The organism is Telluria sp. Soil_C_11 (assembly GCF_057657395.1).
In genome coordinates this window covers 224504-281016 of record NZ_JBDGIN010000008.1, presented here as the reverse complement: position 1 = coordinate 281016, position 56513 = coordinate 224504, and the positions used below count along the sequence as shown (strand labels likewise).

Below are 56513 nucleotides of genomic sequence, written 5' to 3'. Positions count from 1 at the left end.
ACGATTTTAACCGAAAACCGGTCGGGATTGGCGTAGAAGATGCACTGGAGCGATTGTTAACGTTGCCGGAGTTCCACGTAGGGTGGGCACCCCGTGCCCACGCGGGCGCATGCGGTACGCGAACGTCACGCGTGGGCACGCGGTGCCCACCCTACGAATTATTTACCGCTGCCCGGCCCTTTGAAATACTTGAAGAACTCGGAGTTCGAATCCAGCACCAGCACGTCGCTGCGGCTCTTGAAGGTCGCGCGATACGCTTCCAGCGAGCGGTAGAAGCGGTAGAACTCGGGGTTCTTGCCGAAGGACTGGGCGTAGATCTGGGTGGCCTTCGCATCGCCCTCGCCCATGATGGTCTGGGCGTCGCGGGCGGCTTCGGCCAGGATCACGCTGCGCTGGCGGTCGGCGTCGGCGCGGATGCCCTCGGCTTCGGCGGCGCCGGTCGAACGGGTTTCGTTGGCCACGCGCACGCGCTCGGCCTTCATGCGTTCGAGCACGGCGGCATTCACCTGGGCGCTGAAGTCCACGCGCTTCAGGCGCACGTCGACGATCTCGACGCCGAGCTGGCGGCTGCCGGCCGCAATGCGCTCGCGCAGGGCCGCGGCCAGCTGCTCGCGCTGGCCGGACAGCACCTCAGAGGTCTTGCGCGCGCCGATCTCGGCGTTCAGGGCGACCTGCACCACCTGGGCCAGGCGCTCGGCGCCGCGATCCGCGTTGCCGCCGCCGACCGCCACCAGGTACTGGCGCGGATCAATGACGCGCCATTTGACGAAGGCGTCGACCAGCAGGTCCTTCTTCTCCGCCGTCAGGAAGCGTTCGCCGTCGGCGGTGTCGAGGGTCTGCAGGCGCTTGTCGAGGTAGACCACGTTCTGGAACGGCGGCGGCAGCTTGAAGTGCAGGCCCGGTTCCTTGATCACTTCGCGCAGCTCGCCAAGGGCATAGACCACGGCGTAGCGGTGCTGGTCGACCACGAACATGCTCGAGGCCACGAGGAACAGGACGATGGCCGCCCCGATCGCGATCGATATCAGGCGGCTCATCAGCGGGCCTCCCTGTCACGCGCGGATTCGCGGCTGCGCGGATCGATCTTGCGCACCGCTTCCGGCTGCGGGTGGGCGTCCTGCGCCGGCGCGGCCTGGTTCTGCTGCGGGCTCTGCTGTTGATTCTGCGGCTGGCCAGCCGCCGCCGCCGGGGCTTGCGGCGCAGGGTTGCCTGCCTGCGGCACCGCCTGCGCCTGGCCCGGCTGGACGCCGCCCTGCGGCGCCGGCATGATCGGACCGGAACGGCTGCCGAGCGCCGCCTCGTTGGCGACCGACTGGGTCAGCATGCGGTCGAGCGGCAAATAGATCTGGTTCGAGGTCTTGGCGTCGACCATGACCTTGCTGGTGCTGGAGAAGATCTGCTGCATGGTGTCCAGGTACATGCGGTCGCGGGTGACGGCCGGCGCTTTCGCGTACTCGGCCACGACCTGGTTGAAGCGGGCGGCCGCGCCTTCGGCAGTGTTCACGGCCGTCGCGCGGTAGGCCTCGGCGTCCTGGATCATGCGGCTTGCCCTGCCTTTGGCCTGCGGGATGATGTCGTCGGCATAGGCCTGCGCTTCGCTGCGGGCGCGGGCGCGGTCTTCCTGGGCCTTGACGGTTTCCTCGAAGGCGCCGGCGACCTGCTCGGGCGCCGCCAGCGACTGCACGGTCACGCCGGTGACGGCGGCGCCCAGCTTGTAGCCGTCGACCATCTTCTGGATCATGCGCTGGGCCTCGCCGGCCAGCCGGTCGCGGTTCTCGGCCAGCAGCGCATCCATCTGCGCGCGGCCGACCAGTTCGCGCACGGCGGTCTCGGCGGCGTCGCGCACCGTCTCGACCTGGTCGCGGTTGTTGAACACCCAGGCGACCGGATCGGTGACCTTGTACTGCACCGAGAACTGGACGTCGACGATGTTCTCGTCCGCGGTCAGCATCAGCGCCTCGTTCGGCTGCTTGTTGCGCACGTTGGCGCGGTAGCCGATTTCCGCGGTCTGGACCTGGGCCACGTTGACCGTCTCGTGGGCCTGGAACGGCGCCGGCCAGCGCCAGTTGAAACCGGCGCCGGTCTTGTGCGAGAGCTGGCCGAAGGTGGTGACCAGGCCGACCTGCCCTTCCGGCACGATGAAGGCGCCGCTGGCGAGCCAGATCAGGGCCAGGATCGCGCCGGCCACGGAAGCGGTGAGGCCGACGCCGCGGGCATCCGGACGGTAGCCGCCGCCATCGCCGCCGCGCTTGCCGAACAGGCGGTTCAGGCGCTGGTTGAAGTCGCGCCAGAGCTGGTCGAGGTCGGGCGGGCCATCGTTGCCGGGACCCTTGCCCTGCTGGGCCTTGGGCTTGTCGCCGGGCTGATGGCTGTTGCCCCAATGGGGATCGTTCAGTGACAGGGTGATGCCGAGACGTCTGAAGAGTGAAACGAGCATAGGCTAGTGTGGTCCCACATGGGTGGAAGTCGGAATATTCTCAGCCGCCCCGGCCTGCACGTCGTGCGCAAAGCCGGGATCCTCACCGTCCTGCTCGTAGGCATGCGTCATACCGGGCTCGGTTCTGGCCGCCTCGACGATCGCGTCGCGCAGCAGATCCAGGCCTGCGCCACTGTGGGCGCTGATAAAAACGCGGCTGATTTTATCATATTCATCACGTTCCACCCCGGGCTCGAGCCCGGCCGCATCGATCTTGTTCCAGACAAGGATCTGCGGGATGTGGTCTGCGCCGATTTCGCGCAGCACCTCGTTGACCTGCTCGATCTGCTCCATGCGCACCGGCGACGAACCGTCGACCACGTGCAGCAGCAGGTCGGCATGGATGGTTTCTTCCAGCGTGGCGCGGAAGGCGGCCACCAGCTGGTGCGGCAGTTCGCGCACGAAACCGACCGTATCGGAGACCACCACGTTGCCGGTTTCCTCGCCCAGGTACAGGCGGCGGCTGGTGGTGTCCAGGGTCGCGAACAGCTGGTTCGCGACGTAGACCCCGGCCTTGGTCAGGGTATTGAACAGGGTCGACTTGCCGGCGTTGGTATAGCCGACCAGCGACACCGAGAAAGTCTGGTTGCGGCCGCGCGAGCGGCGCTGGGTTTCATGCTGCTTGCGCAGCTTGGCCAGGCGGGTGCGCAGCATCTTGACGCGCTCGCCGATCAGGCGGCGGTCGGTTTCCAGCTGGGTTTCACCGGGACCGCGCAGGCCGATACCGCCCTTCTGGCGCTCGAGGTGGGTCCAGCCGCGGATCAGGCGCGTGGCCAGGTGCTGCAGCTGGGCCAGCTCGACCTGCAGCTTGCCCTCATGACTCTGGGCGCGCTGGGCGAAGATGTCGAGGATCAGGCTGGTGCGATCGACCACGCGCACGTTCAGTTTCCGCTCCAGGTTACGCTGCTGGGCGGGCGACAGGGCGTGGTTGAAAATGACGATCTCGACCCGCTCGGCCAGGCAGGCCTGGGCGATTTCGTCGGCCTTGCCGCTGCCGACGAAATGCGCGGGATCGGGACTATTGCGTTTTGCGGTGATCGTGGTGATCGGATCCGCTCCGGCGGAGCGCGCCAGCAGTGCCAGTTCTTCGAGGCTGGCCTTGAAATCGCCAACGCCGAAATCGATACCGACCAATGCTGCGCGCATGGTGTTGCCGGAAACGTCAGCCATCGACCTCACTCGGCGTCTTGTTCGAGGTTGAGGTTGACGGCACGTGCCGGGACAACGGTGGAAATGGCGTGCTTGTAAACCATCTGGGTGACGGTATTGCGGAGCAGAACCACATACTGGTCGAAGGATTCGATATGCCCCTGGAGCTTGATCCCGTTGACCAGGTAGATCGAGACGGGGACGTGTTCCTTGCGCAAGGCGTTGAGGAATGGGTCTTGTAACAGTTGCCCTTTGTTGCTCATAACAGCTCCGTAATGTTGTTGTCGTATAAAAATTGAGGCGCTACGCCGGTTTTCAAGTGCTCGGGCCAACATTCTCAGGTTGTGAATGATGTCCCAAGCCTACTGTAACCTGTTTTGGCGTTTTTTGTCGTACTGCTATGGTTAAACCTGGCTTAAAAAAAGCAGGCGTCACTCTTTCGCGAACGGGTTCTTCCCGCTGCGCAGTTCGATCCGCAGCGGCGTGCCGATCAGGTCGAACGTCTCGCGGAAGTGCTTCTCGAGATAGCGCTTGTACGGCTCGGTGATGCCATCCAGGGCATTGCCGTGGATGACGATGATGGGCGGGTTCTGGCCGCCCTGGTGGGCATAGCGCATCTTCGGGCGGGTACTGCCCTTGCGCTTCGGTTCCTGCTTCTCGACCGCTTCCTGCAGCGCACGCGTCAGGCGCGGGGTCGACAGCTTGGCGGTGGCGGCGGCATAGGCCGTATCGATCGCCTTCATCAGCTGGTTGATGCCGGTGCCCTTCAGCGCCGAGATGAACTTGGTCTCGGCGAAGGACAGGAAGTCGAGCTTGCGGTCGATGTCGTTCTTGACCTGGTCGCGCTGGTCGGAGGTCAGGCCGTCCCACTTGTTGACGGCGACCACCAGGGCGCGGCCGGATTCCAGGATGAAGCCGGCGATGTGGGCGTCCGACTCGGCGATGTCGGCCTGTGCATCCAGCATCAGCACGACCACGTTGGCTTCCGAGATCGACTGCAGCGTCTTCACGACCGAGAACTTCTCGACCGCTTCGAACACCTTGCCGCGGCGGCGGATGCCGGCGGTATCGATCAGCGTGTAGTGCTTGCCGCCTTTCTCGAACGGCACCTCGATCGAATCGCGGGTGGTGCCGGGCATGTCGAAGGCGATCACGCGCTGCTCGCCGACCAGGGTATTGATCAGCGTGGACTTGCCGACGTTCGGACGGCCGATCAGGGCGATCTTGACGCCGTAGTCGGCCGGATCGAACTCGGCCTCTTCCTGCGGACGCAGGGTCGCGGCCTGGTCGATCGCCTCGTTGACGAGGTCGAGCACGCCGTCGCCATGGGCGGCCGAGATCACGTAGGGGTCGCCCATGCCGAGCTCATAGAACTCGGCGGTGACGCTAGTGTACTTCATGCCCTCGCTCTTGTTCACCACCAGCATGACCTTGCGTCCCGACTTGCGCAGGAAGTCGGTGATGGTCTTGTCGTGCGGCGTCAGGCCCTGGCGGCCGTCGACGATGAACATCACCACGTCGGCTTCCGCCACGGCCTGCTTCGTCTGCAGCGCCATCTCGTGCATGATGCCTTCCTTGGCGACCGGTTCGAAACCGCCGGTGTCGATCACCAGGAAGGGGCGTTCGCCCATGCGGCCCTCGCCGTAGTGGCGGTCGCGCGTCAGGCCGGGCAGGTCCGCCACCAGCGCGTCACGCGAGCGGGTCATGCGGTTGAATAGGGTGGACTTCCCGACGTTGGGACGTCCTACGAGTGCAATTACCGGCTTCATGTAAGTATCTTATTCCACCGCGATCGCTGTCACGGTTCCGTTTTGTGTTTGAAAAATCAGGTTCGAGCCCGCGACCAGCGGGGTCGAGCTGATCGCGCTGCCGTCGGTGGCGGCACGGGCCAGGAAGGCTCCGTCCTCGCGCGACAGGAAGTGCACGTAGCCCTGGTAGTCGCCGACCGCGACGGCGCGGCCGTAGGACACCGGAGTCGACAGGCGGCGGAAGGCCAGCTTGTCGTTCTTCCAGGCGCTGGTGCCGGTTTCGCGGTTGTAGGCGTAGACGGCGCCCTTTTCGTCGGTGACGAAGACGAAGCGCTGGTCGACCGCCACGCCCGCTTCGGACGAGATGTCGCGGGTCCAGCGCGGGCTGCCGTTGGTGACGTCCCAGCAGCCGGCGCGGCCCTGGTAGGAAACGGCGCAGACGTCGCCCTCGAACACCACCGGGTAGCCGCCGATGTCGGTCACGCGTTCCAGTTCGGTGGCGCCGCGCGCCACGCCGACTTCGATCTCCCAGCGCGGTGCGCCGGTCGCCAGCACCAGCGACAGCAGCTTGCCGCCCGGCTGGGCGATGATCACGTCCTTGTCATGCACGACCATGCCCGGCGCCAGGCGCAGGGTCAGCGGCGGCGCGGCGCGCTGCACGGTCCATTTCTTCTGGCCGGTCGCGGCGTCGATGCCGACGATGCGGTTGTCGACGCTGCGCGCCACCACCACGCCCTGCCCCACCACCGGCGAGGACAGGACCTCGCTCGACAGCTGGGCCTTCCACAGCTGCTTGCCATCCATGTCGAAGGCCAGCAGCTGGCCCTTCTCGCCGCCGACCACGATCAGGTTGCCGTCGGTGCCGACGCCGGCGGTCAGCATCATGCCGGCCTTGACGCGCCACAGCTGGCGGCCGCTGGCGGATTCCGCACGCACCAGCGTGCCGTCGCCGCCGGCCACGATCACGGTATTGCCGGCCAGCGCGGGGGTGAACTGGTAGCTGCCGGACTTGCCGACTTCCAGCTTCCAGGCGGTGCGCACCGCCATCGACCCTTTCAGGTCGACCAGCGGCGCCGGCAGGTTGCCCTTCGGCTTGGATGCGAACGGGTTCAGCGAACTGATCGTCGAGCAGCCCGTCATCAGGGCGAGGACACCGACACCAACGAGCTTGCGGGTAATACGCATATTCTTTTGCCTTGTTCTTGGAGACCTACAAACTTGAAAACACGTGCTCCGAAACGCGCACGCTGAAATGTCGTTCCCGCGAAGGCGGGAACCCAAGTTTTGCATGAGCTAACATAACGCACGCAACTTGGGTTCCCGCCTGCGCGGGAACGACGATTAGGCAGCGGCCTTTGCCGCTTCCGGCACCGTACCGCCAATCGCTTCCAGCTTGATCTGCACGATCTGGCGGCCCGGGTGCTTCTTGTCCATCTTGTCGAGCGCTGCCTGGTAGGCGGTGCGGGCTTCCGCCAGCTTGTTCTGCGCCACCAGCACGTCGCCCTTGCGGTCGGCCACTTCGGCGGCGAACTGCGGCAGGACGTCGCCGTTCAGGACCGCCAGCGCCTGGTCATATGCCTTCTCGTCGAGCAGCACGCCGGACAGGCGCAGGCGCGCAATCGACTTGTACTCGTCGTTGCCGTGGTCGACCACCCACTGCAGCTGGGCCTTGGCGGCCTTCAGGTCGTTGGCGTCGAAAGCGGTCTTGGCGGCGGCCAGCGCGGCCATCTGGGCGTAGGCGGTGCTGTCGTACTTGCTTTCGATGTCGGCCGCCATGCGCTGGACTTTCGCGTTGTCGTTGGCCTGGGCCGCATCGGCCAGGCTGTCGTACAGGCCCGAGGCTTCGGCAGCCTTGCCGCGCTGGTGCGAGTTCCAGAAGTTGTAGCCGGCGTAGCTGCCCAGCGCGATGATCAGCACCCAGCTGATCAGGTTGCCAAAGCGGTTCCAGAAGGCCTTGAAATTGGCTATCTGTTCTTGTTCTTCGAGATCGTATGCCATGGAGTCTTCTCTAGTTCTGGTTAGTGATTATGGACGATGATGATGACCGTGCTCTTCGCAGTCGGGGCCGCAGTCGTGGCCGCCGCCGATGACCTGGTCGACGATGAAGTCGACCGCCTCGTCGAAGGCGACGCTGGTCTGCTGGGTTCCCCCTTCGGCTTCGCGCAGCGACTTCACCGCCACCACTTCGTTCTTGACCTCGTCCTCGCCGATGATCACGGCGAACGCGGCGCCGGAGCCGTCGGCCTTCTTCATCTGGCTCTTGAAGCTGCCCGCTCCCTGCGGCGTGGCGCAGTGCAGGACCACGTCCAGCCCGGCGTCGCGGATGCGCTCGGCCAGGATGAAGGCTTTCAGCTGGGCTTCCTCGCCCTGGTGCACCATGTAGACGTCGCACTGGCCCGGCGCGGCCGGTTCGCCCTGGCCCTTCATCAGCTCGATCAGGCGTTCCATGCCCATCGCGAAACCGATGCCCGGGGTCGGCTTGCCGCCGAAGGTCTCGATCAGCGGGTCGTAGCGGCCGCCGGCGCAGACGGTGCCCTGGGCGCCCAGTTCGTCGGTGACCCACTCGAACACGGTGCGGTTGTAGTAATCCAGGCCGCGCACCAGGCGCGGGTTGACGGTGTACTGGACGTTGTTGGCGTCGAGGATCTTCTTCAGGCCCTCGAAGTGGGCCAGCGACTCGCCGCCCAGGTAGCTCAGCAGCTGCGGCGCCTTGTTGACCATGTCCTGCATCGCCGGGTTCTTGGTGTCGAGGATGCGCAGCGGGTTCGCGTGCAGGCGGCGCTTGGCTTCGGCGTCCAGCAGCTCGGCGTTGGCTTCGAAGTAGGCGATCAGGTCGGCGCGGTGGCGCTGGCGCTCCTCGGCATTGCCGATCGAGTTGAGCTCGAGGCGGATGTTGTCCAGGCCCAGGTCGTCCCACAGGCGGCGGCACAGCATGATCAGCTCGGCGTCGATGTCCGGGCCGGCAAAGCCGATCGCTTCGGCGCCGAACTGGAAGAACTGGCGGTAGCGGCCGCGCTGCGGACGCTCGTGGCGGAACATCGGGCCCTTGTACCACAGGCGCTTCGGACCGTCGTAGGCCATGTTGTGCTCGACCACGGCGCGCACCACGCCGGCCGTGCCTTCCGGGCGCAGGGTCAGCTGGTCGCCGTTCATCGAATCGGTGAAGGAATACATCTCCTTCTCGACGATGTCGGTGACGGCGCCGATGGCGCGCGCGAACAGGCCGGTTTCCTCGACGATCGGGGTGACGATCTTCTGGTAGCCGTAGCTCTTCAGCACGGACTCGGCGGTGTTTTCGAACAGCTCCCACAGCGGCGCATCGGCCGGGAGGATGTCGTTCATGCCTTTGATGGCACTGAATTTCTCTTTTTTGTCGGACATTTCTATTTTTCCTTGCCGTCGTTCCCGCGAAGACGGGAACCCAAGTTGTCCGCGTTTCGGCGGCTCATCGACCTTGGGTCCCCGCCTGCGCGGGGACGACGGTATTTTTAGTGCGCGTAACGATCAGACGGTTGCTGCCTGCTTCCCGTAATTCTTCTGCACGTAATCCAGCACGATCGTCTTGAACTCATCCACGATCCGCTCGCCCCGCAGTGTAGCGACCTTTTGGCCATCCACAAAGACCGGCGCGGCCGGGGACTCTCCGGTGCCGGGCAGCGAGATGCCGATGTTCGCGTGCTTCGATTCGCCCGGGCCGTTGACGATGCAGCCCATCACGGCCACGTTCATCGCTTCCACGCCCGGATAGGTCTTCTTCCATTCCGGCATCTGCTCGCGCAGGAAGGTCTGGATGTTGTCGGCCAGCTCCTGGAACACGGTCGAGGTCGTGCGGCCGCAGCCCGGGCAGGCGATCACCATCGGGGTGAACTTGCGCAAGCCCATGGTCTGCAGGATTTCCTGGCCCACCACGACTTCCTTGGTGCGGTCGCCGCCCGGTTCCGGGGTCAGCGAGATGCGGATGGTGTCGCCGATCCCTTCCTGCAGCAGCACGGACAGGGCCGCGGTCGAGGCGACGATGCCCTTGCTGCCCATGCCGGCTTCGGTCAGGCCCAGGTGCAGCGCATAGTCGCAGCGCTTGCCCAGCTCGCGGTAGACGGCGATCAGGTCCTGCACGCCGGACACCTTGCACGACAGGACGATCTTGTCGCGGCCCAGGCCGATCTCTTCGGCGCGCTGGGCGTTCTCGATCGCCGAGGTGATCAAGGCTTCGTACATCACGGCCTGGGCGCTCCAGGGCTGGGCGCGGCCGGCGTTCTCGTCCATGATGCGGGCCAGCAGCGACTGGTCCAGGCTGCCCCAGTTGACGCCGATGCGCACCGGCTTGTCGTACTTGATGGCGGTTTCGATCATCTGGGCGAACTGGGTGTCGCGCTTGGCGCCCTGCCCCACGTTGCCCGGGTTGATGCGGTACTTCGACAGCGCCTGCGCGCATTCCGGGAAGTCGCGCAGCAGCAGGTGGCCGTTGTAGTGGAAGTCGCCGACCAGCGGGACGTCGACGTCCATCCGGTCGAGCTGTTCGCGGATGGCCGGCACGGCCGCCGCCGCTTCCGGCGTGTTGACGGTGATGCGGACGATCTCGGAACCGGCGCGGGCCAGTTCCTTGACCTGGATCGCGGTGCCGATCACGTCGGCGGTATCGGTATTCGTCATCGACTGCACGACGACGGGGGCGTCGCCGCCCACCCAGACCTTGCGCTCACCGTGCCGGACCAGCACGCCGCGGCTGGGGCGGCGCGCCAGGGGACCGGAGGGGATGGGCATGTTGGTAGAAGTCATGTTGCGCTGTATTCCGTTATTGCGTTCGTTATTGCACGTTGACCAGCGAGTAGGTCTTGCCCGGCACCAGCGGCAGCGCCACCGGGGCCCCGCGCAGGCTGGCCGAGACGCCATTCGGGTTGCCGACGATGATGCGCACCGGCTGGTCGACGTTGAAGGTCTCGGTACTGCCGGCCTTGACCAGGCGCTTGATCATCGGCGTGCCGCCCTTGGCCGGCCGGACTTCGATCCAGGCATCCTCGCGCACGTTCAACACCAGGGCGTTCGCGCCGGCCGGGGCGGTGGCGCCGGCCGGGCTTGCGGCGGCTGCCGCCGGCTGCGCGCCCGCACCCTGGCTCGTGACCGGATTGGCCGGTGCTGCCGGCACGCTGGTCGGCGGCGCGCCGGTGGCGGTGGTCGCCGGCGTGTTCACGACGGGTCCGGGGGCAACGCTGCCGGACGGGGCGTCAGAGGCCGGCTGCGAGGCCGGCGCGCTGGCCGGGCCGGGCACCGAAATCAGGGGCACCGAAGGATTCTGCAGGACCTCGGTCGAGCTGCCGCGGGCCGCTTCAGGCGAGGCGCCGTTCGTGGCGGCCGGGGCCGGGGCCGCGGTCGTCGTTTCGCCATGGCCGCCCGGCAGCACGCCGAACTTCCAGGCGGCGCCGGCGGCGGCCGCCAGCACCACGGCGGCGGCGATCCAGCCCAGCGGCAGCGAGGAGCGCTTGCCGTGCGACGGGAATTTCGCTTGCGAGAACGACGCCGGGGTCGGACGGCGCACCGGGGCGGCGCCCGTCTCGGCCGGCGCCGGCGTATCGATCGCGATCTGCGCCACCAGCGGCGCCGGATCGAGTTTCATCAGCTTGGCATAGGCGCGCACGAAGCCGCGCGTCACGGCCGGGCTCGGCAGGGAAGCGTAATCGCCTGCCTCCAGCGCAATCACCTGGCGCACCGCCAGTTTCAGCTGGTCGGCCACCTGTTCCACCGTCCAGCCCATCGCTTCGCGCTGGGCGGCCAGCACCCTGCCCGGGCTGCCTTGCTGGTTGTCGGGCGTCATCGGCTCATCTGCACGCTCGGAACTCATCGTCTCTCTCACTCGTTAAATGCACCGCGCTCGAACGCCGCGTATTCGGGCGAGCCGGGGAAGCGCTTGCGCAGCTGGGCCGCGAGGGTGGCTTCGGTGGCCCGGTCGCCCAGCATGTGCTTGACCCGGATGGCCAGCCACAGCACGTCGGCCGACAGCGATTCCGGCTTCGCTGCTTCCGTCAGGCGGTTGATGAAAAACCCGGCGCGGTTGGCGTCGCGCCGCTCGAAATAGACCCGCGCCAGGCCGGCCTGGATGGCCGGCAGCTCGGGTTCGTAACGCAAGGCCTCGAGCAGGTAGCGCTCGGCCGCGTCGGTATTCTTCAGTTTCAGGCTGCAGTTGCCGGCATTCGTGAGGGCCTTGGCCGGCGAACCGTACTGCGGGTTCTTCAGCGCCGCCTCGAAATAGCCCAGCCCCTGGGCCGGCTTGCCGCCGGCGTCGCACAGGAACAGCCCGTAGTTGTTGGCCAGGTCCGGATTGCGCGGCGCCAGGCGCAGCGCGTGCCGGTAATTCTCGTCGGCCAGTGCGTTCTCGCCCATCGCGCTGTAGATCAGGGCGCGGAAGCCGTAGGCGTCGGCATAGTCGGGCGCGGCGGCGATCGCCTGCTTGACCTCGTCCAGCGCGATCTCGTACTTGCGGTCCTGGTAGTAGCCGACCGCCAGCTGCAGGCGGATCTGGGCGCGCTTTTCGGACGCGGTCTGGTCGGACGCGGTCCGGAGTTCGCGCGGGGAGTCTCCGCCCGCGCTTGCGCAGCCTGCCAGCAGGCCCAGCGCAAGGATCGCAGCACATGCGCAGGCGGCGCTTGCGGCCAGCACCGGCTTCAAGAAGGGATCTCCACGATCTTGCCGAAGTTCGGACCGAACTTTTGCTGGTATTCGGCCATCTTGCTCATCCGTTCGTTGACGCGGGTACGGTCCTTGACTTCGCCGGCCAGCTGGCCGCAGGCGGCGTCGATGTCGTCGCCGCGGGTCTTGCGGATCGTGGTGACGAGGCCGGCATCCATCAGGATCTGGGCGAAGGCCTTGATGCGCGGGTTTTTCGAGCGCACCAGGCCCGATTCCGGGAACGGGTTGAACGGAATCAGGTTGAATTTGCACGACACGCCCACGACCGGGTCGTTGACCAGGGCGATCAGCTCGCGCGCGTGCTCGTCGGTGTCGTTGACGCCGTCGAGCATGCAGTATTCGAAGGTGATGAAGTCGCGCGGCGCGAACTCCAGGTAGCGCCTGCACGCGGCCATCAGCTCGCGCAGCGGGTATTTCTTGTTCAGCGGGACCAGCATGTCGCGCAGCGGATCGTTCGAGCCGTGCAGCGAGACGGCCAGCGCCACCGGGCATTCCTGGCTCAGCTTGTCCATGTTCGGCACCACGCCCGAGGTCGAGACGGTCACGCGGCGGCGCGACAGACCGTAGGCGTTATCGTCCAACATCAGCTTGAGCGCGGTGACGGTCGGCTCGAAGTTCAGCAGCGGCTCGCCCATGCCCATCATGACCACGTTGGTGATCTGGCGCTCGCCCTTCGGACCGCCTTCGATGCCTTTCGTCTTGCGCAGCTCGAACTCGGCCATCCACAGCTGGCCGATGATCTCGGCCACGGTCAGGTTGCGGTTGAAGCCCTGCTTGCCGGTCGAGCAGAAGCGGCAGTTGACGGCGCAGCCGGCCTGCGTGCTGATGCACAGCGTGCCGCGCGTCTCTTCCGGGATGAACACGGTCTCGACCGCATTGCCGTTGCCGACGTCGACCAGCCATTTGCGGGTGCCGTCGCTCGAGGTGTGGTCGCTGATGATGCCTGGTGCGCGGACTTCGGCGCGGGTCTTCAGCTTTTCGCGCAGCGACTTGGCGAGGTCGGTCATGTCGTCGAAATTCGACACGCCGAACTGGTGGATCCAGCGCTGCAGCTGTTTGGCGCGGAACGGCTTCTCCCCCAACTCGGCGCAGTAGGCGACGAGCTGCGCGGGATCGAAGTCCAGCAGGTTGGTGAGAGTTGCCATCGTTGAATCCTGTATCTTCAAAATAAGTCCCGCCCGCCGGAGCCTGGCGCAGAGCGGCAGGCGAGCGGCGAGCGGGGTAATACGGTCGGTATGCAGCTTAACGCAGCAGACCGGCGAAGCGCGAAAAAATTTCGCGTTATTACATCTTGCCCCCCGCCTGCGCGGGGGCTACGGCCGCGATTCGCGGCCTTGATTAACGCGAGTAGACGTTCAGCGCCGGGAAGTAGTAGGCGATCTCGACAGCTGCGGTTTCGGCAGCGTCCGAGCCGTGCACGGCGTTGGCGTCGATCGAGTCGGCGAAGTCGGCGCGGATGGTGCCCTTGTCGGCCTTCTTCGGGTCGGTGGCGCCCATCAGTTCGCGGTTCTTGGCAATCGCGTTCTCGCCTTCCAGCACCTGGATCATGACCGGGCCCGACACCATGAAGTCGACCAGGTCCTTGAAGAACGGACGCTCCTTGTGGACGGCGTAGAAGCCTTCCGCTTCGGCGCGCGACAGCTGGGCCATGCGGGCAGCGACGATCTTCAGGCCAGCGCCTTCGAAGCGGCTATAGATTTGACCGATCACGTTTTTTGCAACTGCGTCGGGCTTGATGATCGACAGGGTGCGTTCGATTGCCATGTAAACTCCAATGAAAATAAAGGTTTAGATAAAGAAATTCGCGAGAACATCGGAACTCAATCAACCTTCGATTTTACCATACATCCGCAGGCTGGCCGATATTGCGGCGATGGCCGCCAAAGTGATACAGTGGCAACAATCAAGTCCCCGTCGATTCGGCGGGCCCGGCGGCCGGCTTAGCGGATGCTTAATCCGCGCCGGGGCGGCTGTTGAATCGCGGGACCGTCCCCATATGGGGAGCAAGTCCAAAACATCTTTCCAACGGAGGCATCATGATCCCTAGCCTGCAGAAAACCTACGACACCTCGGCCATCCAGGCCTCGCGTCACCGCGTCCTGCGCAATACCTACTGGCTGCTCGCGCTGTCGATGATCCCGACCGTGCTGGGCGCCTTCATCGGCATCCAGGCGCGCCTGCCGATCATGGGCGGCGGCCTCGGTTTCCTGCTGTTCTTCGCGATCGCCTTCGGCTTCATCTTCGCGATCGAGAAAACCAAGAACTCCGCGGCCGGCGTGCCGGTGCTGCTGGGCTTCACCTTCTTCATGGGCCTGATGCTGACCCCGCTGCTGCGCTATACCCTGGGCTTCGCCAACGGCGGCGCGCTGATCATGGGCGCCTTCGGCGGCACCGCGGCCGTGTTCGCGGCGATGGCGACGGTGGCAACGGTGTCCAAGCGCGATTTCTCGGGCATGGGCAGCTGGCTGTTCGCCGGCACCATCGTGCTGCTCCTGGCCTCGGTGGCCAACATCTTCCTGCACCTGGCCGCGCTGCACCTGGTCGTGCTGGTGCTGGCGATGGGCATCTTCTCGGCCTGGCTGATCTACGACGTCCAGCGCGTCGTCAATGGCGGCGAAACCAACTACATCACCGCCACCCTGTCGATCTACCTGGACCTGTACAACATCTTCACCGCCCTGCTGCAGCTGCTGGGCATCGGCTTCGGCGACCGCGACTGATTCGAAGGCGCCCTTCCGAAGACCGGCCTGCGGGCCGGTTTTTTTGTACAATAACAGGATGTCACGTAGCCTGGTCCACGTTTTACTCTCGCTGCTGCTGCTCGTTTCCCAGCAGCTGTCGCTCGGCCACGCCTACTCGCACTGGACCGACGTCCAGGAATCGCTGGTCCAGCAGAGTACCGACAACCCCAGCGCCGACGACAGCGACGACGGCGGCAAGCCGTCCAAGCCGGGCCTGCACGAACAGTGCGGCCAGTGCGCCGCCAGCGCCCAGGTCGCATTCGCGCTGCCGGCCACGGTCCGGCAATTCATCCCCGCCGCGCTCGCGTACGCGGTTCCCAGCCTCCCGCCGACGCCCGGCATCTGCCTGCTGGCGGCCTGCCCGTTCCAGCAGCGCGGCCCGCCCCGAGCCTGATAACGCCAACCCGTTCCACCCGCCCTGCCGGCCCTTTCCAACAGCCCGGCAGCGCGCACCGTTATCCATTCGCTCGAGGTTTTACAATGAAAAAGATGCAACCGACGCTGGCCGCCAGCGCGATCCTGTTCGCCTACGCTCCCGCTTTCGCGCAAGCGCAAGGCACGCCCGACGGCGGCCAGGTCGTCAATGAAGGCAAGGTCCAGCAAGTGGTCGTCACCGCCAATCCGCTGCGCAATGGCGAAGGCGACCAGATCCTGACGCCGGCCAAGGTGCTGGCCGGCGACGAGCTGCGCGACAAGGTCGGCAGCTCGCTCGGCGAGACCCTGCAGAACGAGCTGGGCGTGTCCGCCTCCGCCTTCGGCGCAGGCGCTTCGCGCCCGATCATCCGCGGCATGGAAGGCTCGCGCGTCAAGATGCTGGAAAACGGCATGGCGACCTCGGACGTGTCCGGCCTGTCGAACGACCACGCGGTCGCCTCCGAAGGCGCGGTGGCGCGCCAGATCGAGATCCTGCGCGGCCCCGCCGCCCTGCTGTACGGCTCCGGCGCGATCGGCGGCCTGGTCAACGTCGTCAACGAGCGCATCCCGACCGCGCTCGAGGACAAGCCCACCGGCCAGGTCGAGACCCGCTACAGCAGCGTCGACAACGGCCGCAACGTCTCCGGCTCGATGGATGGCGCGGTCGGCCACGTCGGCCTGCACATCGACGGCAACTGGCGCGACACCTCCGACTACAAGATCCCCGGCAACCGCGTGCTGAACGATCCATCCAGCGCCAGCGGCCGCCTGCCGGACAGCGACACCAGCGAGCGCAGCATCGGCGCCGGCGCCTCCTACATCCGCGACTGGGGCTATGTGGGCGTGTCGGCCAACCACCTGTCGAACAACTACGGCATCCCGACGCTTGACGCCTCGCGCATCGACCAGCGCCAGAACCGCTACGACATCGACAGCCTGGTGCACGCGCCCTTCGAGGGCTTCGAGTCGGCCCGTTTCAAGGCCGGCTTCACCGACTACCGCCACGCCGAGCTGGGCGAGGACCTGGCCCCCGAAGTCATCTTCAGCAACCGCTCGTTCGAGTCGCGCCTGGAGCTGACCCACAAGCCGCTGGGCGGATTCCACGGCACCTTCGGCGCGCAGACCGAGAACACGCACTTCTCGGCGCTCTCGGCGGCCGGCGGCCCGGACACCGTGCCGGTCACCCACTCGACCTCGAGCGCCGCCTTCCTGGTCGAGGAAACGTCCATCGGACCGGTACGCCTGAACGCCGGCGCGCGCTACGAACACGTGCGCCGCGAACCGGTCGGCAACGTGGAACGCAGCTTCAACCTCGGCTCCGGCTCGGTCGGCGCCCAGTGGCCCTTCATGAAGGGCTATGCGGCCGGCGCCACGCTGTCCTACGCCCAGCGCGCGCCGTCCACCGACGAGCTGTACTCGGGCGGCCCGCACGATGCCACGCTGACCTTCGACGTCGGCGATGCCAACCTGAAGAAGGAAGTCTCGCGCAATATCGAGCTGTCGCTGGAGAAGACCAGCGGCCTGCTGCGCTGGAAGGCCAACCTGTTCCGCAACAATGTGTCGGACTTCATCTACGGCCACATCACCGACCTGGCGCTCGACGAGGAAGGCAATGCGGGCGGCGAATTCCGCCAGCGCCTGTTCCAGCAGGCGCCGGCCCACATCCAGGGCGCGGAAGCGGAGCTGACCTGGAACCAGCTGGGCATGGGCTGGAACGGCCGCCTGTTCGCCGACGGCTCGCGCGGCAAGCTCGATCGCGGCGACAACCTGCCGCTGCAGCCGGCCGACCGCATCGGCGCCAGCGTCGGCTACCGCCAGGCGGACTGGCGCGCCGGGCTGTCCTGGACCCATGCGCGCGGCCAGGACCGGCTGGCCGGCTTCGAGAGCACGCCGACCCCGGCCTATAACCTGGTCGACGCCAATGTCTCCTACACCCAGAAGCTGGCGGCGACCGACCTGACCTGGTTCCTGCTGGCGAAGAACCTGCTGAACCAGGATATCCGCCTGTCGACCTCCCTGCTGAAGGACATTTCGCCGCTGCCCGGCCGCAACCTGGTGTTCGGGGTAAGGGCCAAGTTTTAAGCGAAGTTCCAAGAGGAAATAGTGCGATCCGGCAAAGAAATGTCGCTTTTTTGCCGGAAAATGTATTTTTTCTCAGCCGCGATCCAGCCTATTCATTTGCGCATAGAATGACCACTTTCGGACTCGAAGGCGATCAGCATGGAAGCGGCTACGCGCGACTTTCATCTCCTCGACACCTCCGGCGCCGTGCGCGCCGGATACCATCTCCATGACTGGGCGGGCTCGCCCCTCGGTTCGCCCGACCAATGGGATCCGGCATTGCGCAACGCCGTCAGCCTGATCCTCGAATCGGAATTCCCGATGTACATTGCCTGGGGCCCCAGGCTGACCATGCTGTACAACGCGGCCTATATCTCCCTGCTCGACGGCCGCCATCCCTCCACCCTGGGTGCGCCGGTGACCGAAGTCTGGGCCGAGCAGTGGGCAGGCATGAAGGTCCTGGCCGATCGCGCCCTGGGCGGCCACTCCACCTATGGCGAAGACGTGCCGCGCACGATCCGGCGCGCCGGCAAGCCCTACCACGGCTGGTTCACGCTGGCGTACTCCCCGGTGCGCGACAGCGCCGGCGCGGTGCGCGGCTTCCTGTGCGTGGTCAGCGAAACCACCCCGCGCGTGCAGCTCGAGCGCCGCCATGCGGTGCAGCTGCAGGTGGTCGACAGCCTGCGCCGCCTGCACCATCCTTCCGACATCGTCGAATGCGCCTGCGCCATGCTCGGCAAGCACCTCGAGCTCGACCACGCCTGCTACGTCGAGGGCGACGGCACCGGGGCCGGCTTCGAGGTCGTGCACGACTGGGCCCGCGACGGCGCCGCCGCGCTGGCCGGACGGCGCGCCCGCATCAAGGATTTCGGCCCGGCGGCGCTGGCCCTGCTGCACACCGGCGCGCCGCTGGCGATCCGCGACACCACCAGCGACCCGCGCCTGGCCGAGCGCGGCGAACGCTACGCGGCGGCCGGCGCGCGCGCGATCCTGGCGCTGCCGCGCCTGCGCCGCGGCCAGCTGCAGGCGGCCCTGGTCGGTTACGCCAGCAGCGAACGCGGCTGGGACGAGGAGGAATGCAAGCTGGCCGCCGACATCGCCGAGCGCAGCTGGGAAGCGCTGGACCGGCTGACCGCCGAGCAGGCCCTGCGCAACGCCGTGGCGCGCCAGACCACGCTGCTCGACATGAACGAATTCCGCCTCGAGCTGGCCGACCTGCTGCGCCGCCTCGACGACCCGGCCCAGATCTTCGTCCAGACCAGCGCCATGCTGGGCCGCTTCCTGCAGGTGAGCCGGGTCATGTACGGCGAGTACGATGCCGACCGCCAGCTGGTCACCTTCCATTCGAACTACACCGACGGCATGGTGACGGAGCTGAACGGCACCTTCCCGGCCGCCCTGTTCGGCGCCCCCAACTTCGTCGCGCTGGCCCAGGGCGCCACCTGCGTGGCCAGCGACGTCCAGCGCGACCCGCGCACCGGCGGCCCGGACACCTGGCCGACCTTCGCCGCGCTGCAGGTCCGTTCCTGCGTGGTGGTGCCGGTGCACCACAACGGCGCCCTGACCACCTGCCTGTTCATCAACGACAACCTGCCGCGGGTCTGGAGCGCCGACATCGTGCGCCTGATCGAAGACGTCGCCGAACGCTCCTGGAGCGCGCTCGAGCGCGTGCGCGCGGAGGAAGCGCTGCGCCTGGCCGACCGCCGCAAGGACGAATTCCTGGCGATGCTGGCGCACGAGCTGAGGAATCCGCTGGCGCCGATCTCGGCCGCCGCCCAGCTGCTGAACATGGGCCCGCCCGACAGCGGCCGGGTGGAGCGCACCAGCGCCATCATCGCGCGCCAGGTGGCGCACATGACCGGCCTGATCGACGACCTGCTGGACGTCTCGCGCGTGACGCGCGGCCTGGTGGTGCTGGCGCGCGACGAGGTCGACCTGCGGCGCGTGATCGACGACGCGGTCGAGCAGGTGCGCCCGCTGATCGAGTCGCGCCGCCACCAGCTCGAGCTGCAGCTGGCGCCGGAGACCGGCCCGGCGATCGTCGAAGGCGACTACAAGCGCCTGGTGCAGGTGGTGGCCAACCTGCTCAACAACGCCGCCAAGTACACCCCGGAAGGCGGCAGGCTGGGCGTGTGGATGGGCGCCACCGCCGACCATGTCCTGGTCAGCGTGAAGGACAACGGCATCGGCATCGCCGCCGACCTGCTGCCGACCGTGTTCGACCTGTTCTCGCAGGCCGAGCGCACCCCCGACCGCTCGCAGGGCGGCCTGGGCCTGGGCCTGGCGCTGGTCAAGAGCCTGGTCGAGCTGCACGGCGGGATGGTGACGGCGGCCAGCGAGGGCCGCAACATGGGCACCGAATTCACGGTGCGCCTGCCGCGCCTGCACGCCCCGGCGGCATGCGCCGGCGCGCTGGCCGCCCCGCCCGCAGCCGCGGCCGAAGGCAAGCAGGGCCTGAAGCTGCTGCTGGTGGACGACAACGAGGATGCGGCCATGACCCTGGGCCTGCTGCTCGAGGCCAGCGGCCATGCGGTGACGGTGGTGCACGACCCGCACGATGCGCTGGCGCGCGCCGCCGGCGAACGCTACGACGTCTTCCTGCTCGACATCGGCCTGCCCGGCATGAGCGGCGTCGAACTGGCGCGCCGCCTGCGCAAGCTGCCAGGGACGGAACAGGCGGTGCTGATGGCGATCTCGGGATATGGACAGAGCTCGGACCGGATCGACGCCGAGGAGGCCGGCTTCGACCGTTATTTCGTCAAGCCGGTGGATGCGGAGGAGTTGCTGGGGGCGTTGACCAAGGTTGCCAGGTAGGGTGGGCGGCCCTCCGCCCACGCGTGACGTTCGCGTTATGCCGGCGTCACGCGTGGGCACGGGGTGCCCACCCTACTCCTGCTCGTGCACCTGGAATTCCCGCGGCACGAAATCCTCGACCAGGTCGAACACCCCGATCGACTCCACGTGCGAGGTGTGCGGGAACATGTTCGCCACGCCCGCCTTCGACATCCTGTAGCCGGCGCGGTGGGTCAGGATGCCGGCGTCGCGCGCCAGCGTCGACGGGCTGCACGACACGTACACGATCCGCTTCGGCATCAGTTCCGGATGCGTCAGGCGCAGCTCGGCCAGGGCGACGGCCAGCGCGACCGCGCCGTCGCGCGGCGGGTCGACCAGCATGCGGTCGAACTTGCCCAGCGCAACCAGGTCATCCCTGGTCACTTCGAACAGGTTGCGCGTCGAGAAGCTGGTCTTCGCGTCCAGGCCGTTGGCGCGCGCATTTTCCAGCGCGCGCGTGGTCAGTGCGGTGCTGCCTTCGATGCCGACCACTTCGCGCGCCTGGGTCGCCAGCGGCAGCGTGAAGTTGCCGAGGCCGCAGAACAGGTCGGCCACGCGGTCGCCCGGTTCCACCTGCAGCAGGCCCAGCGCCTTGTGCACCAGCAGGCGGTTGATCTGGTGGTTCACCTGGGTGAAGTCGGTCGGCTTGAACGGCATCCTGATGCCGAATTCCGGCAGCGTGTAATACAGTTCTTTTTTCCTGGGGTAGTAGGGATAGGCGGTATCCGGGCCCTTCGGCTGCAGCCACCACTCGACGTTCCACTGGTCGGCGAAGGCCTTGACCAGCTTCTCGTCGTTGGCGCTCAGCGGCGCCATGATGCGCAGCACCAGCACGGTGCTTTCCTCGCCCACGGCAAGCTCGATCTGCGGCATCTGCTGGTAGATCGACAGGCTGCCCACCAGCTCGCGCAGCGGCACCAGCATCTTCGAGACGTGCGGCGGCACGATCTCGCAGCTGGTCATGTCTGCCACGTAGCTGGAGTGGCGCTCGTGGAAGCCGACCAGCATCCCGCCCTTCTTCGCCACATGGCGCACCGACAGGCGGGCGCGGTAGCGGTAGCCCCAGGTCGGGCCGTACATCGGGCGCATGATGTTCTCGGCCCTGGTCTTGCCGATGTGCCAGAGGTTATCTTCGAGCACGCGCTGCTTCATCGCGACCTGGGCCGAGGGTTCCAGGTGCTGCATCGAGCAGCCGCCGCAATGCCAGAAGTGCGGACACTTCGGCTCGACCCGCATGCTGGATGCCTTCTGCAGGGTGACCATGCGGCCCGATTCCCAGTTCTTCTTCTTGCGCAGGGTCTCGAAGCTGACCCGCTCGCCCGGCAGCGCGCCTTCGACGAAGATCACCTTGCCCGGCGAACCGTCCTCGTTCTCCAGGTGGCCGACGCCGCGCGCGTCCATGTCGAGGGATTTGATGTTGATGAAGGTTTCTTGCATGGTCTGAGGAGGATGTAGAACGAGGACACGTGCTCAAGCACGTCATTCCCGCGAAGGCGGGAATCCAAGTCCGGGGCGGAGCCGACGCAAACGTTAGTACTGCTCTGCGAACTTGGATCCCCGCCTGCGCGGGGATGACGGAAAAAATGAGAACGACGGCAGATCAGCCGAACATCATAGCAAGGAATCGCGCACCACGCCACGGGCAGCCATGGCCCGCTTCAGCTTGACGAGGGCTTCCTGCTGGATCTGGCGCACCCGCTCGCGCGTCACGCCCATCTCCTCGGCCAGGGTTTCGAGGGTGGCCGGGTCGTCGTTGTCGAGGCCGAAGCGGCGCATCACGACCACGCGCTGCTTGTCCGGCAGCTTCTGCAGCCAGTCGCGCACCAGCACGGTCATCTCGTGGTGCTCGGCGCGCATGTCGGGGCTGACGTCGCCTTCGTCCGGCAGCATGTCCATCAGGCTGGTCTGCGGATCGTTGTCGAGCGGGGCGTCGAGCGAGGTCGCGTGCTCGGACAGGGCCAGGATGTCCTGCACCTCTTCCACCGGGCGCCCGACCAGGCTGGCGATGTCCTCGGCGCTGGCTTCCTTGCCGTCGTGGTGCTGGGCTTCGAGGTGATACTTGGCGCGCAGCACCTGGTTCAGCTCGCGCACCATGTGCACCGGCAGGCGCACGGTGCGGGCCTGGTTCATGATGGCGCGCTCGATGCTCTGGCGGATCCACCAGGTCGCGTAGGTGGAGAAACGGAAGCCGCGCTCCGGCTCGAACTTGTCGATCGCCCGCATCAGGCCGATGTTGCCCTCCTCGATCAGGTCGAGCAGGACCACGCCGCGGTTGATGTAGTGCTTCGCGATCGAGACCACCAGGCGCAGGTTATGCTCGATCATTTTTTGCCGAGCGGCAAAATCTCCTGCCTTGGCCAGGGTCGCGTAATGCGCCTCCTGCTCGGCGCCGAGCAGGGGCTTGGTGCCGATCCGGTTCAGGTAGTACTGGGTGGTGTCGGTGGAGAGCTCGGCCTGCAGCACGCTCTTGAGCTCATCCACGGCTTCGACCGGAGCCGCGGGACCTTCGTCCAGCAGCGTCGCGCGCTCGCCCCCGGAGCCGAAATCGCCGTCGCCCAGCGCGTCCTCCGGCACCTCCTCCGGCCCATTGTCCGGCATTTCCTGGTCCAACGGGTCGGGCGGCAGCGTCATTGGTCCTCGCTAACGACTGGGCAGGAACTTCGACGGGTCGACCGGCTTGCCCTGCTGGCGTATCTCGAAATGCAGTTTGACCGTGTCGGCATCGGAATCGCCCATCTCGGCGATCACCTGGCCCTTGGTCACGCTCTGACCCTCTTTGACCACGATCGCACGATTGTGCGCGTATGCCGACAGCAGGCTGTTGCTGTGCTTAACAATCACGAGATTACCATATCCGCGGATGCCGCTGCCCGCGTACATCACCTTACCGGAACCGGCGGCCATCACCTGCTGGCCGAGTTTGCCCGCGATGTCGATGCCCTTGTTCTTGCCTTCGTCGAAGGTGGCGATGATCCTGCCGTCGGACGGCCACATCCAGCTCAGCTTTTCGTCGTCGTTGGCGGTGACCGTGCTGCCGGCAGCCAGGCCGGCGCTCGGGCGCTCGACCGCCTTCGGATTCACGGTCGGGTTGTCGTCCTTCTGGGCATCCGCCAGGTTCGATTCGGTGTACGGCTTCTTGTCGCCACGCGGCACGGTCTTCTTCGGCACGGCGGCCGGCTTCTCGGCGCCCGGCATGACGATCGGGTTGGTGCCGGCGACGGCGCTGTTGCCGTTACGATCCGGCGGCGCCACGCGCAGCACCTGGCCGACCTTGATGTCGTCCGGATCGGCCAGGTTGTTCCAGGCCACCAGGTCGCGGTAGTTCTGGCCGACGTCGAGCGCGATGCGCAGCAGGGTATCGCCCTTGCGCACGGTATAGCTGCCGCGCGCATCGGCCTTCGTGTCCTCGGCGGCCGGCGCCGGGGCAACCGGATGCTGGGGGCGCGGCGTCTTGTTGGCGGCGGCCGGGGCCGGACGGTCGATCACGGGTGCCTGGCGGCTGGGAGTGCTGCACGCGCTCAGCACGATACTGACGGTCAACAGGGCTAAGCGGGTTGTTGGTTTCATTCTCATCTAATTCTGTTACGACTTTCTGGCATTCTCAGACGATGCCTGGCCGCAGCGGGACAAAATGGCAGGCTTCCAGCGTTTCGCTGGTCCATTCCGATTTGCCGGTGCGGGTGATGCGCTGCAGATGCTGGACCTGGGCGCCGACGGGCGCCACCAGCCGGGCGCCGATGGCCAGTTGCTCGAGCAGTGCGCGCGGCACCTCGAGACCGGCCGCCGCCAGGATGATGCCATCGAAGGGCGCCACCTGCGGCAGCCCAAGCATACCATCTCCATAGTGCAAGCGCAGATTAGGAATGCGCAAGGGCCGCAGGTTGGCCTTGGCCAGCTCGTGCAGCGGCTTGATGCGCTCGATCGAATACACCTCCTGGGCCACGCAGGACAGCACCGCGGCCTGGTAGCCGCAACCGGTGCCGATCTCGAGCACGCGACGCAAGGGTTGGCCGCTCCCCTTGAGCAACTCGATCATCCGGGCCACGATGTAGGGCTGGGAAATCGTCTGGTTATGACCGATCGGCAAGGAGACGTCGGCATAGGCCTGGCTCGACAGGGCCGGCTCGATGAACATGTGGCGCGGCACGGTTTCCAGCGCCGCCAGCACCTGCGGATCCTTGACGCCCTGCCTGGCGACATAGGCCGTCATCGCGCGCCGGGGCGCCTCGGTGGCGGCCAGCGCGGAGCGCGCCAGGGTCTGCTGGGGCTGGCCGGCCTGGGCTACGCCGGGCGCTGCCGGACGCGGCGCTGGCGGCTGCTGGCCCTGGCTGGTGCGTGCGTTCTGGGTCGCGGTCTGCGGCGTCGCCACCGGCGCCGGCGCAGCAGGCTTCCGGGTGCTTGCGCCCGTCACTGACGACAGCGGCAAGGGAAAATTGCTGCGCTTTTCGCTCATTCCAGCCACCCTCGCAAGGAGGCCAGCTGTTCGCGGTGGGTCAGGTCGACCTGCAGCGGCGTGATCGACACCCGCCCCTGGCTGGTGGCGTGGAAATCGGTGCCCTCGCCGGCATCGCGGCAGGCCCCTGGCGCGCCGATCCAGAAGATCTCGCGGCCGCGCGGATCCTGGCCGCGGATCACCGGCTCGGACTGGTGGCGGCGCCCCAGGCGGGTCGCGGTCAGCGGGCCCATCTGCTCGTAAGGCAGGTTCGGGATGTTTACGTTCAGCAGGAACGGCGCTTCCAGCGTCTCGAAGCGGCGCAGCACGATGTCGCTGGCCACGCGCGCGGCGGACTCGACCTCGGACCAGCCGCCGTGGACCTGGGAAAAGGCGATCGCCGGGATGCCGAACAGGTAAGCCTCGGTCGCGGCCGCCACCGTCCCCGAATACAGGGTGTCGTCCCCCATGTTCTGGCCGTTGTTGATGCCGGACACGACCAGGTCGGGACGCTGGTCGAGCATGCCCGTCAGCGCGATGTGCACGCAGTCGGTCGGCGTGCCATTGACAAAATAGAAACCGTTCGCAGCTTTCGACACCGACAGCGGCCGGTCGAGCGACAGCGAGTTGGAGGCCCCCGAGCGATTGCTGTCGGGAGCGACCACCACGATGTCGGCGACCGCGGCGAGCGCGTCGGCCAGCGCCTGGATACCAGGAGCGAGATAGCCGTCGTCGTTACTGATAAGGATTCGCATGCGTGCGATTTTACCTGAAGCAACGGCCAGATCGACGCCTTTGGCTGCACATTTATTGCTCATCGGGACGATCGGCATCCCGCCGCGACCGGCGGCGGCGCGGCCTGCCGTCGCGCATGCGCCACACCAGGCACGGTGGCGGCCCCGGTTTCAAACTCAGCTGCGAACGGCTCGCCGCCCCTCTTCCATGGCGTGCAAACCCTCTTCCAGGGCGATCACGTGCTGTTCGAGCCGGCGCGCGGCCTCGATCTCGTCGCCCTGCTGGCCCAGGTAGAGCTGGCCCAGGCGCGCCAGTTCGCGCGCCAGCGGCGGCGCCTGGGTATCGCCGGCGCGCTCGCGCAGCGCCGCGACCGCCTGCACCAGGCGCACTTCGGCCAGCGGCCGCCATGGGAAATGCCCCGGCTCCATCCACTCGAGCAGGGTTTCGATGCTGCGCACCGGGCCCAGCCGGTCGCGCTCGGCGCCGCACGCGCGAGGCGGCGCCGCTGCCTCGCCCAGTGTGGCCTGGGGCAACTGGACTTCGTCGAGATAGCTGTCGAGGGCGACGCCGGCCAGGCCGTAGCATTCGCCCAGCAGCTTTTCGAGCGCTGCCTGGTAGCCCGGCTGGCTGCGGCGTTCGTCGCCGTGGCGCCAGCCCAGGCGCGCCTCGACCGCGCCGCCCGGCGGGATCGGCAGCGGATAGACCAGCAAGGGCCGCTGCTCGTCCTCGTGGCTGCAGCGGTAGTCGAGCGCGCGCCGGACGACCCCGTCCAGGCCTTCCAGGCTGCGCGGTTCCGGCGTGAACAGGCCCACCATCTTGTCGGGCAACAGCGCCGTGCAGACGCTGGTGGCGGCCGAGCGCCCGCTGCGGCAATCGACCAGCACATGGGCGAAGCGCCGCGTCAGGTGGGCGGCGAAGCTGCGGAACAGCGCCGGGCAGGCGCAGAACAGCGCGTCCCAGTCGAGCCGGTCGACCCGCTCGCCGTAGCTGTCGTCGAAGCGGCCGGCGCGCATCAGGTACAGCGGCCGGCTGTCGTCGATCCGTTCGAGGTAGCTGTCCCAGTCGAGCTCGTCGAGCACGCGTTCGGCCAGCGCCGGGGCTTCGTCGGCCGGCGCGCGCCCGAGCACCTCCAGGCGCGCGCGGCAGGCTTCGAACAGCTCGAGCACGCCCTGGCGCTCGCCGTGCGGCTGGTCGCCGGCGAAATAATGGTGCAGGCCCGGGCCTTCGAGGTCCCAGTCGATCATCAGCACCGGCGTCTTGCCGTGATTGCGTCCAGACAATAGCCATGCGGCATGAGCAAGCGCGCGACTACGCGCGCCCGCGCCATCGTAGGCATAAAACGTCGTCACCTCGCCGTCAAGGGCCGGCGCAGCGGTGATGCGGTCGGTATTCATATTGCTCCTCATTTTTTGGGAAAGGTGGTATCCGTTATCTCGCGCCACGGGGGTGGGACATCGGGGAGCACGAATTGGTTGCAGTCATGCCCCGGCGGCATGGATTTTTTCAGGCACTGGTAATGGGCGACGATGCGCCGGACCATCTTGTCGATGTCCGGCAGGAATTCGGGATTCGATTTCAGGTCGCCAGTCGCCATCGTGAAGCGGGAAAAATCGACGTAGAAGCTGGCTTCGGTGATCTGCGGCGGCAGCTGGTCGGGATGCCGGGTCATGATGACGGGGATGATCAGGTGGCTCGGCAGCGCGTACCACCGGCTGCGCTCGATTTCGAGCTGGCGCATGGCCGCGTATTCGCGCCGCGTGTAGGCGTGGGCTTCGTACTTCGGGGTGTAGATCAGGATCATGCACACGCTCTCGCACATCGCGCGGGCGATCTTGCGGTCGAGGTCGTCCCCGCCGCCGAGCTGCTCGACATCGACGAACAGCTCGTCTTCGTTGTCGAAATACGGCTCCAGGTAGCAGCGCAGGGCGTCGGCCAGCGTCGCCTTGAAGCGCTGCATGAGCTCATGCCGCCCATGGGCATAGCTGAAAAAACAGCCGTAACGGATCGCCATTGCTCTCCCCTAGCAGGGTTCAATCACTGCCACCGGCAGCGGACCAGCAGACTCTAACAAGCCATGCATGATGCATGTTGTGGAAGCACAAGCGCCCTGCCGGACTCGGCGGAACGGTCATGCGGCATAATCCCGGTTTCGAATTCGGCAACAGCCAGGAAAAAGCGAGGAGAAAGCGATGAAAGCCGTCGTGTGCAAGGCATGGGGACCACCGGGCAGCCTGGTGGTGGAAGACGTGGCGGACCCGGTCCCCGCGGCGGGCCAGGTGGTGGTCGACGTCAAGGCGGCCGGGGTGAACTTCCCGGACGTGCTGACCGTGCAGGGCAAATACCAGGTGAAGCCCGAGCTGCCCTTCACCCCGGGCAACGAGTTCGCCGGCATCGTGCGCGCGGTCGGCGACGGCGTCACGGCCTACCGGCCGGGCGACCGCGTGATCGGCTTCACCCGCACCGGCGCCTTCGCGGAACAGGCCCTGGCGCCAGCCGGGATGCTGATGCCGATGCCGCCCGGGATGGACTTCGAGGTCGCCGCCGCCATCACCCTGACCTACGGCACCTCGCACCACGCGATCGTCGACCGCGGCGCCCTGCAGCCCGGCGAGACCATGCTGGTGCTGGGCGCGGCCGGCGGGGTCGGCCTGGCGGCGATCGAGATCGGCAAGGCGCTCGGCGCGCGCGTGATCGCGGCCGCCTCCAGTCCTGGAAAACTGGCGGTATGCAAGGCCCACGGCGCCGACCTGCTGATCGACTACACGAAGGAAGACCTGCGCGAAGCCCTCAAGGCCGCGACCGGGGGCAAGGGCCCGGACGTGGTCTACGATCCGGTCGGCGGCGTGTACAGCGAGCCGGCGCTGCGCTCGATCGCCTGGCGCGGGCGCCACCTGGTGGTCGGCTTCGCCAACGGCGAGATCCCGAAGCTGCCGTGGAACCTGATGCTGCTGAAGGGCGCCTCGGTGGTCGGCGTGTTCTGGGGCGACTTCGTGCGCCGCGAGCCGCAGGCGAACCAGGCGGCGATGCGCCAGATGCTGGGCTGGATGACGGAAGGAAAACTGCGCCCGCTGGTGTCGCGCCGCTATGCGCTGGCCGACACCGCGCAGGCCCTGAACGACATGGCGCAGCGCAAGGTCACGGGCAAGGTCGTGATCGTACCGGGAGAAACGGCATGAGCAAGGATGGACAACTGAATCCGGACGGCCTGGCCGCCCTGCGCGCCCGCTTCGAGCAGCAGTCGCGCAAGGCCCGGGCCTACTACACGGCGATGCACGCGGTGCGCGCGGTGCTGGGCAGCGACGATGCGGCGAGCAGCTGGATGGAAGCGCCGCTGGCGGCCCTGGGCGGCAGGACGCCGGCGGAACTGGTCAACGAAGGGCGCGTGGACGAGGTGCTGGCCCAGGTCCGCGCCCTCAAGCCCTGAGCTCGGGCCAGGGTCACGCCACCTCGCGCTCGCGCGCGCGCAGCTCGGCGGCGCGCTTTTCCCAGTAGTGCGCATTGCCGATGCCCAGCGCCACCGGATCGAATTCCGGATCCTTGCCGGCCGCCTTCTGCGCCTCGTAGTCGCGCAGGCACTTGAAGGCGGTGTTACGCATCAGCAGGATGGCGACGATGTTCAGCCAGGCCATCAGGCCGACGCCGAGGTCGCCCAGCGCCCAGGCCACGTCGGCCGTCTTGACGGTGCCGTACACGGTCGCGCCGATGATCGCCACCTTCAGCAGGAAGTTCACCCACGGGCGCGGCGTGTGGCGGTTGAGGTAGGCGATATTGGTTTCGGCGATGTAGTAGTACGCGACGATGGTCGTGAAGGCGAAGAACAGCAGCGCCAGCGCGACGAAGATCGAGCCGAAGCCCGGCAGCACGTTTTCCAGCGCGGTCTGCACGTAGCCGGGGCCGGCCGCCACGCCCTGCACGCCCTGGTAGATGTGGCTGCCGTCGGCGCGCTCGACGTTGTACTGGCCGGTAATCAGCAGCATGAAGGCGGTGGCCGAGCACACGAACAGGGTGTCGATGTAGACCGAGAAGCCCTGCACCAGGCCCTGCTTGGCCGGGTGGCTGACTTCGGCGGCCGAGGATGCGTGCGGGCCGGTGCCCTGGCCCGCCTCGTTCGAATACACGCCGCGCTTGACGCCCCACTGGATCGCCATGCCGAGGATGGCGCCGAAGGCCGCATCGGTCCCGAAGGCCGAGCTGAAGATCAGCTTCATGACATGCGGCAGCTGGCCGATGTTCAGGAAGATGATCACCACCGCCACGATGATGTAGGCCAGCGCCATGAAGGGCACGACGATTTCGGCGAAGTGCGCGATGCGCTTGACGCCGCCGAAGATGATGAAGCCGAGCACGATCGCCAGGCCGGCGGCGGTGACGTTCGGGTCGATGCCGACCGCGGTCTTGAGGCCGTCGGCGATCGAATTCGCCTGCACGCCGGGCAGCAGCAGGCCGGTGGCCACCACGGTCACGACCGCGAACAGCCAGGCATACCATTTCACGCCCAGGCCCTTCTCGATGTAGAAGGCCGGGCCGCCGCGGTATTCGCGGTTGATCTGTTCCTTGTAGACCTGGCCCAGGGTCGATTCGACGAAGGCCGAGCTGGCGCCCAGGAAGGCCACCGCCCACATCCAGAACACGGCGCCGGGGCCGCCGAAGGTGATCGCGGTGGCGACGCCGGCGATGTTGCCGGTGCCGACCCGGCCGGCCAGCGTCATCGCCAGCGCCTGGAACGAGGACACGCCCTGGTCTGAGCTCTTCCCTTCCATCATCAACCGCGTCATTTCGCGCATGTGCCGCACTTGCAGGAAGCGCGAACGGACCGAAAAATACAGCCCGGTGCCCAGGCACAGGGCAATCAGGGCCGGACTCCAGACGTAGCCGTTGATGGCGTTGACCAATTCATTCATCGATAGATACTCCTTGGCGGTAATCGGCAACAAAGTTGCACAGGCGGAAAGTTTCGACAAGATACCCGAAGCGGCTGAGTCTGCCTATCCCTTTTTTCCGCCGGCCGCGGGTGCTGCTATGATGGCGCCATGTGCGTCAATTACCGCCCTCCCCTCCCCGAACAACTGGACATGGTGCTCGGCACCCTGGTCGACCTGTATCGCGACTGGGACTGGCCAACCGAGACCTGGAAAGACTACCTGGCGCCCATCGTGCGCTCGGACGCGCACAACCAGCGCATGCTGAGCCTGGCCAGCTACGGCATGGTCCCGCGCCGCCACATCCCGGCCGGCGTGAAAGTCTTCGATACGATGAATGCGCGCGCCGAGTCGATCGGCGAGCGGCGCTCGTTCGCGCAGGCCTGGCACCGCACGCAGCTGTGCGCGGTGCCGATGACCTGTTTCTTCGAGCCGAATTACGAGAGCGGGAAAGCCGAGCGCTTCGGCATCGGCATGCGGGACGACAGCCTTTTCTTCGTCGCCGGATTGTGGCGCGAGTGGAAGGAAAGCGACGGCAATGTCGGCGCCTCCTTCACCCAGATCACCATCAACGCCGACGAGCATCCGCTAATGAAGCGCTTCCACAAGCCGGGCGACGAGAAGCGCTCGCTGGTGGTGCTGCCGCCCGAAGACGTGGACGCCTGGCTGGCCTGCCGCGATCCGGAACTGGCGCGCAGCTTCCTGCGCCATTATCCGGCCGAGCGGATGAAGGCCTGGGCGGCGCCGGCGGCGCCGAAAGCGAAGAAGGTGGTGGTACCGGAGACCGGCTCGCTGTTCTAGGACGGCCGCGGGACGGCTTGCCTCACGCGTCCGGCTTCGGCTGCTTGAAGAACTCGATCACGTCCGCCTGCACCCGCGTACGCCGGAACGGCGGCAGGCTCTGCCAGATGCGGCGGCCGTAGGGCTTGCTGATCACGCGCGGGTCGCACAGCATCAGCACGCCGCGGTCGTCGACGTCGCGGATCAGGCGTCCGGCGCCCTGCTTCAGGTTGATGATGGCCTCCGGCAGCGTGTGGTGGACGAAACCGTTCATGCCCTTCTTTTCCATGACTTCGATGCGCGCCGCCAGCACCGGATCGTCCGGCGGGGCGAACGGCAGCTTGTCGATGATGACCAGCGACAGCGCCTCGCCGCGCACGTCCACACCTTCCCAGAAGCTCTGGCTGCCCACCAGCACGGCGTTGCCGGCGTTGCGGAAGGAATCCAGCAGCTCGGTGCGTCCGCGTTCGCCCTGTACGAACAGCGGGAACTCCAGGCCGCGCGCGGCGAATTCTTCGCGCAGGCGCTCGGCCACGCGGTTCACGGCGCGGATCGTCGTGCACAGGAAGAAGCAGCGGCCGCCGGCCGCTTCGATGACGGGCAGCGCCATGTCCACCACGGCGTCGGTATAGCCCATCGTGTTCGGTTCCGGCAGGCCGGTCGGCACGTACAGGATGCCCTGCTCCTGGTAATTGAAGGGGCTGGGCCAGGTGCGCGCCGGCTCGCCGGTCATGCCCATCTGCGACGTGAAATGCTTGAAATCGTTCTTCACCGCCAGGGTCGCCGAGGTGAAGATCCAGCTGCGGGGCGTCCCTGCGCGCTGGCCGGCGAAGATCGGCGCGATCGACAGCGGCGTCTTGTGCAGCTGCAGCGAGGACGAGAAGGCCTCGACCCACAGCACGGCGTCGGCGCCGCCGAATTCGCTGTAGTCCTTTTCCTTCGGGTCTCTCTTGACCGGCGCCGGCTTCCAGGCCTTGAAGTTCTCCAGCATCTCGACCGCGCGCACGCGGCACTGCTCGATCGTCTCGGCGCGTTCGGCCTGCTCCTCGAGCACGTCGACCATGCCTTCCAGCTCTTCCTTGAGCTTTTCCAGCGCCGGGAAGAAGTCCGAGCTCGGCGGGATCTGCGGCAGGGACAGGCGGGTGCCGCCTTCCGGGAAGGTCAGGCGCAGGTCGCGCGCGGCCTTCTCGACCACCATCACGACCTTGGCCCAGTCCGGGCCGCCGCGCGCATGCGCCAGGCCCTCGGCCAGCACGTCGCGGCATAGTTCCAGCACCTGCGAGGTCGAGACCGTGGTGCCGAAGAACAGCGTGGCGACTTCGGGCAGCTGGTGCGCCTCGTCGAACACGATGGTGTTCGCGGACGGTAGCAGCTCGGCCATGCCGCCCTCCTTCAGGGCCACGTCGGCGAAGAACAGGTGGTGGTTGACCACGACCACGTCGGCCTGCTGGGCTTCGCGGCGCGCCTTCATCACGAAGCAGTCCTGGTAATACTGGCATTCCTGACCGACGCAGTTCTCGCGCGTCGAGGTGACCAGGTTCCACACCGAGGCGGTTTCCGGGACCTTGGCCAGTTCGGCCTTGTCGCCCGAGTTGCTCATCTTGATGAAGCGCGAAATCTCGCGCAGGTGGCCGACGTCGTCGCGCGAGGTCAGGCGCCCGTTCTGCAGCGTGCGCTCCAGGTGGTAATGGCAGACGTAGTTGGCGCGGCCCTTCAGCAGGGCCACCGAGACCGGCGCGCGCAGGGCCGCGCGCACGTTCGGGATGTCGCGCGAGAACAGCTGGTCCTGCAGGTTCTTGGTGCCGGTCGAGATGATGGTCTTGCCGCCCCACAGCAGCGCCGGGACCAGGTAGGCGAAGGTCTTGCCCGTGCCTGTGCCGGCCTCGGCGATGAGCGTGCCCTGGCTGCCGATCGCGTCGGCGATCGCCTTCGCCATCTCGGTCTGCGACTGGCGCGGACGGAAGCTGCCGACGGCGGGCGCGAGCGGGCCGCCGGCGCCGAAGATGCGGTCGACCTCGGCGTCGTACTTGCCCGGCGCAACAGGCGCAGCGGGCTCGGCGGCGGACTCGGCGGACGAGGCTGCGGGGGCGTCGGCAGGAATGGCCTCGGCATCGGGGCCGGGCATGGGCAGGTGATCGGTCAAAGTCGTGGGAAAGGGTAAAACAGCCAGCTTACGCCGGCACGTCCGGCACCAACTGCATTTTCAGCAAGGTGATATGGTCTTTCAGCTGCAGCTTGCGCTTCTTCAGGCGGCGTAATTGTAGCTGGTCGGAATGGCCGTCACGGGTCAGCATGTCTATGACAGCGTCGAGGTCGCGGTGTTCCACGTCGAGTTCAATAATACGGCGCTGGATCTCCTGGACGTCGATCATGTTGGGCATTTCCGAAGTTGAGGGCTGAAGCCGGGGTGGGAGGACGCGATTTATTGTTACGGCTTGCAACAGTTGTGCAAACCAGTGCATAGTTTAATCTACGCTGACGTTGCCGCCAACAAAGTTCAGCAAGCCGGTATCGGAAAGCCACGTTTATGAGTCAATACAAGATAGAAGCGGGAACCGCGCAGCACATCGGCAATCGGCCGCAGCAGAACGATCGGGTCGCGCTGATGACGGGCGCGCGCGCGCCCGGATACGTGCTGGCGGTGCTGTCCGACGGCATCGGCGGGGCCGCGGCATCCGAGCAGGTGCTGCATACGGCCATGCACGTGTTCGACCTGTTCAAGCCTGGCGACCATCCCGGCGTCGAGCGCCTGGAAGCGCTGCTGCACGACATCGTGCAGGAGACCCACATGGTCATCAAGATGAACGCCGTGGCCGCCGGGGTCGAAATGCATGCCAGCTTCGTGGGGCTGCTGCTGTCGCCGCATGGCGAGGCGGTGTGGGCGCATGTCGGCGACTCCCGCCTCTACCACTTCCAGGACGGCGCCTGCCTGGCGCGCACCGGCGACGCCGCCTATGTCGAGCACCTGGTGTCGAGCGAGCGCCTGCCGCTTGATGCGGCCAGGAACCACCGCAAGTCGAAGCTGCTGGTGAACGTGATGGGCAACAGCCGCAAGGATCCCTACGTGACGGTCGGCCACCGCACGGGCCTGGCCGCGGGCGAGGTGTTCCTGCTCGCCTCGGACGGACTGTGGCATTTCTTCACCGATGCCGAACTGGGCGCCGCCACCGCGAGGATGACGCCGCGCCAGGCGGCCGAGATGCTGATCGACAAAGCCGGCGAACGCTCCGAGGGCAAGGGCGGCAACTGCTCGATGGCGATCGTCAAGCTAGTGCCGCCGCCGCAGGATGCGGGCGGCTACAAGGTACAGAAGCTGAAACGGACGGTGTGACGGTCATTGCGCCGGCGGGGCCGGCGTCTTCGCTGCCTTCGCTTTTTCTTCCTCGGCCTTCTTGGCCGCCTTCGCGGCGCGCTCGGCCTTGCGGCGCGCGACCTCGCGCTGGCGCTCTTCCGATTCGGCCTTGCGGCGCTCGAAGTCGCGCACGTTCCTGGCGCGCTGCGGCGCTGCGGCGGCTTCCTTGGCCTTCGCCTCCTGCAGGCGCGCGTCGCGCGCCGCCACGCGGCCCGGCACGGTCGGCGCGCGCGGCGCCGGCGCTTCCTGCACTGCGCGGGTCGGCTGCGGCGGCTGGGCCGCCAGGCGCGCCTCCTCCTCGCGGTAGCGCCGGTCGGCTTCGGCCAGCTTGCGGTCGCGCTCGTCCACCACGGCCTGGCGCTTGAAGCGTTCGGCCTGCACCTCGATCGCGCGCTGGGCCGCGAGCGAGCTGCGGCGGCGTTCCTTGGCTTCGTCCAGGCAGCGGTTCACGAAGAACTTGTCGTAGCAGACCCGTTCGCGCTCGGCATAGCGGGCCTCGATCGCGGCGCGTTCGCGCGCCACTTCGGCCAGCTGCTGGTCGGCCTGGGCCACGGAAGCGACCGGCGGGGGCGGCACTTCGCGCGGGGCCGGGCGGTTGCCGGCGCAGGCGGCCAGCAGCGCGCACAGCAGGGCGCCCTGGACGGCGGCGCCGGCGCGGCGCAGGAACATGGACGGAACAGGTTTCATCGTGATCTTGTCTTCCTCTTGGTGGGACTCAGGCGAGCGAATCGGCGGCGCCGCGGCGCTCGGCCAGCATGTATTCGCGCGATTGCATCTCAATGATACGCGAGACCGTGCGATGGAACTCGTTCGACATCGCGCCTTCGGTGTACAGCTGTTCCGGCGCCACCTCGGCCGACATGATCAGCTTGACCTTGTGGTCGTAGAACACGTCGATCAGCCAGGTGAAGCGGCGCGCCTCGGACGACATCGCCGCCGACATGCGCGGCACCCCGGACAGGATCACGGTGTGGAACTGGCTGGCCAGCTCCAGGTAGTCGTTCTGCGAGCGCGGGCCGCCGCACAGGGTGTGGAAGTCGAACCAGATCGCGCCGCCGGCACGGCGCAGCGCACGGATCTCGCGCTGCTCGATGTGCACGCGCGGATCTTCGTCGGCGGTGTCGGCGACCTTGGCCCAGGTGTCGCGCAGCTGGTGGTCGCTGGCCGCGCCGAGCGGCGTGTAATAGGCCTGCACCTGCTCCAGCGCGCGGTGGCGGTAGTCGATGCCGGCGTCGACGTTCATCACGTCCAGCCGGTTCTTCAGCAGGGCGATGGTGGGCAGCATGCGGTCGCGGTGCAGGCCGTCCGGGTACAGCTTGTCCGGATCGTAGTTCGACGTCATCACGAACGACACGCCGTTCTCGAACAGGGCGGACAGCAGGTTGTACATGATCATCGCGTCGGCGACGTCGCTGACGTGGAATTCGTCGAAGCAGATCAGGCGGTACTTCCTGGCGATGCGTTTTGCCACCTCGATCAGCGGATCTTCCACGCCCTTCAGCTCGTCGAGCTGGCGGTGCACGGCGCGCATGAATTCATGGAAGTGCAGGCGCGTCTTGCGCACCACCGGCACCACCGAATAGAAGCTGTCCATCAGGAAGGACTTGCCGCGCCCCACTCCGCCCCACATGTAGACGCCGGTCGGCACCTCGGGACGGTTGATCAGGCGCTTGAAAGCGGACGACCGCTGGGCCTTGTAGTGGACCCAGTCGTCGTACGCCTGCTGGAGTCGGTCCACCGCGCGCTGCTGGGCCGGATCGGACTTGAAGCCGCGCTCGGTGAGGGCGTGCTGGTAATACTCTTGGACGTTCATGAAATACCGATGGTTTAACGGACCGTGGGCAGCGTTGCGGGCTGGATGCCCGCAACGCTGCCCACGTCACGTGTGTTGCTTAGAAGTTCAGCGAACGCTTGTCGACGGCGAGCGCGGCTTCCTTGGTCGCTTCGGACAGGGTCGGGTGGGCGTGGCAGATGCGGGCGATGTCTTCGGCCGACGCCTTGAACTCCATCGCCACCACGGCTTCCGAGATCAGCTCGGAAGCGACCGGGCCCACGATGTGCACGCCCAGGATTTCGTCGGTGGCGGCATCGGCGATGACCTTGACCATGCCGGTGGTGTCGCCCAGCGCGCGCGCACGGCCGTTGGCCATGAACGGGAAGGTGCCGGCTTTATAGGCGACGCCGTCCTTCTTCAGCTGCTCTTCGGTGCGGCCGACCCAGGCGATTTCCGGCGAGGTGTAGATCACCCACGGAATGGTGTTGAAGTTGACGTGGCCATGCTGGCCGGCGATGCGCTCGGCAACCGCGACGCCCTCTTCTTCCGCCTTGTGCGCCAGCATCGGGCCGCGCACGACGTCGCCCACCGCCCAGATGCCCGGCACGCCGGTGCGGCACTCGTCGTCGACGGCGATGAAGCCGCGCTCGTCGAGCTGCAGGCCGACGCTTTCGAAGCCCAGGCCGATGGTGTTCGGCACGCGACCGATCGAGACGATCAGGCGGTCGAAGGTCGCGGTCTGCGCGGCGCCGCTGGCATCAGCGTATTCCACGGTGACGCTGTTGTCGCCCTTGGTGATGTTGCCAATTTTAACGCCGAGGTGGATTTCCAGGCCCTGCTTGGTGAAGGCCTTCTGCGCTTCCTTGGCGATCTGCTGGTCGACCGCGCCCAGGAAGGCCGGCAGGCCTTCCAGCACGGTGACTTTCGCGCCCAGGCGGCGCCACACCGAACCCATTTCCAGGCCGATCACGCCGGCGCCGATCACGCCCAGCTTGCTTGGCACGGCGTCGATGGCCAGCGCGCCGGTGTTCGACAGGACCAGCTTCTCGTCGAACGGGGTGCCCGGCAGTTCGCGCGGGTTCGAGCCGGTGGCGACGATCACGTTCTTGGCGGTGATGCTGTCGGTGGTGGTGCCCGAGACGTTGATCGTGAAGCCTTCGCCCGCCTTGCCGGCCAGGGTGCCGCGGCCGTGGAAGAAGGTGACCTTGTTCTTCTTGAACAGGTAGACGATGCCGTCGTTGTTGGCCTTGACCACGCCATCCTTACGCTTCAGCATCGCGCCCAGGTCCAGCTCCAGGCCCGACACATTGATGCCGTGTTCCTTGAAGCCGTGGCCGGCATGCTCGAAGTGCTCCGACGACTGCAGCAGCGCCTTCGACGGGATGCAGCCGACGTTGGTGCAGGTGCCGCCCAGGGCCGGACCGCCCTTGGCATTTTGCGCCTCGTCGATGCAGGCGACCTTGAAGCCCAGCTGGGCAGCGCGAATGGCGGCCACATAGCCGCCGGGGCCGCCGCCGATCACGACGACGTCAAATTGTTTTTCGTTGCTCATTATCGATTCCTTTTATGCCGTCGCCCCCGCGGAGGCGGGGGCCCAAGTTTGCAAGCGTTACCGCTACGCGTCCAACTTGGGTTCCCGCCTTCGCGGGAACGACGGTTGAATTATTCTTCCGGTACGAAGATCCACAGCAGCAAATAAATCACCGCCCCGAATCCGAACGTCAGGGTGAACAGCGTGAACACCAGCCGCCACACCCACGAATCCACGCCCGACACCTGCGCCAGACCGCCGCACACGCCGCCGATCCAGCGGTCGGTGCGCGAGCGGCGCAGGGTGTTGAGCTCCGCGGCAAAGCTGCCGTCGGCGCTCGATGCGGCGCCCTTGTTCAGGTTCACCGTCGAGGACGACAGGATCTTCGCCTTGGCCTGTTCGAATTCGGCGTCGGTCAGGGCGCCGGCCTGGTGCAGCTCGTGCAAGCGCTTGATTTCATCGGCAATCATGGTGATACCCTTCCATCAGACAAAGCACGAGGGCAGCGCCAGCGCGCCCTCCCGAACGGCGATTACAGGTCCAGCAGCAGGCGGGCCGGATCTTCCAGCGCGTCCTTCATCGCGACCAGGCCCAGCACGGCTTCGCGGCCGTCGATGATGCGGTGGTCGTAGGACATTGCCAGGTAGTTCATCGGACGGATCACGATCTGGCCGTTCTCGACCACGGCGCGGTCCTTGGTCGCGTGCACGCCCAGGATCGCCGACTGCGGCGGGTTGATGATCGGGGTCGACAGCATCGAACCGAACACGCCGCCGTTCGAGATCGAGAAGGTACCGCCGGTCAGGTCTTCCAGGGTCAGCTTGCCGTCCTTGGCTTTCTGGCCGAATTCGCCGATCTTCTTCTCGATCTCGGCGATCGACATCTGGTCGGCGTTGCGCAGGATCGGCACCACCAGGCCACGCGGCGAACCGACGGCGATACCGATGTCGAAGTAGCCGTGATAGATGATGTCGTTACCGTCGACCGAGGCGTTCAGGATCGGGTACTTCTTCAGGGCGGCAACGGCGGCCTTGACGAAGAAGGACATGAAGCCCAGCTTGACGCCGTGTTCCTTCTCGAACTTGTCCTTGTACTTGTTACGCAGTTCCATGACCGGAGCCATGTTCACTTCGTTGAACGTGGTCAGGATGGCGTTGGTCTGTTGCGACTGCAGCAGGCGCTCGGCGATACGGGCGCGCAGGCGGCTCATCGGCACGCGCTCTTCCGGACGGTCGCCCAGGTTGGCCGGGGCCGGTGCGGCAACTTGCTGCAGGGCCGGCTTGGCGGCCGGGGCAGCCAGCGGAGCCGGAGCGGCCGGCGCGACGGCGCCTTTGTTGGCGACGGCGGCCAGGGCGTCGCCCTTGGTCACGCGGCCGTCACGGCCGGTGCCGGTGGCGTCGGCGGTGGTCAGGTTGGCGTCGGCCAGGATCTTGGCGGCGGCCGGCATGGCGACGTCGCCCTTGCTGCCGGTCGATGCGGATGCCTGCGGTGCGGCGGCGGCGGCCGGTGCGTTCGGGACGGCTGCCGTGGTGATGCCGATCGGGCTGGCCTGGGCCGATGCTTCGGTATCGATGATGGCGATGGTCTCGCCCGAGACGACGGTCGCGCCGTCGGCCTTGATCAGCTGGACGATCACGCCCGCGGCCGGGGCCGGCAGTTCCAGGACCACCTTGTCGGTCTCGATGTCGATCATGTTCTCGTCGCGCGAAACGGCTTCGCCGACCTTCTTGTGCCAGGACAGCAGGGTCGCTTCAGCAACCGATTCCGACAGTTGGGGGACCTTGACTTCGATTTGTGCCATTTTTAATTAACTCCGTGTGTATTCTGTGCAAAAACCCCGTGCTTGTGACACGGGGTGCTCTTGGGCTGCTTCTTATTTGGTGAGGATGAAACCCTTGAGCTTCGAGAACGCGGTTTCCAGCAGTTCCTTCTGCTGCGCCACGTGCTTGTCGGCGTAACCGACGGCAGGCGACGCGGAAGCGGGACGGCCGGCGTAGGCCAGGCGCTGGCCCGATTCCATGCTTTCGAAGATGTTGTGCTGGATCTGGAACCACGGACCCTGGTTTTGCGGCTCGTCCTGGGCCCACAGCACTTCGGTCGCGTTCGGGAACTTCTTCAGTTCGGCGCCGAAGGCCTTGTGCGGGAACGGATACAGCTGCTCGAGGCGGATGATCGCGGTGTCGGTCGCGTTGCGGGTCTTGCGGGTGTTGACCAGGTCGTAGTAGACCTTGCCCGAGCAGACGATCACGCGCTTGACCTTGTTGCCGTCGATCTTCTCGTCCAGTTCGCCGATCACGGTCTGGAAACCGCCCTTGGCCAGGTCGGTCAGCGGCGAGCCGGCGTCCTTGTTACGCAGCAGCGACTTCGGCGTGAAGATCACCAGCGGCTTGCGGAACTGGCGCACCATCTGGCGGCGCAGCAGGTGGAAGATCTGGGCGGCGGTGGTCGGCTGCACGACTTGCATGTTGTGGTCGGCGCACAGCTGCAGGAAGCGCTCGATACGTGCCGACGAGTGCTCCGGACCCTGGCCTTCGTAGCCGTGCGGCAGCATCAGCACCAGGCCCGAGGCGCGGCCCCACTTCACTTCGCCCGAGGCGATGAACTGGTCGATGACGACCTGGGCGCCGTTGACGAAGTCGCCGAACTGGCCTTCCCAGATGGTGAGCGTGTTCGGCTCGGCGGTCGAGTAGCCGTATTCGAAGCCCAGCACCGCTTCTTCCGACAGCACGGAGTCGATGACGGTGAAGTTGGCCTGGTTGTCCGACACGTTGGCCAGCGGCAGGTAGATGCCCTGGTCCCAGCGCTCGCGGTTCTGGTCGTGCAGCACGGCGTGGCGGTGCACGAAGGTGCCGCGGCCGGCGTCCTGGCCCGACAGGCGGACCGCGTAGCCCGACGACAGCAGCGATGCGTAGGCCAGGTGTTCGCCCATGCCCCAGTCGAGGTTCATCTCGCCGCGGCCCATGGTGGCGCGGTCGTTCAGGACCTTCTCGACCAGCGAGTGCAGCTTGAAGTTTTCCGGCACGGTGGTGATGCGCTGCGACAGGCGCTTCAGCTCGGTCAGCGGCACGGCGGTGTCGGCGGCGTCGGTCCACTTCTTGTTCAGGAACGGCGCCCAGTCCACGGCGTACTTGTTCTTGAAGTCGGTCAGGACCGGATCGATGGTGTGCTTGCCGGCGTCCATCGCGGCGCGGTATTCGGCCACCAGCTGGTCGCCGCCGTCGGCGGCGATGGTGCCCTGCGCAGCCAGCTTGTCCGCGTACATCTTGCGGGTGCCCGGGTGCTTGGCGATCTTCTTGTACATCAGCGGCTGGGTCAGGGCCGGGGTGTCCTGCTCGTTGTGGCCCAGCTTGCGGTAGCAGACGATGTCGACCACCACGTCCTTGTGGAACTCGGTGCGGTAGTCCATCGCGATCTGGGTGGCCAGCACGACGGCTTCCGGATCGTCGGCGTTCACGTGCAGCACCGGCGCCTCGATCATCTTGACCACGTCGGTGCAGTAGATCGTCGAACGGGCGTCGCGCGGGTCCGAGGTGGTGAAGCCGATCTGGTTGTTGATGACGATGTGGACGGTACCGCCGGTGCCGTAGCCGCGGGTCTGGGCCAGGTTCAGGGTTTCCATGACCACGCCCTGGCCGGCGAAGGCGGCGTCGCCGTGCACCAGGATCGGCAGCACTTCCTTGCCCTGGCGGTCGCCGCGGCGTTCCATGCGCGCCTTGACCGAACCCTCGACCACCGGATTCACGATTTCCAGGTGCGACGGGTTGAACGCCAGCGACAGGTGGACCGGGCCGCCCGGGGTCGAGATATCGCTCGAGAAGCCCTGGTGGTATTTCACGTCGCCCGCCGGCAGGTCGTCGGCGTGCTTGCCTTCGAATTCTTCGAACAGCTCGGACGGGGCCTTGCCCAGGGTGTTGACCAGCACGTTCAGGCGGCCGCGGTGGGCCATGCCGATCACGATTTCCTGCACGCCCTGCTCACCGGCGCGCTGGATGACTTCGTCCATCGAGGCGATGAAGGATTCGCCGCCTTCCAGCGAGAAACGCTTGGCGCCGACGTACTTGGTGTGGAGGTAGCGCTCCAGGCCTTCGGCCGCGGTCAGGCGCTCGAGGATGTGCTTTTTCTTTTCTGCGGTGAAGGCCGGGGTCGAGCGGATCGATTCCAGCTTTTCCTGCAGCCAGCGCTTTTCGGTCGGGTCGCTGACGTACATGAACTCAGCGCCGATCGAACGGCAGTAGGTATCGCGCAACATGTTCAGCAGGTCGCGCAGGGACGCGGTTTCCGGGCCGAAGTAGGTGTTGCTGATGTTGAATTTGGTGTCGAGGTCGGCTTCGGTGAAACCGTAGAAGGCCGGATCCAGTTCCGGGATCGGCGGGCGCTCCTGGCGCTGCAGCGGGTCCAGGTTGGCCCAGCGCGAACCGAGGTAGCGGTAGGCAGCGATCACCTGGGTGACGGCGACGCGCTTGCGGCCGAGTTCGGCGTCTGGCGAAGCAGTGACGGTGCGGATCGGACCCTGCTTGGCACGCTCGGCGAAGGAGGCGATCACGGAGGAGTGGACCACGTCCGGCTTGGCCGAACCGTCGACGGCGGGCATGTGCTGCATCGCGTCGAAATAGGCGCGCCAGTTGTCCGGCACCGAGCCCGGGTTGTTCAGATATGCTTCATACAACTCTTCCACATAAGGCGCATTACCGCCGAACAGGTACGAGTTGCCTTCGTATTGCTGCATCATTCTTGCTCACCTTTCTTCGCGTTTCGCGATTTTAGGGCGGGTTAATCTAACCTTCCGCGACACGGCCTGACCGGTTAGCGGATCGCACTACTACTCAAGTTGTGGGGGAAGGACTCTACAGGGCCAATCAGCACAGCCAACGTGGCCCGCGGTATTGTAACGCAAGGCGCCAAGCGCGACAGAGACTGGCGTTGTTTTTATTTGTTACTATGTGGCATCGAAACAGCTGAGTTGACCGGCTAAATGATAATCGTTATCATTTGCCCCATGCACTCGACCGGTCCGACCACTTCCTCCCTGCCCAGCGCCCGCCGCGCCGTCTGGCTGCGCCAGTTGCATCAATGGCATTGGATCAGTTCCGCCATCTGCCTGATGGCGATGCTCCTGTTCAGCGTCACCGGCTTCACCCTGAACCACGCCTCGCAAATCGAGGCGAAACCGCAGGTCACGCGCCAGAAGGCGAGCGTGCCCGGCCCGCTGCGCGAGCGCCTGGCCGCCTTTGCCGAAAGCCATGCCGACGCCAGGGTCCCGCTGCCGGACGAGGTGGCCAGCTGGGCCGACAAGACCTTCCCGGTCGACGTGCGCGGCGTGAACGCCGAGTGGAGCGAGGAAGACGCCTACGTCGCCCTGCCCCGTCCCGGCGGCGACGCCTGGCTGCGCATCGGCACCGACGGCCAGGCCGAATACGAGAAGACCGACCGCGGCTGGATCTCCTGGCTCAACGACATGCACAAGGGCCGCAACGCCGGCGCCGTGTGGAGCTGGTTCATCGACATCTTCGCCGGCGCCTGCCTGGTGTTCTGCATCACCGGTTTCCTGATCCTGAAATACCACGCCGCCAACCGGCCATCGACCTGGCCGGTGATCGGCTTCGGCATCGTGCTGCCGGTCGTACTGGCGCTCCTGTTCGTACACTAACCGAGAAAGAAAGCCCATGAACCTGTCCCGATCGCTCGCCCTGACGCTTCCGCTGGCCTTGCCGCTAGTGTCGAACGGCGCCCTGGCCGCCGACCTGACCGTCAAGTTCGAGCTGCCGCAGCTGAACGTGGCCGAATACCACAAGCCCTACGTCGCGATCTGGATCGAGCGCGCCGACCAGAGCGTGGCCTCGACCCTGGCGGTGCTGTACGACGTCAAGAAGAAGGACAATGCCGGCACCAAGTGGGTCAAGGACCTGCGCACCTGGTGGCGCAAGGCCGGCCGCGACGTCGAGCTGCCGATGGACGGCGTCTCCGGCGCGACCCGCCCGGCCGGCGTGCAGAGCCTGACGTTCGCCCCGGCCAGGACCGGCCTGGACAAGCTGCCGGCCGGCGACTACAGGCTGGTGATCGAGGCCGCGCGCGAAGCCGGCGGCCGCGAACTGGTGCGCGTGCCCTTCACCTGGCCGGCCAAGGGCAAGCTGGCCGCCAGCGCCGCCGGCAAGGAAGAGCTGGGCGCCGTGTCGATCTCGATCCAGTAAGGACTTCCCATGCAAACCCGATTCATGAAGCAGTTCGCGATTGCCACGCTTCTCGCCGGCATCGCCTGCGCCGCCCAGGCCCACCGTCCGTGGATGCTGCCGACCAGCACCTTCATCGAGACCGACCGCGAAGCCTGGGTCACGATCGACGGCGCCGTCTCGGAAGGCCTGTTCAACGTCGACCACATGCCGCTGCGCATGGATGGCCTGACGGTCACCGACCCGGACGGCGCCACCGCGCCCGCCCCGGCCGCCACGGTCGGCAAGTTCCGCTCCAGCGTCGACCTCAGGTTGCCGAAGGACGGCACCTACCGCATCACCCTGGCCGCCACCAGCGTCATGGGCAGCTACAAGCTGAACGGCGAGATGAAGCGCTTCCGCGCCAGCGAGCAGAACGCGGCGAAGGAAATCCCGGCCGGCGCCACCGACGTGAGCCGCACCACCATGGTCCAGCGCCAGGACACCTTCGTCACCCTGAACAAGCCGACCACCGGCGCGCTCAAGCCGGTCGGCGCCGGCCTCGAACTGGTGCCGGTCACCCATCCGACCGAGCTGCGCGCCGGCGAAAAGGCGACCTTCCGCTTCCAACTGAACGGCCAGCCTCTGCCGAACTTCCCGTTCAGCCTGGTCCCGGGCGGCGTCAAGTACCGCGGCACGATCAACGAAGTGCGCCTCAGCACCGACGCCAGGGGCGAAGCCACCTTCACCCTGCCGGCGCCGAACATGTACTGGCTGAGCGCCAGATATCCGGCAAACGAGCCCGCCAACGCGCCGCGCGGCCCGGCCGAAGGCCAGCCGGACGCGAAGCGCTACAGCTACTCGGCGACGCTCGAGATCCTGCCCGAGTAAGCAGCCGGATCAGCTCCAGCATGCGCGCCGTCCTCGTCCCGCTCGACGTCGACCCGGTCCTGCCCGATCCCGCCAGCCGCCCGCACAGCCTGGCCGGGACGGCGATGGGCACCGGCTGGTCGGCGCGGCTGCTGCTGCCGCCCGGCGCCCGCCCCGGCCTCGAGCGCGACCTGCGCGGCGCCCTGCAGCGCGAGCTGGACGGGATCGTGGCCCAGATGAGCCATTGGGAAGCCGATTCCCTGCTCTCGCGCTACAACCGCGCACCAGGCGATACCTGGCATGCGCTGCCGCCGCAGTTCTTCGCCGTGATGGACTACGCCCTCGGCGTGTTCGAGGACACCGGCGGCGCCTGCGACCCGGCCGCCGGCGCCTTGGTCAACCTGTGGGGCTTCGGTCCCGCCGGGCGCTACGACCAGGCCGGCTTCTATGCCCCGGCCGGGGACGCCATCGCCGCCGCGCTGGAGCGGCGCCGCGCCGCCCAGCCCCGGCTCGACCGCGTGGGACGCCGCCTCTACCAGCCGGGCGGCGCCATCCTCGACCTGTCGTCGGTGGCGAAGGGTTATGCGGTCGACTGCCTGGCGCAGCGGCTGGAAGCGCTGGGCGTGCGCCATTACCTGGTCGAAGCCGGCGGCGAATTGCGCGGCGCCGGCGTCAAGCTGGACGGCCAGCCCTGGTGGGTCGAGCTGGAAGGCGTGCCCGATGCGGCTGGGTCTTCCGTCACGCAATCGGTGGTCGCCCTGCACGGGCTGGCGGTCGCCACCTCGGGCGACTACCGCAGGTATTTCCACCACGCGCGGCGGCGCGCCTCGCACACGCTGGATCCGCGCACCGGCTACCCGATCGCCAACGGTGTCGCCTCGGTGACGGTGCTGGCCCCGACCTGCATGGCGGCCGATGCCCTCTCCACCGCCCTGACCGTGATGGGCCTCGACGCCGGCCTGGCCTTCGCCGAAGCGCGCGGCCTGGCGGCGCGCTTCCTGCTGCGCGAACCGCCGGGCCTGCGCGAAGTCCACACCCCCGCCTGGCGCGCACTGCTGCAATGACGCCGCGATGACGATCACCACCGAACCGCTGCGCCTCGCGGGCGCCCTGCTGCTGTCGGCCGGCTGGCTGCTGATGTGCGCCGCAATGTGGCGAAAGCAGTTGCGCAGCGCCCGCGCGCGCGCCGCCGCCGGCGCCGGCAGCGCGGCGGGAGAGTGGCTGGTCGTGTACGCAAGCCAGACCGGCTGCGCCGAACTGCTGGCCTGCCGCAGCGCCGAGCTGCTCGCCACCGGCGGCCTGGCGGCGCGCACGGCCTGCATCTCCAGCCTCGACGAAGCCGCCCTGCGCAATGCCTCGCGCATCCTGTTCGTTGCCAGCACCTATGGCGAAGGCGATGCACCGGATACCGCCGCGCGCTTCGCCGGCCGCCTGATGGCGCAGCAAGCGGACCTGTCGCACCTGCACTATGCCGTGCTGGCGCTGGGCGACCGCAGCTACGCCAACTTCTGCGGCTTCGGCCGCGCGCTCGACGCCTGGCTGCAGCGCGCCGGCGCCACGGCACTGTTCGAGCGCATCGACGTCGACCGCGGCGACGGCGCGGCCCTCGACGACTGGCAGCACCACCTGGCGCGCCTGGCCGGCACCGACGACGCCCCCGACTGGGAAGCGCCCGCCTACGCCGACTGGCGCATCGCCGAACGCGAACTGCTGAACCCCGGCAGCCTGGGCGCCCCGCTGTACCGCCTGGCGCTGGCGCCGGTGGACGGGCCGCTGCCCGCCTGGGAAGCCGGCGACCTGGCCCAGCTCAGCGCCCCGGCCGACCCGGAGCATCCGCGCGAATACTCGATCGCCTCGATCCCGTCGGACGGCCGGCTGGAGCTGCTGGTGCGCCTGCAGCGGCGCGACGACGGCAGCCCGGGCGCGGCCTCCGGCTGGCTGTGCGAAGGCGCGTCATCCGGCGATGCGCTGCGCCTGCGCATCCGCGCGCACCAGCGCTTCCGCCTCGGCGACAACGCGCGCCGGCCGCTGCTCCTGGTCGGCAACGGCAGCGGCCTGGCCGGCCTGCGCGGACTGCTGCGCGCCCGCATCGGGCTCGGCGTGCGCGAAAACTGGCTGCTGTTCGGCGAACGCAACGCCGCCCACGATTTCCTGCTGCGCGGCGAACTGGAAGGCTGGCGCGACGCCGGCTGGCTGGCGCGGCTCGACCTGGCGTTTTCGCGCGACCGGCAGGAGCGGATCTACGTGCAGGATGTGCTGCGCGCCGAAGCGGACGCGGTGCGCGAGTGGATCGGGCGCGGCGCCGCGGTCTACGTGTGCGGCAGCCTGCAGGGCATGGCCGGCGGCGTGCACGAGGCGCTCGGCGCCATCCTCGGCAAGGAACTGCTGGACGGGCTGGCGGCGGATGGGCGCTACCGGCGCGACGTCTACTGAAAACCTATCCGGGCTGTGCCCTCCACGGCATCCCGACCGGCTGCCGGAACCGCTCCAGCAAAGCCCCGGACGGCAGCGGACGCGCGATCAGGAAGCCCTGGATCTCGTCGCAGCCATGGCGTTCCAGGAAGGCGGCCTGGCCGGCGGTTTCCACGCCTTCGGCGATCACGCGCATGCCCAGCGTCCTGGCGAAGGAAATCACGGCCAGCACCACCGCCGCGGCGCTCGGCACGGTTTCGATCTCGTGGATGAAGGAACGGTCGATCTTCAGCTTGTCGACCGGGAAGTTGCGCAAGGCGCTGAGGCTGGAATAGCCGGTGCCGAAGTCGTCGATCGAGATCGCCACGCCGAGCGCCTTCAGCTCGTGCAGCAGGCCGGTGGCGTGCCCGATGTCGACCATGATCGAACTCTCCGTGATCTCCAGCTCGAGGCTGGACGGCATCAGGCCGGTGGACTGTAGGGCATGCTTCACGGTGTCGACGATGCGGGCGTCGCGCAACTGGCGCGCGGCCAGGTTGACCGCCACGGTCCGGTTGCCGAAGCCGGACTCCTGCCAGATCCGGGCCTGCAGGCAGGCCTGCTGCAGCACGCGTTCGCCCAGCGCCACGATCAGCGCCGAATCCTCGGCCAGGGGGATGAAGCGGGACGGCGGCAGCAGGCCATGCTTCGGATGCTCCCAGCGCACCAGCGCTTCCGCGCCCGCGAGGGTGCCGGTGGCCAGGTCGAGCTTGGGCTGGTAATGCAGGACCAGCTCGCCGGCCGTCAGGGCCTGCCGCAGTTCGGTCTCGAGTTCGATGCGTTCGGCCACCGCGGCGTCGCGCGTGCTGGCGTAGAGCTGGATACTGTCCTTGCCGGAATTCTTGGCGCGCAGCATCGCCGAATTCGCACGGCGCAGCAGCAACTCGGCCTCCTCGCCGTCGAGCGGGTAGACGGCCGCCCCGATGCTGCAGGTGACCACCGCCTCCTTGCCCGCCAGCGACACCGGTTCGCGCACCGCCGCCAGCATCGCGTTCAGGCGGGCGCTGCTGCGTTCGACGCTTTCCAGCCCGGACAGCAGGATCACGAATTCGTCGGAGCCGATGCGCGCCACGGTATCGCTGTCGCGCACCAGGCGCCCGAGGCGCCTGGCGGTCTCGCGCAGGAACTGGTCGCCGCAAGCGTTGCCGAGGCCGGTATTGATGAAGCTGAAGCTGTCCAGGTCGAGATACACCACGGCCACCATCCGGCCCTCGCGCTGCGCCGCGCAGATGGCGCCCTGCAGGCGGTCGATCAGCAGTGCGCGGTTCGACAGCCCGGTGAGCTGGTCATGGGTGGCGCGGTACTCCAGCTCGCGGGTGCGCTCGGCCACGCGCAGTTCGAGGCCGTCGCGCGCCTGGCGCAACTCGTCGTTGGCCTGGGCCAGGCGGTCCTGGTAGTGGCGCGCGACCAGGATCCGGGCCAGGGTGCCGGCGATATTGCCCAGGAAAGCGACGTAGGGCCGCAGCGCCTCGTCGTCGTCCACCCTCAGCAGCAGCCAGCCGAAACGCCGGCCCGGCGCGCCGATCGGGAAACACTGCATGCCGGTCTTCAGGTGGCGCATGACATTCAGCACCGGCACCGGCGAGCACTCGTCCTCGCAACGCTGCTTCAGGGCCGCCATGTAGGCGCTGGGCGCCGTGGTGTGGCCTTCGAGGTCGACCCAGGCCTCGGCCACGCCCGGCAGGCTCTCCAGCGCACGCGAGACGAAGCCGGCGATGTGGACTTCGTCCGGCATCGCGTCCATGGCCTGCTGGATGACGAGCAGGCGCCCCAGCACCGTGGCATCCAGCGCCGGCTGGCCCGGCTTTTCGACGACGGCGGCCATGGCCTCACCCGTAGTTCTGGTAGAAGGGATTGCGCAGGACGTGGCCGCCGACGATCACGATGGGATGCGCGTTCAGCACATCGTAGATCAGGCCGCCGTCGAACCTGTTCAGGTCGTACTGGCACATGATGGTCATCGGCGCCTCCTTGATCAGCTCGTTGATCCGCGTTTCGCATTCGAGGATGCGGTCGGCGCCGGGGATGCCGCGCAGCGCCCAGGTCATTTCGCCGGCGAAGCGGGCACCGGACAGCCCGGCGGCCTGGCATTGCCGGTACGCCTCGCGCAGCCTGGCGAGCATGTCGTCCGGATCGAAGCGGCCCATCGGGTAGTAGCCTTCCGCCGTGATGGCGGTTTCCACCAGGCCGGGGCGGTCCCTGGCGGCCGCGGCCAGGTCCAGCCGCTCCAGCACCCGCGGCAGGTCGGCGCGGCTGGGCACGTCGGCCACGTAGCTGAAGGCTTCGTGGCTGCGCAACGCCTCGCGCGCATACAGGGGCAGGATCTGGCGCCGCTCCTCGTCGTCGTTGTAGAGATAGCAGATATGCGTGCCCGCCGGATAGGGCTCGTCCGTGAATCCGAGGCATACATGCCGTTCTGGCTCCGCCATGTTCGCTCCTGCAACTTGGCACGTCGGAGGTCCAGCATACACTTATTCGCCGCGAATCAGCGTCGGCTTTAACCTACAACATTCAGAGTTTTACTTCCAGATTCACGCCCACCCGCATCGACTGCGGCGTGAAGCCGGTCTCGCGCGAAGTGCCGGCCGAATCATTGTAAATACGGTCCGATGCGAAGTCCTGGCCGAGGATGTTGTTGGCCGACAAGCGCACCTGGTAACGCGGGCCGAGCTTGACGAGCAGGTAGGCGTCGAGTTCGCGCCGGGTCTGCTGGTACTGGGACTGGGCCTCGGAAATCCGGACCCAGCCGCCCTTCTGCCAGGCCAGGCTGCTGCCCACGGTCAGGTCGCCCTTGCGGTAGTCGAGGCCGACGTTCGCCGACATCGCCGTCTGGCCGTCGAGGCGGTTGCCGGGGCCGGGCACGGAGGAGACCTGCGACCAGTTGCGGCTGAAGGCGGCGCGCAGGTCGAGGCCCGCGAGCGCCGCCGCCAGCAGCTTGCCGGGCGCCTTGGCTTCCAGCTGCAGCGAGCGCACCAGCGCGTCGCCGTCGTTGACCGGGCGGTAGACCCAGCGCCCGCCGGCGTCGACATCGAGGGTGGTGCGGATATAGTCCGAGATCGCGCGCCGCGACACGCTCGCCGAGAACATCGCGCCCTCTTTCAGGAAGTGTTCGTAGGTGAGGTCGATGCCGTTCGCCAGCTCGGGGCGCAGGTCCGGGTTGCCGCCGGAATCGGGCGCGAAGCGGGTGTTGACCGCGGCTTCGTAGCGGCGCGCGGTGAGCTGCTCGATGGTCGGCGCCTTGTAGGTGCGGGTCAGGGCCAGGCGCAGCTGGCGGCCGCTGTTGTCGGGGAATTTGTACAGCGTCTGGGCCACCGGGCTCAGCACGTGGTTGCGCGAACTGGTCGACAGCCGGCCGGTATCGGTGCCGCTCGCTTCGCTGTCGGTCTGCACGCCTTCCCAGCGCGCGCCGAGGTAGACCGAAAGCTGCTTGTCGACGTTCCACTCGTCCTGCACGAAGCCGGCCAGGCGCGCGAGCTTCGGTTCGAAAGTCTCGACGATGCGGGTCGGCGCATCGCCGTCCGACTGGTCGCGGCGGTCGCGCCGCTGTTCGCTTTCCTGCACGCTGGCGTCCAGCCCGGTCGCCAGCGCATGGCCGTCGAACAGCGAGCGCGTGTACTTGCCGCGCAGGCTGGCGCGGTGCCCGCGGGTGACGCTGTCCCAGTCGCGCAGCAGGCGCCGGGCGCGCCCGGCGGTATACATCTCGTTGACGCTGTCGTTGTCGTTGCGGTTGCGCTCGGCCGACAGCTTCAGATCCAGCTTGCCGCCCGCGACCTTGCCGATCCAGCCGATCTCGCCCTGCATCATCGTCATGCTGCCCGGCGAACGGTACAGGTTCTCGACATAGTCCGGATCGCCGAAGCTGCCGACCTGGTTGTCGTTGGTCGAGCGGCCGCTCCAGCCGTTGCGGTTCGACTGCAGCCCGCCCGACAGGTTCAGCTCGTCCCCATCCGCATCTTTCCAGGACAGGCGCGGGAACAGCGCCACGCCGCGGTAGCTGCCGCCGCCGTCGGAGGCGGTCGCGCGCGCCTGCGTCACTTCGCCGGACGGCAGGGTCAGGCGCCCGGTGCCGCGCGAATGGCTTTCGTTGTCGCCGCCGTACAGCCCGGCGTACATGAAATACGAGAGATTGCCCTTCTTGTCGGCCAGGTTCAGCCCGGCATTCGCGTTGCGGCTCTGCTGCGAGCGGAAGCCGGACAGGCGCAGGTCGCGCTGCGCCTTCGACGTCACCTTCTTCAGCACGATGTTGATGGTGCCGGCGATCGCCTGCATCGAATATTCCGCGCTGGCGGCGCGGATGATCTCGATGCGCTCGATCTGGTCGGGCGTCAGCGCGTCCATGTCGAAGCCTGGCGGCGGGCGGTCGCCGTTGACCAGGATCTGGGTGTAGCCGGCGCCCAGGCCGCGCATGCGCAGCGTCTTGCCGCTCACCGTCACGCCCGGGGCGCGCTTGAGGACGTCGAAGATATTGTCGTCGCCGTACTTGCGGATCTCTTCCGCGCTCATCACGGTCTTGCTGGCGGTGTCGTCGCGGCGCGGATCGTAGTTGCCGGCCGCGGCCTTCACCTCGACGGTCGCGATCCTGCCGTCCTTGCCGGGCGGCGCTTCCTTGGCGGCCGGCTTGTCGGCGCCGGCTTCGGTGGGGACCGCCTGCGCCTGCGCCAGCGCGGCGGCCGGCGGCAGGGTCGATATGGCGAGGTGGACGGCGATGGCGAGAGGGCGACGCTGGAAGATCATGAAGGGCTGCTACGTTGACTGACAGCCCGACACGATACCAGTTGCCACCTACCTAAAGCTACGTCAATTGTCACATTGCAATATTTCTTTTGCCCGCAGCGCCTAGCCGGCGGGGTGCACGCAGGCGATCAGGGAGTTGGCGGTATCCGCCCGCTCGACCGACAGGCCGGTATTCAGGTCGACCGCCATGTGGCTGGCGCTGCTGGCCGTGATGCCCATCGTCGACGACCAGGTATTGCCCAGCTCCCAGCCATGGCCGGCGATCGCTGCCGACGCGTACAGGTTCTGCAGCTCGGCCTGGGTCGGCTGTCGCCAGCCGGTCGTGCCTTCGATGGTCGAGCCGGCGCAGAAGTCGCGGGCGTCGGTCCATTTGGCCGCCGCATTGCTCACGCCCATCCAGGTCAGCGAGCCGGTCGTCACCTTGCTCGCGCCATTGGGCGGCACGACGCAGGTGTTGTTGCTCAGCATGGCCGGCGGAATGCAGGTCGGGATCGCGGTGCAGACCCCGCCGATGCGCGTGCTGCCGGCGTCGCAGGGCACGGCCGTCACGGTGAGCGTGGTCGAGGCCGAGGTCGGCCCGTAGCTGCCGATGGCGGCCTGGGCCGCGGTGATCGTGCTCACGCCGGGGCCGGTGATGGTCACCGTGCTGCCGGCGATGGTGGCGACCTTGGGATCGCTGCTGGTGTAGGTGAACGGCGCCGGGCTGCGCGAGGACGGCGGGGTGATGTCGAAGGGCTTGTCCGTTTCGGTCTTGGTGATCGCGGCGAAGGGGCCGAGCGGCGGGCCCTGGTCCGGATCGCTGCACGCCGCCAGCAAGCACATCATCAACAGCCAGCCAAGCATTCGTTTCATGTTTTCCTCGCAAAATTCCTGGATTTAACTTTTTTCACAATATCAAAATCCCTCCGCGCAAAATGCGTGCTTTGTCACGCCTGCGCGGGCTGGCTGAACCCGGCTGATGCTAATGATGAGTTGGCAAGGCGTCAATCGAATTCCGGTCCCTTCTCCACATCGCCCGAACATGCCAACTTGCCCTAGAATGGCTCGTTGCCAATTATTAATGACACCTTGAAGATCTCGATCGGCCACCGCCTGTTCGCCTCCGTCCTGCTCGCGATCCTCGCGGTGGCGGCGGGCGCCGTCTATTTGCTGCGCCAGAACGTGCTGGCGGGCTTCGGCGACTACGCGGTCGGGATCGAGCTGGATCGCCTGGAAGAGCTGTCCGGCGCGCTGGCGCGCCAGTACCGCGGCCATGGCGGCTGGACCTTCCTGCCCGCCGGCGAGGGCCGGCAGCGCTGGATCGCGCGCGAGCTGGAACGCCTGCAGCGCGAACGCGACGATGCGGCCCTGGCGGCGCCACCGGCGCCACCGGTCCCGCGCACCCCGGCCGCGCATGCCCCGGGCCGCGGCGTCCCTGCGGCGCTCGCCAACCCGGTCGCGCCGGCGCCCCCGGCCGCCCCGGCCGAGCCGCCTGCTCCGCCCCAGCCTCCCGCGCCGCCGCTGCCGCCCCTGCCGGCGCCGCGCGTCGCCCCGTCGACCGGGCAGGAGCCCGGCGTCGATGCGTCCCTGCCCCAGCGCATCACCCTGCTCGATGCCGACGGCCGCTACCTGGCCGGGCGCGAGCCCGATGCGCTCCCGCTGGCGCGCCGCCCGGTCGAGGTGAACGGCCGCACCGTCGGCTACCTCGGCGTGGCGCGCAGCCACCGTCCGAGCGACGCCATGGCGCTCGCCTTCCTGGAGCAGCTGCGCGCCAGCCTGTGGTGGATCCTGGCCTTTGCCGTGGCCTTCTCGGCGCTGGCCGCGACCCTGCTGGCGCGCCACTTCCGCCGCCCGATCCGCGCGCTGGCGGGCGGCGCCGGCATGCTGGCCGAGGGCCGCTTCGACGTGCGCCTGCCCGCGGGCCGCAGCGACGAACTGGGCGAACTGGCGCGCCACTTCAACACCCTGGCGCAGCAGCTCGAACGCGCGGAGAGCGCGCGCCGCCAGTGGGTGGCCGACACTTCGCACGAGCTGCGCACCCCGCTCGCCGTGCTGCGCGCCCAGCTCGAGGCGATCCAGGACGGCGTGCGCAAGGCCGGCCCGGACACCGTCGACGCCATGCTGCGCCAGGTGCTGGCCCTGAACAAGCTGATCGACGAGCTGTACACGCTGGCGCGCGCCGACATCCAGGCCCTCGACATCCGTCCGGAACGCCTCGACCTGTGGCAGCTGGCCGGCGTGCAGGCCAGGACCTTCGAAGCGCGCCTGCAGGCGGCCGGCCTGGCGCTCGAGGTCGGCCCGGCGCCGCCCCGATCGGTCGTGCTGGCCGATCCCGACCGCATGCGCCAGGTGCTCGACAACCTGCTCGAGAACAGCCTGCGCTACAGCGCCGCCGGCGGCAGCGTGGCCCTGGGCGCCGAGACCGACGGCGCGCTGCTGCGCCTGCACCTGGACGACAGCGCGCCCGGGGTGCCGGACGAGGCCCTGGCCCGCCTGGCGCAGCGCTTCTACCGCGTCGACGCCTCGCGCAGCCGCGCGCATGGCGGCGCCGGCCTCGGCCTGGCGCTGTGCCGCCGCCTGCTGGAAGCGCAGGGCGCCCGGCTCACGTTCGCGCATTCGCCGCTGGGCGGACTGCGCGCCACGATCGCGATGCCCCTCACCGACAAGCCATGAACACCGAACTCTTCATCGTCGAGGACGAACCCGAACTGGCCGCGCTGGTGGCCGACTATGCGCAGGCCGCCGGCTACGCGGCCACCGTGTTCGGCGACGGCGCCCTGGCCCTGGAGGCGATCCGGCGCAGCCCGCCGGCCCTGGTGGTGCTCGACCTGATGCTGCCCGGCCTGGACGGGCTGTCGGTGTGCCGCGAAGTGCGCCGTTTTTCCGCGCTGCCGATCGTGATGGTGACCGCGCGCGTCGACGAGGTCGACCGCCTGCTCGGGCTGGAGCTCGGCGCCGACGACTACCTGTGCAAGCCGTTCAGCCCGCGCGAGCTGATGGCCCGCATCAAGGCCATCCTGCGCCGCGTTGCGCCCGCCGCCGCGCCGGCGGCGCCCGCGGTCGAGGTCGACGAAGCCGCGCGCCGCATCCGCATCAACGGCCGGCCGCTCGAGCTGACGCCCACCGAATACGGCATCCTGGCCGCGCTGGCGCGCCGGCCCGGCCAGGTGTTTTCGCGCGCCCGGCTGCTCGACGCCGCGCGCGAGGGCAACGCCAACCTGGACGTGGCCGACCGCGCCATCGACAGCCATGTCAAGAACCTGCGGCGCAAGCTGGACGCGGCGCTGCCGGGCGTGGAGGCGATCCATTCGATCTACGGACTCGGCTACCGCTTTGATCTGTGACACGGCGATTTGTGACTCCCAGGCACAAATCCGCCTTCTTCATTTTCGCGCTGTTCGCATTAAGTGTGGAATCTGCCCAGCGCCGCTCTCAGGAAGGCATCCGGGCTGGCAATGCGTTGCCCGTCCAGCGCCCAGCCCCAACCGAAATAGTGGGACAGGTAGCGGCTGGCAATTCCGCGGAAAGGCACCAGCCAGGCACGCATGCGGCTGTGATAGGCGTTCACGTTTTGGATGTGCAGGGCGCCGCGCTTGCGGATCCCCGCGCTCACGTTCACGGCTTCATGGGCGATCCCGGCTTCACGGGCGAATGCCGGATAAGCGGTGTGGCTGTCTGTCACGAGCAGCACGTCCGGCTCCAGGCGCGGCCCCAGGTGCTCGAGCAAATGCTGCTTGCGCAGCGCACCCTTGCCGGTGACGGCATCGATCGTCTGCCCGCTGCGGTCGCGTGCGACCAAAATACACATCTGCTCGTTCGAGATGCCGCGCTTTGACGCTTTGCCGCCGCGTTTTCGTGGCGGGCGGTCGAGTTTCCTGGCGCCTTTGTGCGATTCGCGCACATACATCTCGTCGGCCTCGGCGATTCCCTTTAACCGCTCGGGCCGATCGTCCTTGGTTACGCTGAGAAACCGGTGCCGCCAACGAAAGCTGGTGGCGCTGGCGACGCCCGTTTCCAGCGCCGCGCGGCGCACGCTGCGCGAGTCGAGCATGCCGTCGAGGTAGTCGAGCCAGCGGGATTTATGGCGCAGCCGGGCCAGCGGCGTGCCGCTCAGTGCGTTGAACGTACGAAAGCAGGTGCGGCAGCGATAACGCTGCAGGCCATTCGCATGGCCGTGAAGATAAGGGCGATCGGCCTGGCAGCGCGGGCAGCAAGGCGCCTGCCCGGGTTGTTCGATGACGTCGAGAGCCCGGTCCAGCCCGGCCGCCGATTGCAGCAGCGCCAGCAGGCGGCCGCGCTGGCGCCGGGTGAGGCTCGGTAGCCGCTGGAGAAATTGCTCGAACTGCCGGGTTTGCATGGCGCCTCCGTCAACGGTTCAGGTTGACGTTGGACCGGTCGCTTGCCGAAAAGATCCCACACTTAATGCGAACAGCGCCTTCATTTTTTCTCCACATTCGGGTCGCATCATGCAGCTTCCGAATCCAAGGAGAACACCATGAAAACCACTGCCGCCATCCTGATGTTTGCCCTGCTGTCGGGCGCCGCCGGCGCCGGCCTGGCCGACGTCCACGTCTACGTCAACTGCAAGGCCGACGGCAACTGCCCGCCGCCGCCCAAGCCGCCGAAGCCGCCGCGCCCCCCGGCCCCTCCTGCGCCGCCAGCCCCGCCGGCGCCCGATGACGCGATGGCGTACACGCCCGACGCCGCC

General features: G+C 67.4%; 50 protein-coding genes (1 of these 50 cut by a window edge). 16 read left to right on the top strand and 34 right to left on the bottom strand.

Annotated features, from left to right (window positions below):
* Positions 1–158 precede the first annotated feature (158 nt).
* From hflC to ndk, 13 genes are all read right to left on the bottom strand, one after another.
* Positions 159–1037, bottom strand: a complete 879-nt coding sequence (hflC, locus tag AC3A6M_RS15890) for a protease modulator HflC (RefSeq protein WP_487853685.1) — start codon at positions 1035–1037, stop codon at positions 159–161.
* Positions 1037–2437, bottom strand: coding sequence for an FtsH protease activity modulator HflK (hflK, locus tag AC3A6M_RS15885; RefSeq protein ID WP_487853684.1), 1401 nt, complete (start codon positions 2435–2437; stop codon positions 1037–1039). Before hflK ends, hflC begins: the two co-directional genes overlap by 1 nt.
* Before the next feature lie 3 nt (positions 2438–2440).
* A complete protein-coding gene (hflX, locus tag AC3A6M_RS15880; protein WP_487853705.1) occupies positions 2441–3622 on the bottom strand; it encodes a GTPase HflX in 1182 nt (393 codons plus the stop codon).
* A gap of 29 nt (positions 3623–3651) precedes the next feature.
* Positions 3652–3888 carry an RNA chaperone Hfq gene (gene hfq, locus AC3A6M_RS15875; protein WP_036168820.1) on the bottom strand — a complete coding sequence of 79 codons (237 nt, stop codon included), beginning with the start codon at positions 3886–3888 and terminating at the stop codon, positions 3652–3654.
* Positions 3889–4056: 168 nt separating this feature from the next.
* Complete coding sequence (der, locus tag AC3A6M_RS15870) at positions 4057–5394, bottom strand: ribosome biogenesis GTPase Der (RefSeq protein WP_487853683.1); 1338 nt, start codon at positions 5392–5394, stop codon at positions 4057–4059.
* Positions 5395–5403: 9 nt separating this feature from the next.
* On the bottom strand, positions 5404–6558 hold the full coding sequence (gene bamB, locus AC3A6M_RS15865; protein ID WP_487853682.1) for an outer membrane protein assembly factor BamB: 1155 nt from the start codon (positions 6556–6558) through the stop codon (positions 5404–5406).
* Between the two features lie 156 nt (positions 6559–6714).
* Complete coding sequence (locus tag AC3A6M_RS15860) at positions 6715–7371, bottom strand: YfgM family protein (protein ID WP_487853681.1); 657 nt, start codon at positions 7369–7371, stop codon at positions 6715–6717.
* Positions 7372–7398: 27 nt separating this feature from the next.
* Positions 7399–8754, bottom strand: coding sequence for a histidine--tRNA ligase (gene hisS / locus AC3A6M_RS15855; protein ID WP_487853680.1), 1356 nt, complete (start codon positions 8752–8754; stop codon positions 7399–7401).
* 123 nt (positions 8755–8877) lie between these two features.
* Positions 8878–10149, bottom strand: coding sequence for a flavodoxin-dependent (E)-4-hydroxy-3-methylbut-2-enyl-diphosphate synthase (gene ispG / locus AC3A6M_RS15850; RefSeq protein WP_487853679.1), 1272 nt, complete (start codon positions 10147–10149; stop codon positions 8878–8880).
* A 28-nt stretch (positions 10150–10177) separates the two neighbouring features.
* Positions 10178–11209 (bottom strand): RodZ domain-containing protein, encoded by a 1032-nt coding sequence (locus AC3A6M_RS15845; RefSeq protein ID WP_487853678.1) that lies wholly within the window; start codon positions 11207–11209, stop codon positions 10178–10180.
* Positions 11210–11217: 8 nt separating this feature from the next.
* Positions 11218–12024: a type IV pilus biogenesis/stability protein PilW gene (gene pilW, locus AC3A6M_RS15840; protein WP_487853704.1), complete on the bottom strand. Its 807-nt coding sequence runs from the start codon at positions 12022–12024 to the stop codon at positions 11218–11220.
* A 5-nt stretch (positions 12025–12029) separates the two neighbouring features.
* Positions 12030–13199: a dual-specificity RNA methyltransferase RlmN gene (gene rlmN, locus AC3A6M_RS15835; RefSeq protein WP_487853677.1), complete on the bottom strand. Its 1170-nt coding sequence runs from the start codon at positions 13197–13199 to the stop codon at positions 12030–12032.
* Positions 13200–13392: 193 nt separating this feature from the next.
* Entirely contained in the window at positions 13393–13818 is a 426-nt protein-coding gene (gene ndk / locus AC3A6M_RS15830; protein ID WP_036240108.1) for a nucleoside-diphosphate kinase, read from the bottom strand.
* Between the two features lie 272 nt (positions 13819–14090).
* On the opposite strand from ndk, the gene AC3A6M_RS15825 reads away from it, so the two are divergent.
* The 4 genes from AC3A6M_RS15825 (at position 14091) to AC3A6M_RS15810 (ending at position 20084) form a co-directional block, all read left to right on the top strand.
* A complete protein-coding gene (locus tag AC3A6M_RS15825; RefSeq protein ID WP_487853676.1) occupies positions 14091–14774 on the top strand; it encodes a Bax inhibitor-1 family protein in 684 nt (227 codons plus the stop codon).
* 58 nt (positions 14775–14832) lie between these two features.
* Complete coding sequence (locus tag AC3A6M_RS15820) at positions 14833–15189, top strand: DUF2946 family protein (RefSeq protein WP_487853675.1); 357 nt, start codon at positions 14833–14835, stop codon at positions 15187–15189.
* A gap of 86 nt (positions 15190–15275) precedes the next feature.
* A complete protein-coding gene (locus tag AC3A6M_RS15815; protein ID WP_487853674.1) occupies positions 15276–17291 on the top strand; it encodes a TonB-dependent receptor in 2016 nt (671 codons plus the stop codon).
* Between the two features lie 138 nt (positions 17292–17429).
* The gene (locus tag AC3A6M_RS15810) at positions 17430–20084 is read left to right on the top strand and encodes a hybrid sensor histidine kinase/response regulator (protein WP_487853673.1); all 2655 of its coding nucleotides are present in this window, start codon (positions 17430–17432) and stop codon (positions 20082–20084) included.
* A gap of 72 nt (positions 20085–20156) precedes the next feature.
* Here the strand turns inward: AC3A6M_RS15810 and rlmD are convergent, their stop codons facing one another.
* The 7 genes from rlmD to AC3A6M_RS15775 form a co-directional block, all read right to left on the bottom strand.
* On the bottom strand, positions 20157–21539 hold the full coding sequence (rlmD, locus tag AC3A6M_RS15805) for a 23S rRNA (uracil(1939)-C(5))-methyltransferase RlmD (RefSeq protein ID WP_487853672.1): 1383 nt from the start codon (positions 21537–21539) through the stop codon (positions 20157–20159).
* Between the two features lie 174 nt (positions 21540–21713).
* Positions 21714–22733 carry an RNA polymerase sigma factor RpoS gene (rpoS, locus tag AC3A6M_RS15800; RefSeq protein WP_487853671.1) on the bottom strand — a complete coding sequence of 340 codons (1020 nt, stop codon included), beginning with the start codon at positions 22731–22733 and terminating at the stop codon, positions 21714–21716.
* A gap of 9 nt (positions 22734–22742) precedes the next feature.
* Positions 22743–23669 carry a peptidoglycan DD-metalloendopeptidase family protein gene (locus AC3A6M_RS15795; protein WP_487853670.1) on the bottom strand — a complete coding sequence of 309 codons (927 nt, stop codon included), beginning with the start codon at positions 23667–23669 and terminating at the stop codon, positions 22743–22745.
* Between the two features lie 34 nt (positions 23670–23703).
* Entirely contained in the window at positions 23704–24555 is an 852-nt protein-coding gene (locus tag AC3A6M_RS15790; RefSeq protein WP_487853669.1) for a protein-L-isoaspartate(D-aspartate) O-methyltransferase, read from the bottom strand.
* Positions 24552–25289 carry a 5'/3'-nucleotidase SurE gene (gene surE, locus AC3A6M_RS15785; protein WP_487853668.1) on the bottom strand — a complete coding sequence of 246 codons (738 nt, stop codon included), beginning with the start codon at positions 25287–25289 and terminating at the stop codon, positions 24552–24554. The genes AC3A6M_RS15790 and surE overlap by 4 nt, the downstream gene beginning before the upstream one ends.
* A 156-nt stretch (positions 25290–25445) precedes the next feature.
* Complete coding sequence (locus tag AC3A6M_RS15780) at positions 25446–26663, bottom strand: hypothetical protein (RefSeq protein WP_487853667.1); 1218 nt, start codon at positions 26661–26663, stop codon at positions 25446–25448.
* A gap of 8 nt (positions 26664–26671) precedes the next feature.
* On the bottom strand, positions 26672–27280 hold the full coding sequence (locus AC3A6M_RS15775) for a toll/interleukin-1 receptor domain-containing protein (RefSeq protein WP_487853666.1): 609 nt from the start codon (positions 27278–27280) through the stop codon (positions 26672–26674).
* Positions 27281–27458: 178 nt separating this feature from the next.
* Here AC3A6M_RS15775 and AC3A6M_RS15770 point away from each other — a divergent pair, with 178 nt between their 5' ends.
* Together AC3A6M_RS15770 and AC3A6M_RS15765 are read left to right on the top strand one after the other, a co-directional pair.
* The gene (locus tag AC3A6M_RS15770) at positions 27459–28445 is read left to right on the top strand and encodes an NADPH:quinone oxidoreductase family protein (RefSeq protein ID WP_487853665.1); all 987 of its coding nucleotides are present in this window, start codon (positions 27459–27461) and stop codon (positions 28443–28445) included.
* Positions 28442–28693: an MbcA/ParS/Xre antitoxin family protein gene (locus AC3A6M_RS15765; RefSeq protein WP_487853664.1), complete on the top strand. Its 252-nt coding sequence runs from the start codon at positions 28442–28444 to the stop codon at positions 28691–28693. The genes AC3A6M_RS15770 and AC3A6M_RS15765 overlap by 4 nt, the downstream gene beginning before the upstream one ends.
* Positions 28694–28706: 13 nt before the next feature.
* Here the strand turns inward: AC3A6M_RS15765 and AC3A6M_RS15760 are convergent, their stop codons facing one another.
* Complete coding sequence (locus AC3A6M_RS15760) at positions 28707–30170, bottom strand: alanine/glycine:cation symporter family protein (protein WP_487853663.1); 1464 nt, start codon at positions 30168–30170, stop codon at positions 28707–28709.
* Positions 30171–30299: 129 nt separating this feature from the next.
* Here AC3A6M_RS15760 and AC3A6M_RS15755 point away from each other — a divergent pair, with 129 nt between their 5' ends.
* Complete coding sequence (locus AC3A6M_RS15755) at positions 30300–30989, top strand: SOS response-associated peptidase (protein ID WP_487853662.1); 690 nt, start codon at positions 30300–30302, stop codon at positions 30987–30989.
* Between the two features lie 22 nt (positions 30990–31011).
* Here the strand turns inward: AC3A6M_RS15755 and yoaA are convergent, their stop codons facing one another.
* Together yoaA and AC3A6M_RS15745 are read right to left on the bottom strand one after the other, a co-directional pair.
* Complete coding sequence (gene yoaA / locus AC3A6M_RS15750; RefSeq protein WP_487853661.1) at positions 31012–33093, bottom strand: DNA repair helicase YoaA; 2082 nt, start codon at positions 33091–33093, stop codon at positions 31012–31014.
* Positions 33094–33139: 46 nt separating this feature from the next.
* Positions 33140–33340 carry a YdcH family protein gene (locus AC3A6M_RS15745; protein WP_258847070.1) on the bottom strand — a complete coding sequence of 67 codons (201 nt, stop codon included), beginning with the start codon at positions 33338–33340 and terminating at the stop codon, positions 33140–33142.
* Between the two features lie 155 nt (positions 33341–33495).
* Between AC3A6M_RS15745 and AC3A6M_RS15740 the strand changes: the two genes are divergently transcribed.
* A complete protein-coding gene (locus tag AC3A6M_RS15740; protein ID WP_487853660.1) occupies positions 33496–34299 on the top strand; it encodes a PP2C family protein-serine/threonine phosphatase in 804 nt (267 codons plus the stop codon).
* Between the two features lie 3 nt (positions 34300–34302).
* On the opposite strand, the gene AC3A6M_RS15735 is transcribed toward AC3A6M_RS15740, so the two are convergent.
* The 6 genes from AC3A6M_RS15735 to AC3A6M_RS15710 form a co-directional block, all read right to left on the bottom strand.
* Positions 34303–35007, bottom strand: coding sequence for a hypothetical protein (locus AC3A6M_RS15735; RefSeq protein ID WP_487853659.1), 705 nt, complete (start codon positions 35005–35007; stop codon positions 34303–34305).
* Positions 35008–35035: 28 nt separating this feature from the next.
* Positions 35036–36133, bottom strand: a complete 1098-nt coding sequence (gene zapE, locus AC3A6M_RS15730; RefSeq protein ID WP_487853658.1) for a cell division protein ZapE — start codon at positions 36131–36133, stop codon at positions 35036–35038.
* 79 nt (positions 36134–36212) lie between these two features.
* A complete protein-coding gene (gene lpdA, locus AC3A6M_RS15725) occupies positions 36213–37646 on the bottom strand; it encodes a dihydrolipoyl dehydrogenase (protein WP_487853657.1) in 1434 nt (477 codons plus the stop codon).
* A gap of 110 nt (positions 37647–37756) precedes the next feature.
* The gene (locus tag AC3A6M_RS15720; RefSeq protein ID WP_487853656.1) at positions 37757–38095 is read right to left on the bottom strand and encodes a PspC domain-containing protein; all 339 of its coding nucleotides are present in this window, start codon (positions 38093–38095) and stop codon (positions 37757–37759) included.
* A 62-nt stretch (positions 38096–38157) separates the two neighbouring features.
* Positions 38158–39426: a 2-oxoglutarate dehydrogenase complex dihydrolipoyllysine-residue succinyltransferase gene (odhB, locus tag AC3A6M_RS15715; protein WP_487853655.1), complete on the bottom strand. Its 1269-nt coding sequence runs from the start codon at positions 39424–39426 to the stop codon at positions 38158–38160.
* 72 nt (positions 39427–39498) lie between these two features.
* Positions 39499–42354 (bottom strand): 2-oxoglutarate dehydrogenase E1 component, encoded by a 2856-nt coding sequence (locus AC3A6M_RS15710; RefSeq protein WP_487853654.1) that lies wholly within the window; start codon positions 42352–42354, stop codon positions 39499–39501.
* 267 nt (positions 42355–42621) lie between these two features.
* Here AC3A6M_RS15710 and AC3A6M_RS15705 point away from each other — a divergent pair, with 267 nt between their 5' ends.
* Genes AC3A6M_RS15705 through AC3A6M_RS15685 form a run of 5 tightly spaced genes read left to right on the top strand, consistent with a single transcriptional unit; the run spans position 42622 to position 47074 of the window.
* The gene (locus AC3A6M_RS15705) at positions 42622–43272 is read left to right on the top strand and encodes a PepSY-associated TM helix domain-containing protein (RefSeq protein WP_487853653.1); all 651 of its coding nucleotides are present in this window, start codon (positions 42622–42624) and stop codon (positions 43270–43272) included.
* Positions 43273–43288: 16 nt separating this feature from the next.
* Positions 43289–43813 carry a DUF2271 domain-containing protein gene (locus AC3A6M_RS15700; RefSeq protein WP_487853652.1) on the top strand — a complete coding sequence of 175 codons (525 nt, stop codon included), beginning with the start codon at positions 43289–43291 and terminating at the stop codon, positions 43811–43813.
* 9 nt (positions 43814–43822) lie between these two features.
* Positions 43823–44662 carry a DUF4198 domain-containing protein gene (locus AC3A6M_RS15695; RefSeq protein ID WP_487853651.1) on the top strand — a complete coding sequence of 280 codons (840 nt, stop codon included), beginning with the start codon at positions 43823–43825 and terminating at the stop codon, positions 44660–44662.
* A gap of 20 nt (positions 44663–44682) precedes the next feature.
* Positions 44683–45705, top strand: coding sequence for an FAD:protein FMN transferase (locus AC3A6M_RS15690; protein ID WP_487853650.1), 1023 nt, complete (start codon positions 44683–44685; stop codon positions 45703–45705).
* Positions 45706–45712: 7 nt separating this feature from the next.
* Positions 45713–47074, top strand: a complete 1362-nt coding sequence (locus AC3A6M_RS15685) for a sulfite reductase subunit alpha (RefSeq protein WP_487853649.1) — start codon at positions 45713–45715, stop codon at positions 47072–47074.
* Positions 47075–47078: 4 nt separating this feature from the next.
* Here AC3A6M_RS15685 and AC3A6M_RS15680 read toward each other — a convergent pair whose 3' ends face one another.
* The 4 genes from AC3A6M_RS15680 to AC3A6M_RS15665 form a co-directional block, all read right to left on the bottom strand.
* Complete coding sequence (locus tag AC3A6M_RS15680; protein WP_487853648.1) at positions 47079–48917, bottom strand: putative bifunctional diguanylate cyclase/phosphodiesterase; 1839 nt, start codon at positions 48915–48917, stop codon at positions 47079–47081.
* A 4-nt stretch (positions 48918–48921) separates the two neighbouring features.
* On the bottom strand, positions 48922–49521 hold the full coding sequence (locus tag AC3A6M_RS15675; protein ID WP_487853647.1) for an MEDS domain-containing protein: 600 nt from the start codon (positions 49519–49521) through the stop codon (positions 48922–48924).
* An 82-nt stretch (positions 49522–49603) separates the two neighbouring features.
* Entirely contained in the window at positions 49604–51826 is a 2223-nt protein-coding gene (locus AC3A6M_RS15670) for a TonB-dependent receptor plug domain-containing protein (RefSeq protein ID WP_487853646.1), read from the bottom strand.
* Positions 51827–51928: 102 nt separating this feature from the next.
* On the bottom strand, positions 51929–52678 hold the full coding sequence (locus AC3A6M_RS15665; RefSeq protein ID WP_487853645.1) for a hypothetical protein: 750 nt from the start codon (positions 52676–52678) through the stop codon (positions 51929–51931).
* 195 nt (positions 52679–52873) lie between these two features.
* Between AC3A6M_RS15665 and AC3A6M_RS15660 the strand changes: the two genes are divergently transcribed.
* Together AC3A6M_RS15660 and AC3A6M_RS15655 are read left to right on the top strand one after the other, a co-directional pair.
* Positions 52874–54478 carry an ATP-binding protein gene (locus AC3A6M_RS15660; RefSeq protein ID WP_487853644.1) on the top strand — a complete coding sequence of 535 codons (1605 nt, stop codon included), beginning with the start codon at positions 52874–52876 and terminating at the stop codon, positions 54476–54478.
* Complete coding sequence (locus AC3A6M_RS15655) at positions 54475–55149, top strand: response regulator (RefSeq protein WP_487853643.1); 675 nt, start codon at positions 54475–54477, stop codon at positions 55147–55149. The genes AC3A6M_RS15660 and AC3A6M_RS15655 overlap by 4 nt, the downstream gene beginning before the upstream one ends.
* Before the next feature lie 59 nt (positions 55150–55208).
* Here the strand turns inward: AC3A6M_RS15655 and AC3A6M_RS15650 are convergent, their stop codons facing one another.
* Positions 55209–56162, bottom strand: a complete 954-nt coding sequence (locus AC3A6M_RS15650; protein ID WP_487853642.1) for an IS1595 family transposase — start codon at positions 56160–56162, stop codon at positions 55209–55211.
* 138 nt (positions 56163–56300) lie between these two features.
* On the opposite strand from AC3A6M_RS15650, the gene AC3A6M_RS15645 reads away from it, so the two are divergent.
* A protein-coding gene (locus AC3A6M_RS15645; protein WP_487853641.1) for a hypothetical protein crosses the window boundary here: on the top strand, positions 56301–56513 show its start. 234 nt of this gene lie beyond the right edge of the window; 213 of the gene's 447 nt are visible here — the first part of the coding sequence; its start codon is at positions 56301–56303; the stop codon falls past the right edge of the window.

Bases quoted from the DNA above. Each gene is read 5' to 3' on its own strand.
- AC3A6M_RS15695 (WP_487853651.1), top strand. From the start codon at position 43,823: ATGCAAACCCGATTCATGAAGCAGTTCGCGATTGCCACGCTTCTCGCC.
- AC3A6M_RS15810 (WP_487853673.1), top strand. From the start codon at position 17,430: ATGGAAGCGGCTACGCGCGACTTTCATCTCCTCGACACCTCCGGCGCC.
- AC3A6M_RS15770 (WP_487853665.1), top strand. From the start codon at position 27,459: ATGAAAGCCGTCGTGTGCAAGGCATGGGGACCACCGGGCAGCCTGGTG.
- AC3A6M_RS15685 (WP_487853649.1), top strand. From the start codon at position 45,713: ATGACGATCACCACCGAACCGCTGCGCCTCGCGGGCGCCCTGCTGCTG.
- AC3A6M_RS15825 (WP_487853676.1), top strand. From the start codon at position 14,091: ATGATCCCTAGCCTGCAGAAAACCTACGACACCTCGGCCATCCAGGCC.
- AC3A6M_RS15765 (WP_487853664.1), top strand. From the start codon at position 28,442: ATGAGCAAGGATGGACAACTGAATCCGGACGGCCTGGCCGCCCTGCGC.
- rlmD (WP_487853672.1), bottom strand. From the start codon at position 21,539: ATGCAAGAAACCTTCATCAACATCAAATCCCTCGACATGGACGCGCGC.
- der (WP_487853683.1), bottom strand. From the start codon at position 5,394: ATGAAGCCGGTAATTGCACTCGTAGGACGTCCCAACGTCGGGAAGTCC.
- AC3A6M_RS15815 (WP_487853674.1), top strand. From the start codon at position 15,276: ATGAAAAAGATGCAACCGACGCTGGCCGCCAGCGCGATCCTGTTCGCC.
- AC3A6M_RS15675 (WP_487853647.1), bottom strand. From the start codon at position 49,521: ATGGCGGAGCCAGAACGGCATGTATGCCTCGGATTCACGGACGAGCCC.
- AC3A6M_RS15820 (WP_487853675.1), top strand. From the start codon at position 14,833: ATGTCACGTAGCCTGGTCCACGTTTTACTCTCGCTGCTGCTGCTCGTT.
- hflX (WP_487853705.1), bottom strand. From the start codon at position 3,622: ATGCGCGCAGCATTGGTCGGTATCGATTTCGGCGTTGGCGATTTCAAG.
- odhB (WP_487853655.1), bottom strand. From the start codon at position 39,426: ATGGCACAAATCGAAGTCAAGGTCCCCCAACTGTCGGAATCGGTTGCT.
- hflK (WP_487853684.1), bottom strand. From the start codon at position 2,437: ATGCTCGTTTCACTCTTCAGACGTCTCGGCATCACCCTGTCACTGAAC.
- lpdA (WP_487853657.1), bottom strand. From the start codon at position 37,646: ATGAGCAACGAAAAACAATTTGACGTCGTCGTGATCGGCGGCGGCCCC.
- AC3A6M_RS15680 (WP_487853648.1), bottom strand. From the start codon at position 48,917: ATGGCCGCCGTCGTCGAAAAGCCGGGCCAGCCGGCGCTGGATGCCACG.
- yoaA (WP_487853661.1), bottom strand. From the start codon at position 33,093: ATGCCCGGCCCCGATGCCGAGGCCATTCCTGCCGACGCCCCCGCAGCC.
- AC3A6M_RS15745 (WP_258847070.1), bottom strand. From the start codon at position 33,340: ATGATCGACGTCCAGGAGATCCAGCGCCGTATTATTGAACTCGACGTG.
- AC3A6M_RS15735 (WP_487853659.1), bottom strand. From the start codon at position 35,007: ATGAAACCTGTTCCGTCCATGTTCCTGCGCCGCGCCGGCGCCGCCGTC.
- hflC (WP_487853685.1), bottom strand. From the start codon at position 1,037: ATGAGCCGCCTGATATCGATCGCGATCGGGGCGGCCATCGTCCTGTTC.
- AC3A6M_RS15845 (WP_487853678.1), bottom strand. From the start codon at position 11,209: ATGAGTTCCGAGCGTGCAGATGAGCCGATGACGCCCGACAACCAGCAA.
- AC3A6M_RS15655 (WP_487853643.1), top strand. From the start codon at position 54,475: ATGAACACCGAACTCTTCATCGTCGAGGACGAACCCGAACTGGCCGCG.
- bamB (WP_487853682.1), bottom strand. From the start codon at position 6,558: ATGCGTATTACCCGCAAGCTCGTTGGTGTCGGTGTCCTCGCCCTGATG.
- AC3A6M_RS15670 (WP_487853646.1), bottom strand. From the start codon at position 51,826: ATGATCTTCCAGCGTCGCCCTCTCGCCATCGCCGTCCACCTCGCCATA.
- AC3A6M_RS15720 (WP_487853656.1), bottom strand. From the start codon at position 38,095: ATGATTGCCGATGAAATCAAGCGCTTGCACGAGCTGCACCAGGCCGGC.
- AC3A6M_RS15710 (WP_487853654.1), bottom strand. From the start codon at position 42,354: ATGATGCAGCAATACGAAGGCAACTCGTACCTGTTCGGCGGTAATGCG.
- AC3A6M_RS15740 (WP_487853660.1), top strand. From the start codon at position 33,496: ATGAGTCAATACAAGATAGAAGCGGGAACCGCGCAGCACATCGGCAAT.
- hfq (WP_036168820.1), bottom strand. From the start codon at position 3,888: ATGAGCAACAAAGGGCAACTGTTACAAGACCCATTCCTCAACGCCTTG.
- AC3A6M_RS15790 (WP_487853669.1), bottom strand. From the start codon at position 24,555: ATGAGCGAAAAGCGCAGCAATTTTCCCTTGCCGCTGTCGTCAGTGACG.
- AC3A6M_RS15755 (WP_487853662.1), top strand. From the start codon at position 30,300: ATGTGCGTCAATTACCGCCCTCCCCTCCCCGAACAACTGGACATGGTG.
- ispG (WP_487853679.1), bottom strand. From the start codon at position 10,149: ATGACTTCTACCAACATGCCCATCCCCTCCGGTCCCCTGGCGCGCCGC.
- ndk (WP_036240108.1), bottom strand. From the start codon at position 13,818: ATGGCAATCGAACGCACCCTGTCGATCATCAAGCCCGACGCAGTTGCA.
- zapE (WP_487853658.1), bottom strand. From the start codon at position 36,133: ATGAACGTCCAAGAGTATTACCAGCACGCCCTCACCGAGCGCGGCTTC.
- AC3A6M_RS15795 (WP_487853670.1), bottom strand. From the start codon at position 23,669: ATGAAACCAACAACCCGCTTAGCCCTGTTGACCGTCAGTATCGTGCTG.
- hisS (WP_487853680.1), bottom strand. From the start codon at position 8,754: ATGTCCGACAAAAAAGAGAAATTCAGTGCCATCAAAGGCATGAACGAC.
- AC3A6M_RS15665 (WP_487853645.1), bottom strand. From the start codon at position 52,678: ATGAAACGAATGCTTGGCTGGCTGTTGATGATGTGCTTGCTGGCGGCG.
- rpoS (WP_487853671.1), bottom strand. From the start codon at position 22,733: ATGACGCTGCCGCCCGACCCGTTGGACCAGGAAATGCCGGACAATGGG.
- rlmN (WP_487853677.1), bottom strand. From the start codon at position 13,199: ATGGCAACTCTCACCAACCTGCTGGACTTCGATCCCGCGCAGCTCGTC.
- AC3A6M_RS15690 (WP_487853650.1), top strand. From the start codon at position 44,683: ATGCGCGCCGTCCTCGTCCCGCTCGACGTCGACCCGGTCCTGCCCGAT.
- surE (WP_487853668.1), bottom strand. From the start codon at position 25,289: ATGCGAATCCTTATCAGTAACGACGACGGCTATCTCGCTCCTGGTATC.
- AC3A6M_RS15705 (WP_487853653.1), top strand. From the start codon at position 42,622: ATGCACTCGACCGGTCCGACCACTTCCTCCCTGCCCAGCGCCCGCCGC.
- AC3A6M_RS15860 (WP_487853681.1), bottom strand. From the start codon at position 7,371: ATGGCATACGATCTCGAAGAACAAGAACAGATAGCCAATTTCAAGGCC.
- AC3A6M_RS15700 (WP_487853652.1), top strand. From the start codon at position 43,289: ATGAACCTGTCCCGATCGCTCGCCCTGACGCTTCCGCTGGCCTTGCCG.
- AC3A6M_RS15775 (WP_487853666.1), bottom strand. From the start codon at position 27,280: ATGGCGATCCGTTACGGCTGTTTTTTCAGCTATGCCCATGGGCGGCAT.
- AC3A6M_RS15650 (WP_487853642.1), bottom strand. From the start codon at position 56,162: ATGCAAACCCGGCAGTTCGAGCAATTTCTCCAGCGGCTACCGAGCCTC.
- AC3A6M_RS15760 (WP_487853663.1), bottom strand. From the start codon at position 30,170: ATGAATGAATTGGTCAACGCCATCAACGGCTACGTCTGGAGTCCGGCC.
- AC3A6M_RS15780 (WP_487853667.1), bottom strand. From the start codon at position 26,663: ATGAATACCGACCGCATCACCGCTGCGCCGGCCCTTGACGGCGAGGTG.